This window comes from Cryobacterium glaciale, from assembly GCF_004402535.1.
GTDB classification, from domain to species: Bacteria; Actinomycetota; Actinomycetes; order Actinomycetales; family Microbacteriaceae; genus Cryobacterium; species Cryobacterium glaciale.
On record NZ_SOEY01000030.1, the window covers coordinates 229,487 to 287,157 of the forward strand.

Genomic DNA, 57,671 nt, shown 5'->3' on the forward strand with positions numbered 1-57,671 from the left:
CCCTCCGGCAGCACTCCAGCAGACCCGTTTGATGCGGGAGCGAGCGCAGCGCCAGGCGTCGACGCTGGCGCCATCATCTTCGTGCACGTACTCGGGGCGGTCACGCGGCCCGGACTCTTCGAGCTGCACGACGGCGCCCGGGTCATGGATGCGGTTGCCGCCGCGGGCGGGCTGACCGCCGACGCCGATCCCGCCGGGGTGAACCTGGCCCGCATCCTCAGCGACGGCGAACAATTCTATGTTCCCCGCCAGGGCGAGGTGCCGCCGGGAATCCCTGCAGCGGCCTCCGGCTCTGCGGGAGCGAACGCCCCCGCAGCCAAGGTCAACCTCAACACCGCCACGGTGGCCGACCTGGATTCCCTGCCCCGCATCGGCCCGACGATGGCGCAGCGCATCATCGACTTTCGCACGACGAACGGCCGGTTCGCCAGTGTCGACGGGTTGCGTGACGTCACCGGGATCGGTGACAAAACGTTCGAGGCGCTCAAAGACCTCATCACGGTATGAGCCTCGACCTGCGGCTCGCGCTCCCGGCACTGGGCGTCTGGCTGACCGCCGGCCTGCTGATCGCAGCGCCGGAGGGGGCCGGGGCCGTCGCCGTGTCCTTGTGGCTGCTGGCCGGCGGGTGCCTGGCCCTGTTCGTCCTGAGCAGGATGCCGCGACGCAATCCGTGGCCGAGAGCGACGTCCGCTGCGCGCTGGCAGAAGCTGGGCGGCAGCGTCGTGCTCTGCTGCGCCGGCGCCGCCCTCGTGGCCACCGCCGTCGGCGTCTGGGCGCCGCTGCGTCTGCCGCTCGAGGTGCGTGGTGCCTCCGAATCGCACGCAACGGTCACGGCCACCGTCACCGTGTGGTCGGTTCCGGTCGCCGCGAAGGCATTCATCGGCAGTGGCACCTCGGGACGGGTGCGCTATCGGGCCACCCTGACCCAGTTCGACAGGCGTGGCGAGACGGCAAACGTCGCCAGCGCGGTGGTGGTCTTCGCCGAAGAGGCCAGGGACGGCAGCGAACCCGAGATCGGATCGAGTCTGCAGATGCGCGGCACGTTGCGCCTGACCGAACCGGGTGATGCGGCGGTCGCACTACTCTTCGCCACCGAAGCGGCTCGCAGCGTTGCTCCACCCCCGTGGTGGCTGCAATGGGCGAACGAACTGCGCGCTCGCTTCACCACCGCCGCAACGGATCTCGCCGGCGACGGGGGAGACCTGCTGCCCGGACTGGCCATCGGCGACACGAGCGCGGTGAATCCCGCCCTCGACTCCGCCATGAAGACCAGCTCCCTGAGCCACCTGACCGCCGTGTCTGGAGCCAACTGCGCGATCGTCATCGCGGCGATCATGCTGCTCGGCGGCTATCTCCGGCTGCGTCGCTCCTGGCGCATCGTGCTGTCGCTCCTGACGCTGCTCGGCTTCACCGTTCTGGTCACGCCGGAACCGAGCGTGCTGCGCTCGGCGGTCATGGCCACCCTCACCCTGGTGTCGATCGGCACCGGCCGCCCCGGACGCGGTGTGCCCACCCTGCTCTTCGTCGTGATCGGCCTGCTGGTGACCGATCCCTGGCTGGCCCGCAACTATGGTTTTGCCCTGTCGGTGCTCGCGACGGCCGGGCTCCTCGTGCTCGCCGGCCCGCTGACCCGCGTGCTCGCCCAGTGGATGCCGACGGCCCTCGCCGCGATCATCGCCATTCCTCTGGCCGCCCAGCTGGCCTGCCAGCCGGTGCTCATCCTGCTGAACCCCAGCCTGCCGCTCTACGGAGTACCGGCCAATATCCTGGCCGGGCCCGCCGCGCCGATTGCGACGGTGGTCGGGCTGGTCGCCTGCCTGACCCTGCCGCTCCTCCCCGGCGTGGCGGCGGTGCTGCTTGCCCTGGCCTGGCTGCCGTCCGCCTGGATCGCCGCCGTCGCGCAGGGGGTGTCCCTGCTGCCCGGTACCCGGTTGCCCTGGCCGGGCGGTGCACCGGGGGTGCTGCTGCTCGTGCTCGTGACCGTCCTCACGCTCGTCGTCGTGCTGCGCGGCCCATCGGCCCGGCCGGCTCGGTGGCCCGCCGCGGTGCTCGCCGTGCTCCTCGTCGGTCTGGGGGGATACGCCGGGTCCCTCATTGGCACGGGAATCGGCCGGGTCGCCTCGTTTCCGCCCGACTGGCAGATCGCGGCCTGCGACATCGGGCAGGGTGACGCCGTCGTGGTGCGGGACGGCGACCAGTACGCTCTCGTCGACGTGGGGCCGGACCCGCAGCTGCTCGCCGCCTGCCTCGCCGTGCTCGGCATCTCCCGGGTCGACCTGCTCGTGCTCACCCACTACGACCTCGACCACATCGGCGGGGTCGATGCCGTCATCGGCAAGGTCGACACGGCGCTGGTCGGGGCGCCGGAGAACGCCCAGGACAAGCTCCTGCACGAGCGGCTGCTGGCCGGCGGAGCGGCCGTGCGCCAGGCCGCGAGCGGCGATGCCGGCACGCTCGGCGGTCTGCGCTGGAACATCCTCTGGCCGGTTCGCGGTGCGACGACGATGCAGGTGGGCAACCCGGGAAGTATCACGATCCTGTTCGACGGGCGGGGCATCCGCTCGATCTTTCTAGGCGATCTCGGTGAGCAATCGCAGGATGCCCTGCTGCGGGCGTCGCCGCCCGGTCGGGTGGACGTGGTGAAGGTCGCGCACCACGGCTCGGCCGACCAGAGCCCGAAACTCTACGCTGAGCTGCGGGCGCGGGTCGGGCTGATTTCGGTCGGCGCCGCGAACACCTACGGGCATCCCACCGACACGCTGCTAAACACTCTCGCAGGGGTAGGAACACTGGCGGTGCGCACCGACCGGGAGGGTATGGCCGTCGTCGCGCCGGGCGCCGACGGCACGCTCGTGCTGTGGACCGAGAAGGTCGGCGACCGCGATCCCCCCGCCATTCCCACACCCCCGCAGACCGTGGCACCGGATGCTGCCGGCCGGGTCAGCGGTGCGGGTTAGGCTTGATCGACCCCGCACCAACCTCGAGGAGAGCGCCTTGGCCGCACGACCCGCCACCACCGGTTCCCGGGCCGGCAAGGCTGCACCCGCCCGAACGAATAAGGGCACCGTCATTCCCCAGCTCGGCTGGCACCAGGTGCGCCCGGCGCCGATCGTGCTCGTCTCGGGGACGGAAACCTTCCTCGCCGAACGCGCCATTCGCCAGTTGCGCGACTTTCTCAAGTTGGAAGACCCGAGCCTCGAGATCAGCGATGTGCAGGCCGACAGCTACGCCCCCGGCGAACTGCTGACCCTCGCGAGCCCGTCGCTGTTCGGGGAGCCGCGCCTGATCCGGGTCAGTAACGTCGAGAAATGCAGCGACACATTTCTGGTGGAGGCGCTCGACTACCTCGAGAACCCCGCCGAGGACACCTACGTCGTGTTGCGACACGGCGGGGGAGTGCGCGGCAAGAAGCTGCTCGACACGATCCGCAGCGGTCTCGGCGGCGCCATCGAAATCGTCTGCACCGAACTGAAGAAAGACACCGAGAAGTACGAATTCGCCGCCAATGAGTTCAAGGCGGCTGGCAAACGTGTCACGGCCAGCGCCCTGCGCCAGCTCGTCGCCGCGTTCTCCGACGATCTGGCCGAACTCTCCGCCGCCTGCCAGCAGCTCATCGCCGACGCGACGAGCGAGGTCACCGAGACCACGGTCGACCGCTACTACGGCGGTCGGGTCGAGACCAATGCGTTCAAGGTCGCCGACTGGGCCATCGCCGGCCGTAACGGCGAGGCATTGATCACCCTCCGCCATGCCCTCAGCTCCGGCGCCGACCCGGTGCCGATCGTCGCGGCGTTCGCCGTGAAGATTCGCACCATGGCCAAGGTGTTCGGGGCCCGGGGCGGTTCAGCCCAGCTCGGCGCCCAATTCGGGCTGGCCCCATGGCAGGTGGAACGCGCCCAGAAAGACCTCCGCGGTTGGAGCGACGAAGGCCTCGCCCGCTGCATCCTGATGCTCGCCGAGACGGATGCCGCCGTCAAAGGCGCGGGCCGCGACCCGGTCTTCGCGCTCGAGCGTCTGATCGGCGTCATCGCCCGGCGCGGCGAGCAGTAGCCCGAACCAGAGGGTCAGCGGTCGCCGGCGTCCGCGACCGTAATGGTGGAGCGGTTCAGGTAGAGCCAGACTCCATTCTGAAAGCTCGGGTTGCCGCAGACCCGACTGGCCACCCACACCGGCAGCAAGGTCGTCGAAGCGGCCAGGTCGCCCGACTTGGCCAGGGCCTCGAACGCGGAGGGCAGGCTCGGGCAGAATTCGAGCTGTACCCGGCCGGTGATGTCGGAGAATTGCACCGACACCGGTCGCTCAGCCGGCGGCACCAGAACACGCAGGGCCCCGAGCCCGGCGATGGCGAGCAGGGCCGCGATGGCGAACACCGCTCCGACTGCCGACAGCGAGCGGATGCGCCGAATCGTTCGCGCAGACCGGTCGGCCTCGAGATCGCCGGCACTCGGGTGAGCAGCAGTGCGGGTTTCGGGGTGGCGGCGCGCCGTAGCCACTGCTGCCGCGAGGTAGAAAGTGATTCCACTGAGAAACAGTACGAGCGCGACCAATGCCACCAGCCGCTGGTCTTGCGGGGTGACCGACACCCCGTCGCCGGCGTTGAGCGCCAGCCACCCGGCGACGGCCAGCGCACCGGCGCTCAGCAATGCGGCGAGAAAACGAGCGTGTACGCGACGATGCGGGCCGCTGGCGTCGGGGACAGAACTAACCGGTGGGGTGCTCTTCACGGCGTCAGTCTAATGGGGCGATCGGCTCCGCCACCCTCCCCGCAGATTTATCCGCTGCCGGCGGGCAGGAACCAGAAAACCCCCACCGGAAGGGCGGGGGTTTTCTGTGCTCGCGGTGCGGCATCCGCTCTCACGAGACGATGCGGTCACTCAGCGTGCGGGTGGAGCCAGAATGGATCAGACGAGGGCGACGATCAGACCAGTGCGCCGACAGCCTTCGCGATGGCTGACTTCTTGTTCGCAGCCTGGTTCTGGTGGATGACACCCTTGCTGACGGCCTTGTCGAGCTTCTTGGAAGCAAAGGCGAGACCGACGACGGCCTTGTCCTTGTCGCCAGCGGCAATCGCGGTACGAGTCGCGCGAATCGCGGACTTGAACTCGCTCTTGACGGCCTTGTTGCGCTCCTGGGCCTTCTTGTTGGTGCCAATTCGCTTGATCTGCGACTTGATATTTGCCACGTTTTTTACGCTTTCGTTAGGTTCTAGTACGGACAGCCGCTCAGCGGGTAGAGGGCGCTTCTGCGGCGAAAATCGTGCGGGGTGGGACCCAACACGCAAGCCAACCACTAACGCTACCAGCAATTGCCCTCACCCCAAAACTGGCCCGCGCCCGTTGAGTGGATGCTCGCCCCCTCGTTCACACAGTTGCGCCGGTGGATGGATGACCGCGCCCACGCCGATGCCGCGACCTCACCCGGCGCGCGACACCCGGTCAGCGATCCGCAGCAGGATCGTCGTGAAGCGCTCGGGCTGGGCCAGACTCGACAGGTGGGTCGCCCCCGGCACGACGATGACCTGGCCGTTGCGGCAGGCGGCCAGAAAGCGCCGCTCGTTCAGCCGAAAGTGATCGAGGGCGCCGTTGACCAGCCAGGCCCGGCCCGGATAGGCGGCGAGGCTCGCCAGGGGAGTCAGCGTCGACGTCGCGCGGAGTCCGGAATCCATCACGTCGAGCGCGGCGCCGCCGGCGAGCACATCGCGCGCGCCCGCAGCAGGCAGGAGCAGGCGCGCCAGGGTCTCGTGCAGCCAGAGTCCTCGGTCGGGCAGACGGTGAATGGTCCGGGCCAGCAGCCGATACCCCTCGAGGAGCACGCCCCGCGGTTCGGCGCTGCACCCCGCGGCGACGAGCCCGGCCACCCGGTCCGGGTGCTCGGCGGCGTAGGCCACGGCGTAATAGCCGCCGAGCGAGAGTCCGACCAGCAGCACCCGACCGCCGAGGACCGCCACCCCGTCGTCGATGGCGGCGAGCGCGGCCGGCACCGTGAACGGCTCCTTCAGGCGCTTGCCGTGGCCGGGCAGATCGATCGCGAGCACCGGGTACCCGGCGGCACGCAGCGTCTCCTCCTGAAAGCGCCACATCGTCGCCGAAGCGCGAATGCCGTGCACCAAAAGAACGGGCACGCGAGCCGCAGGAGTCTCCATGCCCGTGAGCCTAGCCAGCCGCACCCGGCGCAGGCTGACCGTCGGGCGAGGCTGACCGTTGTGCTTGCCGCCGCGCCGGCGTGCGCGACACGATCAGACTCCGGCGTGGTTTCGAGCCGCCATCGGCTCATACGTCGAGGTCGGCGCCGAGTTCGGCTGCCGCACAGGTCTCCGTTCCCGACGACTGCCATCTCCTTGCCGGATGTATCGGACGCGCCTGCTGCCCGTGGCGCCAGGCTGCGGACCGCCAACCCGCACCGAGCATGGAAGAATGGACGGACTATGTCACCGAGAGCCCTTCACGCGCTGGAACCGGCCGCCACGGCCCCCGAGTTCATCCGCAACTTCTGCATCATCGCCCACATCGACCACGGCAAGTCGACGCTCGCCGACCGGATGCTGCAGATCACCGGCGTCGTCGACGAGCGTTCCATGCGGGCCCAGTACCTGGACCGCATGGATATCGAGCGCGAACGCGGCATCACCATCAAGAGCCAGGCCGTGCGCATGCCGTGGGAGCTGGACGGCGTCACCTACGCCCTCAACATGATCGACACCCCCGGGCACGTCGACTTCACCTACGAGGTCTCGCGCAGCCTCGCCGCCTGCGAGGGCGCCATCCTGCTCGTCGACGCGGCCCAGGGCATCGAAGCCCAGACTCTCGCCAACCTGTACCTCGCCCTCGAGAACGACCTCACGATCATTCCGGTGCTCAACAAGATCGACCTGCCGGCCGCCGACCCCGAGAAGTACGCGCGCGAACTGGCGAGCCTCATCGGCGGACGCCCCGAAGACGTGCTGCGGGTGTCCGGCAAGACCGGCGCCGGGGTCGAGGAACTGCTGAACCTGGCCACGACCATGATTCCGGCGCCGAAGGGCAACCCGGATGCCGCCGCGCGCGCCATGATCTTCGACTCGGTCTACGACAGCTACCGCGGCGTGGTCACCTACGTGCGCATGATCGACGGCCACCTCAAGGCCCACGAAAAAATCCAGATGATGTCGACCAAGGCGACCCACGAGATCCTCGAGATCGGCGTGATCTCGCCGGAACCGGTGGAGAGCAAGGGCCTGAAGGTCGGCGAGGTCGGCTACCTGATCACGGGCGTGAAAGACGTGCGCCAGTCCAAGGTCGGCGACACCATCACGACCGCGGTGCGCCCCGCGACCGACGCGCTGCCCGGCTATGACGAACCGCAGCCCATGGTGTTTTCCGGGCTGTACCCGATCGACGGCAGCGACTACCCGGCGCTGCGCGAAGCCCTCGACAAACTCAAACTCTCCGACGCGAGTCTCGGGTACGAGCCGGAGACATCCGTCGCCCTTGGTTTTGGTTTTCGCTGCGGCTTTCTCGGCCTGCTGCACCTCGAGATCATCACCGAACGCCTCGAGCGCGAATTCAACATCGATCTGATCACGACCGCGCCGAGCGTGCCCTACGAGGTCACCACCGACGACAAGCGCACCATCACGGTCACTAACCCGAGTGAGTATCCCACCGGCAAGATCGCCAAGGTGCTCGAACCCATGGTCAAGGCGGCCATCCTCGCGCCCAAAGACTACGTCGGCGTCATCATGGAGCTCTGCCAGGGCCGCCGTGGCACCCTGCTCGGTATGGAATACCTCGGCGAAGACCGGGTCGAGATTCGCTACTCGATGCCGCTCGGTGAGATCGTGTTCGACTTCTTCGACATGCTCAAGGGCCGCACCGCCGGCTACGCCTCGCTCGACTACGAGCCCTCCGGCGAGCAGGAAGCCGACCTGGTCAAGGTCGACATCCTGCTGCAGGGCGAGCAGGTCGACGCGTTCAGTGCTATCGTGCACCGCGACAAGGCCTACGCCTACGGCGCGCTCATGACCGGGCGCCTGCGCAAGCTGATTCCGCGGCAGCAGTTCGAGGTGCCGATCCAGGCCGCGATCGGCGCCCACATCATCGCCCGCGAGAGCATCTCGGCGATGCGCAAGGACGTGCTCGCCAAGTGCTACGGCGGTGACATCTCGCGCAAGCGCAAGCTGCTGGAGAAGCAGAAAGAGGGCAAGAAGCGCATGAAGATGGTCGGCCGGGTGGAAGTTCCCCAGGAGGCTTTCATCGCCGCGCTGTCGGGGGACATCGAGACGAAAGACAAGAAGTAAAGCGGATGCGCAGGGCCACCTTCACCGACGCCGCCGTCAGCTACGCTGCCATCGGCGGCACGCTCGCGCCCGACCTGATGAGCTACCCGCCCAAGGGCTACCGCCCGCTGGAGCAGAGCGTCCGGCTCGGTAGTTCCCAGGAACGCTTCGAAGCGGCCACCAAGTTGCTGATGACCTGGGGAATCCAGCGCGGCAGCGGCATGGAGGTGACCGACCTCGAAAACGGTACCGGCGTGCAGTACACGCCGGTGACCTTTCAACCGGACGGCACCCCGGCGGCCGGCCAGCAGCATCCGGTCAACGAGGCGACCTTCGCCGACGACGGCACCCCGTACATCGCGAACGGCATGACGGCGACCCTGAGAATGAAGGTCTGGCTGTTCCACGTGACCGCGCCGGTGCGCGTCGTCTACGTGATCGACGAGGCCGCCCGCATCGGTTTCGCCTACGGCACCATGGCCGGGCACCCGGAAAGTGGCGAGGAATCCTTTATCGTCGAACATCGGGAGGACGACTCGGTCTGGCTGACCATCCGCTCGTTCTCGCGGGCCAGCACCTGGTATTACCGCCTGGCCTGGCCGGTGCTGCGCTTTCAGCAGGCCAAGTTCACCAAGCTGTACCTGCGGGCCCTGCACCCCGTGGGTGCCATCAAATAAAACGTACTGGAGCACCACCCATGGCCGGACCCCACCCCGTCGGCGACCCCGCGCCCGACGACGGCCTCCTTCCCGCTTCGGCGGCCGTTGACGCTGCCGGCCGGGATTTCGGCGTTTACCTGCACGTGCCGTTCTGCCGGGTGCGGTGCGGCTACTGCGACTTCAATACCTACACCGCGACCGAACTGCGCGGCGTCAAACAGAGCGATTATGCCAGCCAGGCCGTGCTCGAGGTCGAGGCGGCTGCCCGCATCCTCAGCGCATCGGGAGTGTCAGACCGACCCGTGTCCACCGTGTTCTTCGGGGGTGGTACGCCGACGCTGCTGCCGGTGACCGACCTGACCCGCATGCTCGCCGCGGTGCGTGAGCAGTGGGGCCTGGCAGACTGCGCCGAGGTCACCACCGAGGCGAATCCCGATTCCGTCGACGCCGCCTACCTCGGCGCCCTGGCCGATGCCGGATTCACCCGGGTGTCGTTCGGCATGCAGTCCGCCGTGCCGCACGTTCTCGCGACCCTCGAACGTACCCACGATCCGGACCGGGTGCCGCTCGTCGTGGAGTGGGCCCGCGCTGCCGGTCTAGACGTGAGCCTCGACCTCATCTACGGCACGCCGGGGGAGGCCCTCGCCGACTGGCGCACGAGCCTCGAGCAGGCCCTCAGCCTGCAGCCGGACCACCTGAGCGCGTACTCGCTCATCGTCGAGGACGGCACCAAACTCGCCAGGCAGATTCGCCGTGGCGAGATCGCCCCGACCGATGACGACCAGCAGGCCGACTTCTACGAACTCGCCGACGAACTGCTCGCCGCCGCCGGCTACGACTGGTACGAGGTCAGCAATTGGGCCACGAGTGACGCGCACCGGTCCCGGCACAACCTCGCCTACTGGACCGGCCAGGATTGGTGGGGCGTCGGCCCCGGTGCGCACAGCCACGTCGGTGGGGTGCGCTGGTGGAACGTCAAACATCCGGCCGCCTACGCCGAACGGATGCTGTCCGGCCTCTCCCCGGCCGCCGGCCGCGAAACGCTCGACGCGCCGACTCGTGAGCTCGAGAGAATCCTGTTGCAGAGCCGCATCCGCACCGGCATTCCGGTCGCGTCGCTGTCGGCGGCGGGCCGCCGAGAGGTCGCCGGGCTCATCGCCGACGAGCTCGTCAGTGCCAAAGCCGCCCTCGCCGGGACAATCGAATTGACCCTGCGCGGACGGCTTCTCGCCGATGCCGTGGTGCGGCGGCTCAGCGACTAGAGCGTGGAGTTGCTGACCGGCAGCGGCCTCAGCTGACGAACTTGATCGTGAGCGGGTAGCTGTAGCCTTCGCCGCGGTTGGCGGCCAGCGCAGCCAGGATCATGAACACGAGGGCGACGATGGCAAGCGGTGCATACAGGATGCCGCCGATGCCGATGGTGACGATGGTGATCGGAACGAGCACGGCCGCGTAGATGTAGTACGAAATCTGAAAGTTCAGGGCGGTCGCGGTGTGCGCGCGAATGAACGGGCCGCGATCGCGAAGCATGAGGTAGCCGATCAGGGCCGGCAGGAAGCTGAAGAGGATGCCGCCGACATGGATCAACGTCGCCCATAGTTTCTCGTCAGCCGGGCTCATCGGGTTGGTGGGGGTCGACTGGTACGGGTTCTGTTCAGACATGGGGACCTCCTGGTTTACGCCCGGTCACTGGCACGGCGGTGCCAGTGACCTCCAGACTAATCGCCCCGCTGCCCACACGTCGCTGCGGGCTACTTGATCAGGCCTATTTAAGTAAACGCAGGGCGAACGGATACCGGTAGTTCTGGCCGTCCTTGGCCTTCAGAAAGCCCATAATCGATAAGATCACCCCGGCCACCCAGAGCAGCCAGGCCAGACCGATGAGCAGCCCGCCGATCCCGAAGGTGACGATCGCCAGGATGAACGAGGCCACATTGATCGCGACATATCCGATCAGCAGGGTGATCTGAAAGTTCAGCGCTTCCTTCGCCTCCGTGTTGGTGAAACGACCGCGATCCTTGAAGACCAGCCAGATGATCAGGGCCGGCAGAAAACTCAGGATGCCGCCGAGGTGCGCCAGCGAAGCCCACTGGCGATCGTCGGCCTCCGAGAGGGGAGCCGCAACGACGGGGGTGGCGTACGGGCCGCCGGCAGGTGGTTGTCCGTACTGCGGTTGGCCGTTCGGCGGTTGGCCATACTGTGGCTGACCGACATTCGGCTCATGGTAGTTGGGATCGCCGGGGGGTTGTGCCTGTGGATCGCTCATAATCGTGCCTTTCGCTCAAAGCGGTGGGAGCCTACAGCGGTAATTAAACGCTCGCTTCGGGATACTGGCAATGGGCGCGCTCAGCCGGAACTCTGCCGGTCGCGATAGACTTAGCAGTCAGCGGATGCGAGTGCCAACGACGTGCCGACAAACCTGCGTTCCAGCGTGCCCACCGGCGCGCGCGGGGGTGCACATCCGCTCGAGTGGAGCAGTACCCCAAGAATCAGGAAGGCGGGCGCAATGGTTTCCGACCGTGGCCTCGATGTTCTGCGCGTCATCGTGCAGGACTACGTCGCCTCCCGTGAACCCGTCGGGTCCAAATCCATCGTCGACCGGCACGCGTTCGGAGTCTCCGCCGCTACCATCCGCAACGACATGGCCCTGCTCGAGGAAGAAGAGTTGATCGCGGCGCCGCACACCTCCTCCGGACGCATTCCCACCGATAAGGGTTACCGGGTCTTCGTCGATCACCTCGCCGACCTGCGCCCGCTCACGCCAGCCCAACGTCAGGCGATCGAGACCTTTCTCGGCCATTCCGCCGACCTCGACGAGGTGCTCGTGCGCAGCGTGCGACTGCTCTCGCAGCTCACGCACCAGGTCGCCCTCGTGCAGTACCCCTCCCTGTCCCGGGCCAAGGTGCGCCACATCGAGTTCGTCCCGCTGACCGAGACGCGCATCCTGTCGGTGTTGATCACCGATTCCGGCGGGGTGGAACAGCGGGTGATCGACCTGCCACGTGCGCTCGACGAGCAGACGCTCGGCGAGGTGCGTGCGCGTCTGAATGTCGCCGTCGTCGGGCTCGGAATGGCCGAAGCGAGTGTGGCCCTCGCCGCGAGCGTCTGGCCGGGATCCCCGGCGCTGCAACCGATCGTCGATCTGATCGCGAAGACCCTCGCCGACCAGATCGGCGCCAACCGCCAGGACAAGCTCGTCATGGCCGGAGCCGCGAACCTGGTGCGCACCGAGGACGACTTCTCCGGCAGCATCTATCCGGTGCTCGAAGCGATCGAAGAGCAGGTGGTGCTGCTGCGCCTGTTCTCCGAAATGGAGACCGACCAGCACGGCGTCTCGGTGAGCATCGGCCGCGAGAATGCGGCCTTCGGTCTGCCAGAGGCGAGCGTGCTCACGAGCGGCTACACCGCAGGCGGCAACCTCGCGAGACTCGGTGTGCTCGGGCCCACCCGCATGGACTACTCCAACAATATGGCGGCGGTGCGCGCCGTCGCCCGCTATCTCTCCCGCTTACTCGGCGAGACCTAGATTTTTCCTGGCCGCGCTGCGGCACCGACCCAATTCGAACAACATCCTCAAGGAGAGCCACCTTTGGCTGACCACTACGAAGCGCTTGGCGTTGACCGCGACGCGACCACCGATCAAATCAAGAAGGCGTACCGCCGCCTCGCCCGTGAACTGCACCCCGACGTGAACCCCGGCGCCGAGGCGTCGGAACGGTTCAAGAGCATCACGCACGCCTATGACGTGCTGAGCGATGCGAAACAGCGCCAGAAGTATGACCAGGGCGGCCAGAACGGCGGCTTCGACGGGCAAAACTTCGGCAACTTCGGTGACATTTTCGAGACCTTCTTCGGCGGGGGCGGCGGAAGCAGCCGCGGCCCGCGCTCCCGCCGCGAACGCGGCCAGGACGCCCTCATCCGGGTGGAACTCGACCTCGACGAGGTCATTTTCGGCACGCACCGTGACCTCGAGGTCGACACCGCGATCGTCTGCGCCACCTGCCAGGGCTCGTGTTGTGCTCCCGGCACCCAACCGATCACCTGCGACATCTGCCACGGTACCGGCAGCATCCAGCGAGCCGTACGCTCCCTGCTCGGCAACGTCATGACGTCGAGCCCGTGCGGTTCCTGCCGCGGTTACGGCACCATCATCGCCACACCGTGTATGACCTGCTCCGGCCAGGGCCGCGTGCGCGCCCGCCGCACGGTCCCGGTCGACATTCCGGCCGGAGTCGACACCGGCCTGCGCCTGCAGATGCCCGGCAGCGGCGAGGCCGGCCCCGCCGCCGGCCCCAACGGTGACCTGTACCTCGAGATGAAGGTGCGCCACCACGACGTGTTCAGCCGCGACGGCGACGACCTCATGTGTTCGCTCGACGTGCCGATGACCAGCGCCATACTCGGCACGAGCGTCACCGTGAAGGCCCTCGACGGCGACATCGAAGTGGATATCCGACCCGGCGCGCAGAGTTCCGAGGTGCTCACGATCAAGGACCGCGGCATCACCAAGCTGCGCGGCAGCGGCCGTGGCGACCTCAAGATCGGCATCCACGTGGTCACCCCGAGCAAACTCGACCACAAGGAACGCGAGCTGATCGAGCAGTTCGCCGCCCGCTATGCTGCCCCGGCGCCCACGCTGAGTCAGTACCAGCAGGGCCTGTTCGCCAAGCTGCGCGACCGGTTCCTCGGCTAAGGTGGCACATTTCTACCTGCAGGAAACGCTCCGCACGATCGATAGTCGCCCGGGGCAGGTCGTGACCGTCGACGGCGCCGAGGCTCGCCACGCGGTCACGGTCAGTCGGGTGCGTCCCGGGGACCGGCTCCGGCTGGGCAATGGGGCCGGGTTGCTGCTGGCGGGGACGGTGCTGACGGCGGAGGCTGCGGCATTGACCCTGCGCGTCGACGACGCGAGCGAGACGCCGGCTGCGACGCCGCGCATCCGCCTGGTGCAGGCCCTCGCCAAGGGCGACCGTGACGAACTCGCCATCCAGGCCGCCACCGAACTCGGCGTCGACGGCGTCATTCCGTGGTCTGCCGCCCGCTCCATCACCAAGTGGGAGGGCGCGAAGATCGCCAAGGGCCACGAGCGTTGGAGCAGCATCGTGCGCGAGGCCAGCAAACAGTCGATCCGGGCCTGGCTGCCGGGTGTAGCCCCGCTGGCCAGCACCAAACAGCTCGCCGTACTCGCGGCCACCACCCGGATGCTGCTGCTCGAACCGACCGCGACCCGTCGCCTCACCGAGGTGGCCGCGCCCACCGATGACCGCGATATCCTGCTCGTCGTCGGCCCGGAGGGCGGAATCTCCCCGGCCGAACTGCTGCTGCTCGAGCAGGCCGGCGCTACCCAGGTACGCCTCGGCGACACCGTGCTGCGCACCTCGACCGCCGGTCCGGCCGCTCTCGCGATTCTCAATGCGACGCTCGGCCGTTGGTAGCCCGTGCTGGTGGGTGTGTGTGCCGCTGGTAGCGCGGGCCGCTGGCAGCGCCGCTTAAGATAGAGGCATGTCTTCTTCTGGCGCCCAGCCGACCATTTTCAGCCGCATCATCGCGCGTGAGATTCCGGCGACGATCGTGGCCGAGACCGAACACATCATCGCGTTCCTCGACATCGCACCGAAAGCCCCGGTGCACGTCGTCGTGACCACCAAAGACCCGCAGTACCAGAACGTGGTTGAACTTGCCGCCGGCAACCCGGTCCTGCTCGCCGAACTCGTCGCCGTGGCCGAGCAGATCGCAGCCGTTCGCACCAACGGGCAGTTCCGCCTCGTCTTCAACACCGGGGCCGCCGCCGGTCAGACCGTGTTCCACGTGCACGCGCACGTCCTGGGCAGCTCTCAACCAACCGAATCGCTGGGGGAGGACTCGCTTGGCGCACTCTGATTCGAACAAGGCAGAATTGCGCTTCTCCGTCGACGGCGTCGCCATGGTGCGCCTGCTCGGCCCCGACGACCGTTACCTGAGCACCATCGAGGCCGCCTACCCCAACGTCGACGTGCACGTGCGCGGCAATGACGTCACCCTCGGCGGCAGCGCCGACGACGTCGCGGCCGTGCGCCGCCTGATCGACGAACTGCAACTCGCCCTGCGCACCGGCCACGACCTCGGCGAGACCGAGGTCGCCACATCCGCACGGATGCTCGCCGCCGACAGTTCCGTGAGTCCCTCCGCCCAGCTCGGCGCCCCCATCCTGACGGCCCGCAACAAGAGCATCCGGGCCAAGTCGATCGGCCAGAAGGACTACGTCGACGCGATCGACGACAACACCATAGTGTTCGGCATCGGCCCGGCCGGTACCGGCAAGACCTACCTGGCCATGGCGAAGGCGGTGCGCGCTCTGCAAAACAAGGAGGTTGAGCGCATCATCCTGACCCGCCCGGCGGTCGAGGCCGGCGAGCGGCTCGGTTTTCTGCCCGGCACCCTCACCGACAAAATCGACCCCTACCTGCGGCCGCTCTACGACGCCCTGGGCGAGATGCTCGACCCCGAACTGATTCCCAAGATGCTCGCCGCCGGCACGATCGAAGTGGCGCCGCTGGCCTACATGCGTGGTCGCACCCTCAACGCGAGCTTCGTCGTACTCGACGAAGCCCAGAACACCACGCCGGAACAAATGAAGATGTTCCTGACCCGGCTCGGCTTCGGGTCGAAGATGGTCATCACGGGCGACGTCACCCAGATCGATTTGCCGGCCGGTACGAGCGGCCTGAAACTGGTCACCCGCGTGCTCGACGGGATCGACGACATCCACTTCGCCTACCTGAGCAGCGCCGACGTGGTGCGGCACTCGCTTGTCGGCCGCATCGTCGACGCCTACACCGATTACGACGCGCAGAAGCAGGCCCTCCGCCAAGAGAGTGCCGAAGCCCGAGAATTCGCCACCCGCGGCCCGCAGCGCACTCCTGCGTCCGGCCGCAACCCGAAACGGAGTTCCAGTTGAGCATCGAAATCAACAACGAGTCGACCATCCCCGTCGATGAAGCCGCCATTTTGCGCCTCGCTGCCTTCGCGCTCGACACCATGCACGTGCACGCCGACGCCGAACTCGCGATCGTGCTCGTCGACGAGGGTGCCATGGAGCAGCTGCACGTGCAGTGGATGGACGAACCCGGCCCCACCGACGTTCTGAGCTTTCCGATGGACGAACTCCGCCCGGGTACCGAGGAGCAGGAGACCCCGCCGGGACTCCTCGGCGATATCGTGCTCTGCCCGCAGGTCGCCAAGGAGCAGGCCGAGACTGCCGGCCACAGCACCCTCGACGAACTGCTGCTGCTGACGACCCACGGCGTGCTGCACCTGCTCGGCTTCGACCACGCCGAACCGGCGGAAGAGAAGGAGATGTTCGGCATCCAGCGCGACATCCTCATCGGCTTCGCCATGCAGGAACGACAACGCCACTGATGCACATCGTGTGGTTCATGTACTCGGCCGTCGTCCTGGTCATTTTTGCCGGTCTGATGGCCGCCGTCGATGCGGCGATCACCGGCCAATCCCGCGCCGACATCGCCGGCCTGGTGGCGAATCATCGCGCCAAACGATCGCTCCAGGCGATTGCCGACGATGCCGGTGCGCACCTCAACGCCATCAACTTCATCCGCATCACCGCAGAGACGACCGCGGCCGTGCTGGTGACCCTTGTCTTCGCGACGACCATCGACGCCCTCTGGCTGGCATTATTGCTGTCGGCGCTCATCATGACCTCGGTCTCGTTCGTGCTGGTCGGCGCGAGCCCGCGCAGCGTCGGCCGCGCCCACCCGGTCGGCCTGCTGACCGCGACCGCCCTGCTCGTGCACATCGCCCGCGTGCTGCTCGGACCGATCGCCAACGCGCTGGTCGCCCTCGGTAACCGGGTCACTCCGGGACGCACCAAACTCACCACCTTCACCTCTGAAGACCAGCTGCTCAGCATGGTCGATGAGGCCACCGAACTCGACGTAATAGAAGAAGACGACCGCGAACTCATCCACTCCATCTTCGAGTTCAGCGACACGGTCGTGCGCGAGGTGATGATTCCGCGCACCGACATGATCACCATCGACGCCGACGCGAGCATCGACGCCGCCATGGGTCTGTTCCTGAGCAGCGGAACCTCCCGCCTGCCCGTGCTGGACGGGCAAGTCGACGACGTGGCCGGCATCTTGTACCTGCGCGACGTGGCCCGGCTGGTGTTCGAACGGCCCATCAACGCCCTCCAGCTCACCGTGGCCGATCTGGCCAGGCCGGCCGTCTTCGTGCCCGAGTCGAAGAAGGCCGACGACATGCTGCGGCAGATGCAGCTCGAGTCCAACCACCTCGCCATGGTCGTCGATGAGTACGGCGGAATCGCCGGCCTGGTCACCCTCGAAGACCTGATCGAGGAGCTCGTCGGCGATATCTCCGATGAGTACGACCGCGACGTGGTCGAGGTCGAAGACCTCGGGGGCGGGCAATTTCGGGTGAGCGCCCGGCTTCCGGTCGATGAATTGGGCGAGCTGTTCAACCTCGAACTCGACGACGACGACGTCGATTCCGTCGGTGGTCTGCTGGCCAAGGCCCTCGGACGTTTGCCCGTGGCCGGGTCGGTCGCCTCGGTGAGCGGCTTGAACCTCACCGCCGAACGCACCGAAGGCCGCCGCAAGCGCATCAGCACCGTGCTGGTGGAACGCGATGCGGCGTTGATCGATGCGCAGACCGCATTCCTCACGGTACCGACGAGTACCCCAAAAACAGTGTCAGATGATGAAGGAGAACGGTCATGACCGGAGCAACCGAGCCCCACCCGAGCGGGTACCGAGCGGGATTCGTCTCGTTCGTGGGACGCCCCAACGTGGGCAAGTCCACCCTGACGAACGCGCTGGTGGGCGAGAAGGTTGCGATCACCTCGTCGAAGCCGCAAACCACTCGCCGCGCCATTCGCGGCATCGTGCACCAGAAGAACGGCCAGCTCATCCTGGTCGACACTCCCGGCATCCACCGCCCGCGTACCCTCCTCGGTGAGCGCCTCAACAGCCTCGTCACGGCGACGCTCGCCGGCGTCGACGTGATCGGACTGTGCATTCCGGCCAACGAGCCGATCGGCCCGGGGGACAAGTTCATCAACGAGCAACTGGATGCCTTCCCGCGGGCCAAGAAGGTCGCCATCGTCACCAAGATTGATGCGTCCTCCAAAACCAATGTCGCCAACCAGCTTCTGGCCGTTTCCCAGTTGCGGGACTGGGAGGCGATCGTGCCGATCTCCTCGACCAGCCGCATCCAGCTGGACACCCTCGCCACCGAACTACTGCGCCTCCTGCCGTATGCGGACGCGCCGCTCTACCCGGCCGACGCGGTCACCGACGAGACACTCGAATCGCGCATCTCGGAGTTCATCCGGGAGGCCGCCCTCGAGGGCGTCACGGATGAACTGCCGCACTCCATCGCCGTGACCATCGACGACATCATCGAGCGTGACGACCAGGAACTGGTTGAGATCTACGCCAACCTGTTCGTGGAGCGGGACAGCCAGAAGGGCATCATCATCGGCAAGTCGGGCAGCCGGCTGAAGGACGTCGGTACCCGGGCGCGCAAACAGATCGAACCGCTCGTCGGCAAGCGGGTGTTCCTGTCACTGCGGGTCAAGATCGCCAAGGAGTGGCAGCGCGACCCGAAGCAGCTCGGTCGTCTCGGCTTCTAGTCGTTCCGGCCGCTGGTGAGCGGGCAGCAAACCGTGGTCTCAGCGCTGCCAAACGGTGCTAGCCTGAAATCGTGTTGAACGGTGCGCTCCTCCTTAGCTGCCGCGACGAGTCCTAATCTGAGGCCTCCCTCGTCGCGGAGTTCGTCGTTGGCTGTACGACACCCACGAGGAAACAGGACCATGAAGAACAATCAGACCGCATCCACACTGCCGATCCACCGCTACCGCCCGTATCACGAGCAGTTCGCCGTTGACCTCGACGATCGCACCTGGCCGAGCAAACACATCACGGTCGCCCCGCGCTGGTGCGCGGTCGACCTGCGTGACGGCAACCAGTCGCTCATCGATCCGATGAGTCCAGAGCGCAAGCGCATCATGTTCGATCTGCTCGTGCGCATGGGCTACAAGGAGATCGAGGTGGGCTTTCCCTCGGCGAGCCAGACCGACTTCGACTTCGTGCGCAGCCTCATCGACGAGAACGCCATTCCCGACGACGTCACCATCCAGGTGCTGACCCAGGCCCGCGAGCACCTGATCAAGCGAACGTACGAGGCGATCACCGGGGCCAAGCAGGCCATCGTGCACTTCTACAACTCCACGAGCATCCTGCAGCGCGAGGTCGTCTTTCGCGAGCAGAAGCAGGGCATCGTCGACCTGGCCCTTTTCGGGGCGCGCCTCTGCAAGCAGATGGAAGCGACCATTCCCGGCACGATCATCTACTACGAGTACTCCCCGGAGAGCTTCACCGGCACCGAGCTCGACTTCGCCGTCGACATCACCAACCAGGTCGTCGAGATCCTCGCGCCGACCCCGGAACGCAAGGTCATCGTCAACCTGCCGGCCACCGTCGAGATGGCCACCCCGAACGTGTACGCCGACTCCATTGAGTGGATGAGCCGTCACCTGACCCAGCGCGAGAACATCCTCATCTCGCTGCACCCGCACAACGACCGCGGTACCGCGATCGCCGCCGCCGAGCTCGGCTACCTGGCCGGCGCCGACCGCATCGAAGGCTGCCTGTTCGGCAACGGTGAGCGCACCGGCAACGTCGACCTCGTCGCCCTCGGCGTCAACCTGTTCACGCAGGGCATCGACCCGCAGATCGACTTCAGCAACATCGACGAGATCAAGCGCACCGCCGAGTACTGCAACCAGCTGCCGGTGCCCGAACGCAACCCGTGGGCCGGCGACCTCGTCTTCACCGCGTTCAGCGGATCCCACCAGGACGCCATCAAAAAGGGCTTCGAGGCCATGGACGCCGACGCTGCCAAGCAGGGCTGCACCGTCAACGACCTGGTCTGGGCCGTTCCCTACCTGCCGATCGACCCGAAGGACCTCGGCCGCAGCTACGAAGCCGTGATCCGGGTCAACTCGCAGTCCGGCAAGGGCGGTGTCGCCTATCTGCTCAAGACCGACCACGCCCTCGACCTGCCGCGCAAGTTGCAGATCGAGTTCTCCGGGGTCGTGCAAGCCAAAACCGATGCCGAGGGCGGCGAGGTGACGAGCGAGCAGATCTGGGACGTCTTCAATGACGAGTACCTGCCCGCCACGATCAAGAACCCCGAAGCCAAGTGGGGTCGATTCGAACTGCACTCCACCCGCACGTCGAGCGACCTGTCCGGAACGGTCGACCTCGCCGTCGAACTGCGCGACGGCGACACCGTGGCGCAGGCCACCGGTACCGGCAACGGCCCGATCAACGCGTTCCTCGGCGTCATGGCCGAACGTGGCATCGCGATCACCCTGTACGACTACGTGGAGCACGCTCTCTCAGCCGGCGGCGACGCGCAGGCGGCCGCCTATGTCGAGCTCGACGTGAACGGCAAGCGCTACTGGGGCGTCGGCATCGACGCGGACATCTCCACCGCATCGCTCAAGTCGGTCGTTTCCGCGGTCAACCGCGGCATCCGCGCCGAGGTCGGCGACCTGGAACTGGCCGCCGTCTAAGCAGCGCGCATCCGCTCGCACCAACTGAGCACACACGAAAGCCCAGCCTCATCACTGAGTCTGGGCTTTCGTTGCACCATCCGGGTGCGGTCATGGCGGTGTCGGGCTAGCGATGATTAGGCCAGCGCGGGCAGGTGCACCGTTCGATCTGTCGTGCTGGCAGTGAGAACAGCGCTGCCGAGCAGCGAGCGGCAGTCGTCGATCGCGCGCTCGAGCAGGGTATACAGCCGGGCGTCGGGGTCGGCAATGCAGGCCTCGCCGATGCCCTGCACGCCGACGCGAATGATCGTGTCGGCGGTGCGCGGTGTGAACTTGGTGTGTGACCAGGAGTGCACGCTGCCGATGAAGTCGCGGGCCCAGCGTTCGGCATCGGGCGCTTGATCGAGGGCTGCCCGGATGAGCGGTCGCACCCGCTCGGCCAGTGCCGGATCAAGAACGGATGCGTTCCGCTCGCAGGTCAGCACCCCCACGGCGAGCGCGCGCTGACGATCCAGACTCGCCACCGGAAGCGCTTCACAACCGGTACGCAGGGCGACCATGACCTCGATCCGCCTGTCGGAACCGGTCAGGCCGATCACCGACGGAATCAGCAGGGCCAGCCGCGACCTCGAGTCGTCGGAACTGCAGTCGTTGACCATGCGCGCCAGCGATGCCAATACCGGATGGGTGCAGGCGGGGTGGTCGCTCCAGGACTCGCCAGCGAGATAGGAGGCGAATTCCATGAAGCAGCCGCCGCTCTTGGGCGTGCGGTGTTTGCCACGCGACAGCACGGGCATAATGTCGGGCAGACTGCCCTGGACTGGTTTCATGAAAAACCTCCATACCACGGGGACTACGTGTCCTAAGTCTCCCCCCGTCCGGCGGGAAAAACCAGTGCCAGTCACGACTAGTGACAGAAATTCAGCGACCAAAATGCCGTCGCGTTGAATGGTCGGCCCGCCGTGACCGCGTCGTCCCGGCAGAGTGGGATAATTACCTGTGCCTGTCTACCGAGATGAAGCCGTCGTGCTGCGCACCCACAAGCTGGGTGAAGCCGACCGCATTGTCACCATGCTCACCCGAGCTCACGGCAAGGTGCGCGCCGTCGCCAAGGGAGTGCGCCGCACCGGCTCCAAATTCGGTGCCCGGCTCGAGCCGTTCATGGTCGCCGACGTGCAGCTGTACGAGGGCCGCAACCTCGACATCATCACCCAGGCCGAGTCGCTCGGCTCCTACGGCGCCCTGATCACCGCCGACTACGGAAGCTACACCGCGGCGAGCGTCATGGTGGAAACCGCCGACAAACTCACCGAATCCGAGGGGTCGCTGCAGCAGTACCTGCTGCTGGTCGGTGCGCTGCGATCGCTGTCGCGCCAGGAACACGGCTCCCACCTCACCCTCAACTCCTACCTGCTGCGCGCCGTGTCGATGGCCGGCTGGGCCCCGAGCTTTCAGGACTGCGCCCGCTGCGGCGCCGTAGGCGAGCACAGCGCGATGGTCGTGCAGCTCGGCGGGATCGTCTGCGATTCCTGCGCCGCGCCCGGTTCGCCCCGCCTCGATGCGGCCACGATCGGCTTGCTGAGCGCCCTGCTCACCGGCGATTGGGAGCACGCGAGCGCGAGCCCCGAACGCACCCAGAGCCAGGCGGCTGGCGTCGTTGCCGCCTACACGCAGTGGCATTTGGGTCGCGGGCTTCGCTCGCTGGAACACGTCGTCCGATGATGGCCGGTCTATTCGGCCACAGAGGCTCCACGCACGCGCCGGTCAAGCACCGCGACGCGGTCCCATTCCAACCGCTCGACTGGACCGGCCTCTACCCGCCCGAGCTGCCCCGCAAGGCCGTGCCGGAGCACGTCGCCGTGGTCATGGACGGCAACGGCCGCTGGGCCAACGGCCGGGGTCTGACCCGGGTCGAGGGGCACAAGGCCGGCGAAGCCGCCCTGCTCGACGTCGTCGCCGGCGCCATCCAGATCGGGGTCAAGCACCTCAGCGTCTACGCCTTCTCCACCGAGAACTGGAAACGTTCGCCCGACGAGGTGCGTTTTCTCATGGGCTTCAACCGCGATGTGCTGCATCGCCGCCGCGACCAGCTCAACGACTGGGGGGTGCGCATCAAGTGGGCCGGGCGCAAGCCGAAGCTGTGGGCATCCGTTATCAACGAACTGCAGTTCGCTGAGAAACTGACCGCCGGAAATGACGTGCTCACCCTCACGATGTGCGTGAACTACGGCGGTCGCACCGAGATAGCGGATGCCGTGCGCGCGTTGGCCGAGGACGTCGCCGCTGGCAGGCTGAAGCCGTCGGGCATCACGGAGAAAGCCATCGCCCGGCAGCTGTATGTGCCGGAGTTGCCCGACGTTGACCTGTTCGTGCGCAGTTCGGGAGAGCAGCGCACGAGCAACTTTCTGCTCTGGCAGAGTGCTTATGCCGAGATGGTCTTTCTCGACACCCTGTGGCCCGATTTCACTCGGGTCGACCTCTGGCACGCCGTCGAAATCTACGCTTCGCGCAACCGGCGCTACGGTGGCGCGGTCGACGCCCCTACCGCCTGAACGGGCCCTGCCAATATTCCGAACGGGGAATACAAGGGCGTGAGGCCCCGTTTGACCGAGTGTGACTGACACGAGTACGACCACAACGACCGCATCCACGATGAGCCCTCTGAACAGCGTCGCCCCAATCAAGGTCGACATCTGGTCTGACGTACAGTGCCCCTGGTGTTACATCGGCAAACGCAAGTTCAGGGCCGGCGTGGAACTGTTCGATGGAAAAGTCGAGGTCGAATATCACAGCTTCGAACTCTCGCCGGACACTCCGGTGGACTATGTCGGCAACGCCGTCGACTACCTGAGCGAACGCAAAGGCATGCCCATCGACCAGGTGCAGAAAATGCTCGAGAACGTAACCGCGATTGCCGCGAGTGTCGGCCTCGATTACGACTACGACTCGGTGCACCAGACCAACACGGTCATCTCGCACGAACTGCTGCACTATGCCAAGGCCCACGGTCGCCAGCTCGACATGATGGAACGCCTGCTCAGGGCCTACTTCATCGACGGTCGCCACGTCGGACGCATCGAGGACCTCGCCGACCTCGCGTCCGAGATCGGACTCGACCGGGCCGACGTGGTGCGGTCACTCACCGCCCACGAGCACCTCGCCGCGGTCAAGGCCGACGTGGCGCAGGCCGGTGCATACGGCATCCAGGGCGTTCCGTTCTTCGTGATCGACGGCCGCTACGGCATCTCCGGCGCGCAAGATCCGGCCGCGTTCGCGCAGGCCCTCGGCCAGGCCAGCGCAGACCGCACGGCCGACGGTTCGGCGAACAACACCGCCGCGTAGCAGCAGTACCCAGCGAACTCGCGTAGCCTAGCTGCGGACCGAGTCGGCCGCATCAGCTTCACCCAATTGATCAGGAGAACACCCATGAGCGACACCGTTACCACCCCGCCCGTCTTCACCGATGCTGCCGGCCGTCCCACCATTGAACTCCTCGGCGCGGCCGCGGCGACCGACGAGGCCGCTGGCTCCTGCTGCGGTGGCGGTTGCTGCAGCTGATCTCGACCTCTGTTCTCGAAAGCGCAGCTGTCGCGCGGCCTGTTCAACCGGCCGGGCAGCTGCGCTTTTGTGCGCCGTCTGCGGTCTTGCCCTGGCCGATTAGCGGATCCCTCGCTTTCTGGGAGAATTGACGCACCATGACTTCATCCAGCCCCACCGTTGACACGCTCGCGCCGCCAGCAGTCGAACCGCTGCGAATAGGCCCGCTCACCCTCGACGTACCCGTAGTGCTCGCGCCGATGGCCGGCATCACGAATACCGCGTTCCGTCGGCTGTGCCGAGAATATGGTGCCGGTCTGTTCGTGAGCGAAATGATCACCTCGCGGGCGCTCGTGGAACGCAACACGGAGACGATGCGGCTGATCACCCACCATGAGAGCGAAACCACCCGGTCCATCCAGCTGTACGGTGTCGACCCGAAAACGGTCTCCGAAGCCGTGACGATGCTCGTCGCCGAGGACCGCGCCGACCACATCGATCTTAATTTCGGCTGCCCGGTGCCCAAAGTCACCCGCAAGGGCGGGGGAGCGGCCCTGCCCTGGAAGATCGGCCTGTTCCGTCAGATAGTCGAAGCCGCTGTCACCGCGGCCGGCGCGGTTCCGCTCACCGTGAAAATGCGCAAGGGCATCGACGCCGACCACCTCACCTATCTGGAAGCCGGCAAGGCGGCTGCCGGAGCCGGCGTCGCATCCATCGCCCTGCACGGTCGCACGGCCGCGGAGTTCTACTCCGGCCACGCCGATTGGTCCGCCATCGAAAAACTCAAGAACGCGATCAGCGATGTGCCGGTGCTCGGCAACGGCGACATCTGGTCAGCCGACGACGCCGTGCGCATGGTGCGCGAGACCGGCTGCGACGGTGTCGTGGTCGGACGCGGCTGCCTCGGCCGTCCCTGGCTGTTCGGCGACCTCGCCGCGGCGTTCCGCGGCCAACAACTCAAGGCCGAGCCGGGCCTCGGCCAGGTCATCAACGCGTTCCGCCGCCATGCCGAACTGCTCACCGAGTACTTCGACAGCGAAGACCGTGCCTGCCGCGACATCCGCAAGCATGTCGCCTGGTACTTCAAGGGTTACCCGGTGGGTGGTGACCTGCGTTCGAGCCTGGCCATGGTGCAGTCCCTGGCGCAGCTCGATGACCTGCTCGGAACTCTGGACGCGTCGCTGCCCTACCCGGGCGCCGACGTCGAGGGGCCGCGCGGTCGCGCGGGAACACCGAAGAAGCCGTCCTTGCCGGAGCGCTGGCTCGAGTCGCAGGACCTTCTCGGCGCGCAACGACTGAATTTGACCGAGGGCGAAGGGGACACCAGCGGTGGCTAACAAGACCGGATACAGCGAGACCGACGAGGCCCGCTGGTTTCCCGAAGAGCACTACTCGCGGCGCAGCGATTTCGCCCGCGACCGGGCGCGCCTGCTGCATTCGAGCGCCCTGCGCCGCCTCGCGGCCAAAACGCAGGTGCTCAGCCCCACGGCCGGTCTCGACTTTGCCCGCAATCGGCTGACCCACTCGCTCGAGGTCGCCCAGGTCGGGCGGGAAATCGCCTCACGCCTCAACGTCGACCCCGACATCGTCGATACCGCCTGCCTGGCGCACGACATCGGGCATCCGCCGTTCGGCCATAACGGTGAGAAGGCGCTCAGCCTGTGGTCCGAAGACATCGGCGGCTTCGAGGGCAACGCGCAGACCCTGCGGCTGCTCACCCGGCTCGAACCGAAGGTGTTCGGCCCCGACGGCCACAGCTATGGCCTCAACCTCACCCGGGCGAGTCTCGACGCGAGCTGCAAATATCCGTGGCCAGAGGGATCCTCGGTCTACGACCCGAGTGGGCGTGCCAAGTTCGGTTTCTACCAGGACGACATCGCCGCGTTCGAGTGGCTGCGCGAGGGCGCACCCGATCGTCAGCTCTGCATCGAAGCCCAGGTGATGGACCTTTCCGACGACATCGCCTACAGCGTGCACGACTTCGAAGACGCCATCGTCAACGGATACGTCGACGTGGCAGCACTGAGTAGTCGTGTTAATCACGACGAACTCCTCGCGACGATGTCGGAATGGATCGGCGACGAAACCAGCGCCGACGATCTCGCGACCGCCTTCAACCGGCTCGACTCCCTCGATGTCTGGATGGACTCCTGGACCGCAGGGCGCCGCGACCAGGGGCACCTCAAGAACCTCACGAGCCAGCTCATCGGCCGGTTCAGCGGTGCCGCCGTGCACGCCACCAAGGAGGCGCATCCCGGCGCGAACATGCTGCGCTTCGGGGCCAACGTGATCGTGCCGCGCGAGATTCAGGCCGAAATCTCGGTGCTCAAGGGAATCGTCGCCGCGTTCGTCATGACCCGCAACACCCGCAAGCCCATCTATGTGCAGCAGCGGCAGGTGCTCACCCTGCTCGCCGAGACCCTGCATCAGTCCGGCGACGAACACCTCGACCCCGGTTTTCGCGAGGACTGGCAGGCTGCCACCGACGATGCCGCCCGCAAGCGCGTCATCGTCGACCAGGTCGCAAGCCTGACCGACCAGTCCGCGCTGGCCTGGTACGAGCGCCTGGTGCAGGGCTAGCCCGCGTCCCTAACCTCCCTAACCCTTCCCACCAACCCTTTCCGGGCCCGGGCCCGGAAACCGGGCCCACGATAGAGCATGGGCCCAATTTCTGAACATGGGCCCAGCGCCAAACACGTTCTGAACCGCGGCGGGGGTGGGGTGTCCGCGGGGGTTGCGAGTTTTGAGTGTTTCCGGGGCGGTGTTCCCGGAAATGCTCGATGTCTGAGCGAGGAGCGGATATCCCATTCCCACCGGTCTCGAAAACGGCCACGTAGAGGAATGCCGTCGCCCACGCGGAACCGAACCTGTCAGACCGAGAAGATAGAATTCAGACATGGCTGGACTGATTCGACAAAGTGACATCGAAGAGGTCAAGGCCCGCACCAACATCGCCGACATCATCGGTGACTACGTCACCCTGAAGTCCGCCGGCGTCGGTTCGATGAAGGGCCTCTGCCCCTTCCACGACGAGCGCAGCCCGAGCTTTCATGTGCGCCCGCAGGTTGGTTTTTACCACTGCTTCGGTTGTGGTGAAAGCGGCGACGTCTACTCCTTTCTGCAAAAGATGGACCACGTCAGCTTCAGCGAAGCCGTCGAACGCCTCGCCGGCCGGGTCGGCCTCGATCTGCACTACGAAGACGGCTCCGGCGCAGCCCCCGACCATGGCAATCGCGCCCGCCTGCTCGCTGCCAACCAGGCAGCCTCCGAGTTCTTCATCGACCAGCTCGGCAGCGCTGGCGCCGACGTGGGCCGGGCCTTCCTCGGCCAGCGTGGTTTCGATGCGGCCGCCGCGACCCGCTTCGGCGTCGGCTTCGCGCCGAAGAGTTGGGACGAGCTCACCAACCACCTGCGCGGTCGCGGATTCACCACCGAAGAATTGACCCTCTCCGGCCTGGTCTCCAGCGGCGACCGGGGAATCTACGACCGATTCCGCGGCCGTCTGGTCTGGCCGATTCGCGACATCACCGGCCAGACCATCGGCTTCGGCGCCCGCAAACTGCTCGACGATGACAAAGGGCCCAAATACCTGAACACCCCGGAGTCGCCGGTCTACCACAAGGCCCAGGTGCTCTACGGGCTCGACCTTGCCAAACGCGACATCTCCCGCAGCCACCAGGTCGTCGTGGTCGAGGGCTACACCGACGTGATGGCCTGCCACCTGGCCGGCATCACGACGGCCGTCGCCACCTGTGGAACCTCCTTCGGCGTCGACCACATCAAGGTGCTTCGGCGGGTGCTCGGCGACGACTCGGGCGTCGGCGAAGTCGTGTTCACCTTCGACCCGGATGCCGCCGGCCAGAAGGCCGCCATGCGTGCGTTCAGCGAAGAGCAGCGGTTCTCCGCCCAAACCTACGTGGCGGTTGGACCGGAGGGACTCGATCCCTGTGACCTGCGCCTGCAGCGCGGTGATGACGCCGTGCGTCGGCTGGTCGACTCCAAGAAGCCCATGTTCGAGTTTATGATTCGGCAGATTCTCTCCCAGTACAACCTCGACACCGTCGAGGGTCGCGCCGCCGCACTGCGCGCCGCCGCCCCCGTCGTCGGCGAAATTCGTGATCCCGTGCTGCGGCCCGGTTACACGCGCGAACTAGCCCGCATGCTCGGCGTCGACATGGGAGACGTCGCGAAGGCCGTCACCAACGCCCAGTCCGGCGCGCGGGCCTCGGCGAGCGGCGGCCCGAACGCGCCCCGGCATGCCGGGGTGGTCGAAGTGTTGCCGGAGCGTCCGTTCTCGCTCGTCGAATTGCCGACCGACCCGGTCACCCGGCTCGAACGGGACGGCCTCATGGCCATGCTGCAACGGCCCACTCTGATCGGCCGGGACATCCTCGACAGCGCGGTGCAGACATCCTTTGCGAACAGTTCACTCGCGGTCGTGCGCGACGCGATCGCCGCCAGTCTGGCGCACTTCGAAGCGACCGACTGGCTCGATCGGGTGGTCTCCGAAGTGCCAGACACCTTCAAGAACCTCGTGCAGGAACTCGCCATGGCGAACCTGCCCGAACGCACCGAAAAAGACGTCGCCCGCTACGTACGCGATATCACGATCGTGCTCATCGACAAGGACCTGCTCCGGCTCAAGGCCGAGTTGCTCGGCCGCCTCCAACGAGCGGATGCCGCCGACACCGAGATGTACCGCACCCTCCAGCGCGAACTGGTGCGGGTCGAAGCCGAGCGACGAGCCCTCCGCGACGAATGACCCGGCCACCGGTCTCTTTGCCTGCGGCACCAACATCTGAGCGCAAAATCTCAAACTGCAACACATGAGCCCGTGATTGTTGCAGATATGTAAAGAAGCTGCGGTTGATCGTGGCGATCTGCGAATTCTGTGCTAATTCTTGGCTAACAGCAATGAGCAGCTGCGCCCATTTTCGGGTTCTCCTGGTCATGAGACTTCTACAGGAAGAGGACGACGGATATGACATCCGCATTCACTAACGGCAAGCGCGCTCTCGCTGCCACAGCCGGACTCGCCGCTGCGGCGCTGTTTCTGGCCGGCTGCTCCGCGGGCGGTTCCACCACCAGCACCTCCGGCAGTACGATCACGGTCGGTACTACCGACAAGATCACAGTGCTCGACCCGGCCGGGTCCTATGACGCGGGGTCGTTCGCCGTGCAGACCCAGGTGTTTCCGTTCCTCATGAACAGCCCGTACGGTACGTCTGATGTCGAGCCTGACATCGCAACCAAGGCTGAATTCACCTCGCCGACCGAGTACACGGTCACGCTCAAGCCCGACCTGAAATGGGCCAACGGAAACGCGCTGACGTCCTCGGATGTCAAGTTCAGCTTCGACCGCCAGCTCGCCATCAACGACGCCAGCGGCCCTGCAGTTCTGCTGTATAACTTCGACAGCGTCGCTACCCCCGACGACACCACTGTGGTATTCACGTTGAAGGCCGCCAACGATCAGGTCTTCCCGCAGATTCTCTCCAGCCCTGCCGGAGCGATCGTCGATGAGGAGACATTCTCGGCTGATGCCCTCACCCCGGACGATGACATCGTCAAGGCGAAAGCGTTCGCCGGCCAGTACGAGCTCACCACCTACAACTTCAACAGCCTTCTCGCCTACAAGGCCTACGAGGGCTACCAGGGCCTGCTCGGCCCGGCAAAGACAGAGAACATCAACGTGAAGTACTTCACGGATGCCTCCAACATGAAGCTCGACATTCAGGAAGGAAACATCGACGTTGCATGGCGCAGCCTGTCGGCCACCGATGTCGACGACCTGCGCGGTAACGACAAAGTGAAGGTGGTTGACGGTCCCGGTGGCGAGATTCGCTACATCACCTTCAACTTCAACACCCAGCCGTTCGGTGCAACGACCGCTGAGGCCGATCCGGCCAAGGCCCTCGCCGTGCGCACCGCCGTTGCTGATGTCGTCGATCGTGAAGAATTGGCCGATCAGGTCTACAAGGGCAGCTATTCCACGCTGTACTCCTACGTTCCTGACGGTCTGACCGGCGCCAACGAGTCCCTTAAGGGCCTCTACGGCGACGGCGAAGGCGGCCCGGACGTCGACAAAGCCAAGGCCGCGCTTGATGCTGCCGGTGTAACGACCCCCGTCGTGCTGAACCTGCAGTACAACACCGATCACTACGGCCCCGGCTCGAGCGACGAGTACGCGTTGATCAAGAACCAGCTCGAGTCCTCCGACCTGTTCACGGTCAACCTGCAGTCCACCGAGTACGTGCAGTACTCAAAGGATCGCGTTCTCGACCTGTACCCGATCTTTCAGCTGGGCTGGTTCCCGGACTACTCCGACGCCGACAACTATCTCAACCCGTTCTTCGGCCAGGACAGCTTCTTGAAGATCCACTACGAGAACCAGGAAGTCATCGACCTCATCACGGAGCAGGCCGTCACCGGCGATGCCGCAGCCCGCACCGCACTGATCGAAGAAATCCAGGACAAGGTTGCAGCCGACCTGCCGACCATTCCGCTTCTACAGGGATCGCAGATCGCCATCACCGGAACAAGCGTCACGGGTACCGAAGACACCCTCGACGCGTCCTTCAAGTTCCGCTACGGCGCCCTATCCAAGGGATAAGTAGTTGAGCGACTAGAGTTTTCTCTAGTTTGAACTCCGGGGGCGTCCAGCTAATCACCACGCTGGACGCCCCCGATTCTTTTTGCAAATCGTGAGGTAGTTATGACCACTGTGGCCGTGAAGCCATCCGTTCCCGTTGGTGGACGTGTTTCAAAGAAGAAGACCAGCCCTGGTGGAGGAATCGGTCGGTATCTCCTGATTCGGTTCTTGCTCATCTTTCCCACGATCTTCATCCTGGTGTCGATGGTGTTCTGGCTGATGCGCACCACCGGCGACCCCATTACGGCCGCCCTGGGCGGTAAATTGCCCCCCGAGCAGCTGGCCGAGCGAATTCAGGCGGCCGGGTACGACCGACCGATTATTGTGCAGTACTTCGAATACCTCGGCCAGGTTTTCACCGGTAACTTCGGAACCACCATCAGCACGAACCGGCCGGTGTCCGAAGTGCTCCTGACCTATGGGTCGGCGACCGCCGAGCTTGTCTTCTACGCGCTCATCGTCGCCTTCGTGATCGGGATCCCACTCGGAATGGTCGCCGCCTATTGGCGGGACAAGGCACCGGATGCCTTCCTCCGCGTGTTCGCCATCCTCTGCTATGCCACCCCGGTCTTCTTTGCCGGTCTGCTGCTGAAGCTCGTTTTTGCCGTATGGCTCAACGTGCTTCCCGTTGCCGGCCGATCCACGACCGGGTCGGAGCTCCAATTGCAGCTACTACCCAATCCAACCGGCATCTACACGATCGATGCCTTGCGCACCGGTGACCCCGCAGTACTCGGCGACGTACTCGCGCATGCAGTCCTGCCAGGTGTGGCTCTTGGGCTGTTGACCGCCGGCGTCTTTCTCCGGCTCGTGCGCACCAACGTCATCGGTACGCTGGGCACCGACTATGTGGATGCCGCCCGCTCGCGTGGTGTCAACGAGTTCCGGCTGGTGAGCAAGCACGCCTACCGACCAGCACTTATCCCGATCATCACCGTCATCGGCCTGCAAATTGCCCTTCTGCTGGGCGGTGCGGTGTTGACCGAAACCACCTTCGAATGGCAAGGCCTCGGCTTTATGCTCATCGAATTCATTAAGGCCCGCGACTTCGTGGCCGTGCAGGGAATCGTGGCGCTCCTCGCCGTGATCGTTGCCCTATCCAACTTCATCGTGGACATCATTGCCGCGCTCATCGACCCGCGAGTGAGGTACTAGTCATGACAACACTCACTACCGAAGCCACGAACGTGCCCAAGGCCCCGCTGTGGACCCGGCTGCCCGTCGTGCACCAACTCCGCCAGAGCATCGGCCTGCAACGGGGCATGCTCGTGGTCGGCCTCATCATCACCGGTGTGTTCATCCTGACGGCAATTTTCGCTCCCCTCCTCGCACCGTACGGCTACAGCCAACTCCGCGGTGATAACGGTCTTTTCGGGGCGCAGCAGGCACCGAGCGGGGAACACCTGCTCGGCACCACCGTCGGCGGCTACGACGTGCTCTCCCGCGTGATCTGGGGTTCGCAAACCGCGATCACCGTCATGGTCGTCGCTGTGCTGCTGTCGATCTTCGCCGGCGTGGCCCTCGGCCTCGTCTCCGGCTACTTCGGAGGCTGGCTCGACCGCGTGCTCGTCGTCATCTGCGACGCCGTCTACGCCTTCCCGGCGCTGTTGCTCGCCATCGTCATGGGCATCGTCATCTCCGGCGGTCGCTCCGACCTCTTCGGCGGCATCCTCGCAGCGGCGATCTCGATCACCGTCGTGTTCATTCCACAGTATTTCCGAGTGATCCGCGCCGAAACCGTGCGCATCAAGGCCGAGGCCTACGTCGAGTCGGCGCGAGTGCTCGGTGCCAGCAATGGTCGCATCATGTTCCGTCACGTACTGCGCAATGCGACTCGCACGCTGCCGTTGATCTTCACGCTCAACGCGTCGGAGGCGCTGCTGACCCTGGCCGGCCTCGGCTTCATCGGCTTCGGTATTGAACCGTCTTCCGCCGCCGAGTGGGGCTACGACTTGAACAAATCGCTCTCCGACGTCTCGAGCGGCATCTGGTGGACCAGCCTGTTCCCCGGGCTAGCCATCGTGCTCGTCGTTCTCGGCATCACCCTGGTCGGTGAAAGCCTCAACGACCTCGCCGACCCGCGCCTGCGCAGTCGGCGCGCCCCAGGCAAGACCGCAGTGGCCCCCATTACTCCGGCCGAGATACGTGACCCGGCCGGACGCATCGATCCGAGTGGAATTTACGGTTCCCTGAGCACTCCGCGAGTACGATCAGACGGATTGGAATCCACCTCATGACCGACGTCGTACGCATCGACAACCTCAATGTGACCTTCGCGACCGACGGCGGTGCCGTCAAGGCGGTCGACGGTGTGAGCCTGCGGGTCGCCCCCGGGGAGGTGCTCGCCATCGTGGGGGAGAGCGGCAGCGGCAAGACCGTCACCGCGAAGACCATCCTCGGTCTGCTCCCGGAAACAGCCATCGCCCGCGGCGCCGTCATCCTGAGCAGCAAGGACGGCTCCAACTCGAACGATGTTCTCGCCGTGAGCAAGCAGAAGCTGCGCCAGCTGCGCGGAACGGACGTTTCCATGGTGTTCCAGGAGCCGTCCACGGCCCTGAACCCGGTGTTCACCGTCGGCTGGCAGATCGCCGAGGGCATCCGCTCACACGGTGAATTCACCAGGAAGCAGGCCCGCGCCAAAGCGATTGAAATTCTTGGCCGGGTCGGCATTCCAGACCCGGAGAGCCGCGTCGACTACTACCCACACCAGTTCTCCGGGGGGCAGAAGCAGCGAGTGGTCATCGCCATGGCCCTCGTGCTCGACCCCGGGCTGATCGTGGCCGACGAACCGACCACCGCCCTGGACGTGACGGTGCAGGCCGAGATTCTCGACCTGCTGCGCCGCTGCCGCGACGAATTCGGTACCGCCATTGTGCTCATCACCCACAATATGGGTGTCGTCGCCGACCTCGCCGACCGCGTGGTCGTGATGTACGAGGGCAAAATCGTCGAAGAGGCCCTCGCCCAGGAGCTGTTCTCCAACCCGCAGCACGACTACACGAAGCGCCTCCTCGGCTCGGTCCCTCACGTCGGTCACGGGACGACGCGGGCATCCGCTCGGTTGGCCGCTCGGGAGCCCGATTGGGTCGACCAGGCGCCGGTCGTCGTCGCCGATCACCTGGAAATTCAGTATCCGGGCCGACTCGGCAAGCCCGGGTTCACCGCCGTCGACGGGGTGAGTTTCGTCATCCGGTCGGGCGAGGTCCTCGGTCTGGTCGGCGAGAGTGGATCGGGAAAAACCACGATCGGCCGGGCCATGGGCGGGCTGACCCGGGTCACCGGCGGTTCGCTGACCGTTCATGGCCACGAGATGAACGGATTCAAGGAGCGCGCCTTCAAAAAGGTGCGCAGCGACATCGGCTTCGTCTTTCAGGACCCGGCGTCGAGCTTCAACCCGCTGCTCACGATCGCTGAGTGCGTGGCCGAACCGCTCGTGGTGCACGGGCGGGCGGCCAATCCTCGCGCCGCCCGCAAACGCGTCAACGAGTTGCTCGAGGCGGTGCAGCTGCCGCGCACGTTCGGTGATCGTTACCCGCACGAGCTCAGCGGTGGACAGCGTCAGCGAGCCAGCCTGGCTCGTGCCCTGGCCCTGGAACCGAGCCTGCTCATCGCGGACGAGCCGACGAGTGCCCTCGACGTGTCGGTGCAGGCGAAAGTGCTCGAATTGTTCGCTGAGATCCAGGCGGAATTCGGGTTCGCGGCCCTGTTCATCAGCCACGACCTCGCCGTCGTCGACATTCTCGCCGATCGCATCGCCGTGCTGTACAAGGGAAAACTGGTCGAGGAAGGCACCGGTGCCGAGGTTCTCGGTGCCCCGAAAGACCCGTACACCCAGCGGCTGCTCGCCTCACTGCCGGTTCCTGATCCGGCTGCGCAGGCACTGCGGAGGGGTGAACTCCTCTTGTTGCGTGCGGCAGGATAGACCCTATGAGGCATGGCGCGGCATCCGTTCCCCCGATTACCACGAGCGATCTGACGGTCGAATACCCGCCGCACGGGGCGAGCCCGGCGTTTGTCGCGGTGCACGGGTTCACCCTGCGCATCGCGCCGGGCGAGGTGGTGGGGCTGCTCGGTGAGAGCGGCTCCGGCAAGAGCACTCTCGCCCGGGTGCTCTCGGGCGACGCCTTCGTGAGCGACGCCGCCGGCATGCGCCCCCAGATCACCGGGGGAGAAGCAACCGTGCTCGGGTTCGGTTTGCGCCGCATCAGCAAGCGCAAGCTGACCCGGCTCACCTTCGGAGTCGGGCTGCTGGCCCAGGACGCCGCAGACACCCTGCCGTCGACCATGACGGTGGCCGAGATTGTGGCCGAGCCGGTGCTCGAACGGGATCGGCGCTACAACCGTCGCGCGCTCGGCGTCCGGGTGGCCACCATGATCGACGCGGTGCGCCTCCCATTGGCCGTTCTCGGTCAGTACCCCTACGAGCTCTCCAGCGGCCAACGGCAGCGTGTTGCGCTGGCCCGGGCGCTCGTCTTCGGCCCGGCACTGTTGATCGCTGACGAGCCCACCGCGGGCGTTGACGTTCTGGTGCGTGACGCTGTGATCGACCTGATCAGCGAGCTGCAGCAGGAGCGTGCCTTCTCAGCGCTGGTGATCAGCAGCGACCTGGCCGTGCTGCGCCGCGTCGCCGACCGCATCGGCGTCATGCATCAAGGTGTGTTGGTCGGTCTCGGTACCATCGACGAGGTGTTTCGTGACCCCTGGCACCCCTACGTGCGCGGTCTCGCCGCCGCCCTGCAGCCCGAGATCGATCTCGCTGGTACCGATGCCGTCCCTGGCGTTGCCGTTGGCGACATGGGTGATGAATCGGATACTGCGGTCGGGAGTTAAGGCGGGTCGCGACCGATCGCATCCGCTGTGAAGCTTGACCGGTCGCGCCCGGGCCGACACGCCCGACCGGCTTGTGGAGCAGGAGACTGCTCAATTGTTGACCCTGGCCTACTTTTCGGGGCCTGTACGGGATTTGAGCCGTCAGATCGGTCACGTGAAGGCAGTCGGAACCCGACGTGGTTTTGGCACAGCGAGAAACCTTGGTAAAGTAGCAACGCTGTTCACAGCATTCCTCGATAGCTCAATTGGCAGAGCAGCGCACTGTTAATGCGCAGGTTCTTGGTTCGAGTCCAAGTCGGGGAGCGAAAGGCCACTCAGGGCTCCACCCCGGGTGGCCTTTTTTGTCGGCTTGTTTTGTCCGGACAAAAAAGTTTCTTCCCAATTTGTATGGCTTCGGCACAAGAGACGGCGGACAGCGTGGATTTCTCGCAACTCCTGGTACCGGCACTCGGCGTACTCTCCGGGGCGCTCCTCGTGCTCTGGACCATCGCCCTGCTGCGTTCACGCCGGGTCATCTTCGACCGGAATGCCGCCGAACGTGTGCGCATCGAACTGGAGCTCTCCCTCGCTGAGCAACAAGGCCGTCTGGCCATCATCCGTGAACTGCAGGACGGCGCCGTGCTCACCATCGCCCGTCTCATCACCCGGGCCGAGGGCGCTCGCTACACCGCTGAGAGTGACCCCTCCACGGCGGTACGCGCCGCCACCGCCCTCGTCGACGACGGCCGAGTGGCCCTCGCCGATATGCGCCGCGTGCTCACCATCGTGCGCGAGGGGGAAACCGTTGGGGCGCTGCAGCCCGGTCCGCAGTCGACTCGCGACCTGTTCCGCGTGATGCGTGACGCCGGACTCGTGGTGAGTTTCATCGAGTCCGGCGATCGTTTCGCCCTGAAGGCGGGTGCCGAGCTCGCCATCTTCCGCATCCTGCAGAGCGCCCTCTCGAACGCGCTCAAGCACGGTGGCGTCGGCACCGAAGCGAGGGTGTCGTTCACCTGGACTCGGGACGGGCTGCAGCTGCTCGTCGACGATGACGGCATCCGTGCCGCCGCGCGTCGCGATGGCAAGGACGCCGGCGAACAGGTTGCCCGCACCCCGTACACGATCGAGGACGACCTCAAGGCCCTCAGCGAAAGCATTGCCGGCCCAGGCATCACACAGATGCGCGAACGGGCACAGTTGTTCGGCGGCGTGTTCAACGCAGGAACAGTTCCCGGGCTGGGCTTCTCGGTCTCGGCAGTCTTCCCGTCGCTGCGCTTTCACAACGGCGTGCACGGCGTCGACCTCTCCCGGTGACCCAGGAACCCCTCACCGTGCCCGCTGCCCACTGGGTCGACGAGCATCGCCAGCAGCGGCTGGCCGTTCGTGAGGGGCTGGCGGTGGGGCTCGCGACCGCTGCCTACGGGGTGTCCTTCGGCGCGCTGTCAGTCGCTGCCGGACTGGATATCTGGCAGACCAGCTTCATCAGCATCGTCATGTTCTCCGGCGGTTCCCAATTCGCCCTCATCGGCGTGCTCGCCGCCGGCGGCGTCGCCGCTGGTCCGGCAGCCATCGCGAGCGCTGCCCTGCTCGGGGTGCGGAACGGCATCTACGGCATGCGCACCGCCCCGATCGTCGGCAGCGGGCTCTGGAAACGGCTCGCCGCCGGGTGGATCACCATCGACGAATCCACCGCGGTCGCCCTCGCCCAGCCGACATCACGCAGCCGCCGGGTCGGATTCTGGGTCACCGGCCTGGCCGTCTTCATCGGCTGGAACGCGACCACCCTGCTCGGTGCACTGATCGGCGACGCCCTCGGCGACACCCGGGCCTACGGGCTCGACGCTGCCGCCGCAGCAGCCTTCGTCGGCCTGCTCTGGCCTCGCCTCAAGCGGATGCAGGCGATCGCCGTCGCCGTCGCCGCTGCCGTCGTCGCTGCCACGCTCACCCCGGTGCTCATGCCGGGGCTGCCCGTGCTGGTCGCCGCCCTCGTGGCCGTGGTGGTCGGCCTGTTCAACTGGCTGGGGGCGCCTGCAAGGCCGGGGACGGCAGCCACTCGCCAGGGACTGCGCTCGTGACTCTGTGGCAGATCATCATTGCGGCGTCGATCGCCGTGCTCGCGCTCAAACTCGCCGGCTACCTCGTGCCGCCGGCCCTGTTGGCGAAGCCAACGCCGTCGCGCATCGCTGACCTTCTTACCGTGGCCCTGCTGGCGGCGCTGATCGCAGTGCAGACGCTCGGCAGCGGGCAGGCGCTCACCCTGGACGCCCGCATTCCGGCCGTCATCGTGGCGGCCGGCCTCTTCGCGATCAAGACGCCGTTCATCGTCGTGGTGATCGTCGCGGCGCTGGTCGCTGCCGGCCTGCGCGCCCTGACCTGACGGCCTCAGCCCTCGAGATTGTCGATCCCCGGCGTCCAGCTCAGGCCAGGCACGCCCCAGCTCTTCTTGCGCTCGACCTTGGCGGCCATTTTCGCGTAGACGTGCTCGAGACGATCAATATACAGCGTGCCGTCGAGGTGGTCATACTCGTGCTGGAAGATGCGGGCGAGCCAGCCATCCGCTCGAATCTCAAACGGATGCTGCTCGGCGTCGACGGCCCGCAAAATGGCCGACTGGGCGCGTTTCAGGGGAAAACGCTCACCAGGAAAGGACAGGCACCCTTCGTCTTCGTCGACATCTTCATCGTCGACGGGCTCGGCGGAGACCGGCGTGATCCACAGCTCTGGGTTGATCGCGACTCCGCGCCAGGACACGTCGTCGTCATCCTGGTAGCTGTACGTGAAGAGGCGGAGCCCCACTCCCACCTGCGTGGCGGCGAGACCGACCCCGGGTGCAGCATCCATCGTCTCGAACATGTCTCGCACCAATTCACGCAAATCGTCGTCGAAATCGACGACGGGAGCGGCGGGGGAGTGGAGAACGGGGTCACCTGAAATAACTATCGCGCGTACGGCCATTTCTCCAGAATATCGGCAAGCTTGTCGATAGGGTCATGAAGTGACCTCTGACCTAACCGATCTGGCGACAGAAATCGCCATTGATCCGCGGCAGGCCATCGGAATTCCGCTGGCCCTGGTCGGTGCCGTCTTCCTGTCCCTCGGCGCCCAATTTCAGCACCGTGGCGTTTCCAAGGTCGAGGCGCGCACCGAAGAGGTCACCGGCGGACTCAACGTGCGCCAGCTCACTTTGCTGCTCGCGCGGCCCAGCTGGGTGTTCGGGTCGCTCATGCTCGGCCTCGCAATCGTGTTCCAACTCACGAGCCTCGCGTTCGCCCCCATCATTGTCGTTCAGCCGCTCGGAGCGGTCGCTCTCGTTATCACGGCCGTTCTGAATGCCCGCGTCAGCAAGGTCAAACTCAACCGGGCCAGCGTCATCGCCATCTCGATGTGCGTGGGCGGAGTCGGCCTGTTCGTGACCGTGGCAGCGTTCACCGCCGTGGACAAGCCGGTCACAGACCAAAACCTGGTGACGATCCTCATCGTTCTTGCGGTCGTCCTTCTAGCGTTCGCACTCGCCTTCGGTTTTCTGCGGCGTCGATCGCAGGCAATCTTCTATATTCTCGGTGCGGGAGTGCTCTACGGGTTCGTGGCAACCCTCGCCAAGGTCGTCATTAATCGAACTCAGAACGGCAACTTCGAGTGGCTGACCCTGACCTGCGTGCTCGGGCTGTTGCTCGCGGCCGCACTGGGGGCGTACTTTGTTCAGAACGCCTATGCGTCGGGCCCACCGGATCTCGTCATTGCGGGGCTCACCGTCGTCGACCCGCTGGTCGCGGTCGGAATCGGAATCGTCGTACTCGGCGAAGCCAGCCAGGCCCCCCCGGCAGCAGCGGGGGCGTTCGTCGTCGCCGGGGCGATCGCTATTTGGGGAGTATTCCTGTTGGCCCGCTACCACCCCCAACTCGATCGCTGACGTGCGAAAAATTTTGGGCCGCCACGGTGCGGGACACCGCGAGGAGGGCACGGTTTAGAATAGTGTTCGAGTGCGCAGCGTCACTTTCGCCAACCGCACCCGAGATTACCTGCCGGACGATGATCCCCGGCCCAACAACGTAGGGACCACTCCACTTGTCAGATTCGACCGACTTGCTGAGCAGCCCGACCCCGGGCGAAGCGCCCAGGAGCGCTGCGAGCGCGCCGCCCGAGCAAGCGCGCATTCGCGTGCTCATCGCCGCCGACACGTTTGCCCCCGATGTGAACGGTGCTGCCCGATTTGCCGAGCGGCTCGCCGCCGGCCTGGTGGCCCGTGGCCACGAGGTTCAGATCATGGCCCCGGCCGCTTCGCGCAAGCACGGCAGTTGGACCGAGATGCACGAGGGCCAGCCGATGGTGGTGCACCGCCTGCACAGCTGGCGCTGGTATCCGCACGACTGGCTGCGTTTTGCCCTGCCCTGGCTGGTTCGCGGTGAGAGTCGGCGCATTCTCGACTCTTTCTACCCCGACGTCGTGCATTTTCAGTCGCACATCAACGTCGGGCGTGGCGTGTCCATCGAGGCGGCCAAGCGCGACATTCGCCTGGTCGGCACTAATCACTTCATGCCAGAGAACATGGTGAAGTTCTCCCTCGTACCGGTGGGTTTTCAAGATCGGGTGATTAAGGCCGCTTGGCGGGCCGCCCGCCGCACCTTCGGCCGCGCCGCCGCCGTCACCACCCCAACCCGGCGCGCCGCCCAGTTTCTGGAAAAGTACACCGGCCTCACCGGCGTGCACGCCATCTCCTGCGGCATCGACGCCGACAACTACGCACCGAACTTTGAGCCGCGCACCGAGAATCGTATTTTGTTCGTCGGCCGAGTCACCGGTGAAAAGCAGATCGACGTCTTGCTGCAGGCAGCGGCGCTGCTGTCGCCTGACCTCGACGTGCAGGTCGAGATTGTGGGCGGGGGCGATCAGAAACGCAACCTTGAGCACCTGGCCGACACCCTTGGCATCCGCTCGCGTGTCACGTTCACTGGTTACGTGACGGATGACGAGCTGCGCGCTGCCTATTCACGGGCCACCGTGTTCGCTATGCCGTCTATTGCCGAGTTGCAGAGCATCGCCACAATGGAGGCCATGGCCTCGGGACTTCCCATCGTGGCAGCCGATGCCATGGCGCTGCCGCACCTCGTGCACGATCGGGCCAACGGCTACCTGTTCAAGCCGAGCGACGCACAGGACCTCGCGGAAAAACTGACCGTGGTGCTCACTGCCCCGCCGGAACAGCTGGAGGCGCTCAAGCGGGAGTCGCTCAAGCTCATCGCCGCGCACGACATCAAGCGCACGCTGAACACGTTCGAATGCCTGTATCGTGGGGAGCCGGTGAGCGATCTGGTCACCAACGGCGCCTCGTCACAGACGCCGGGGTAGTCACGTATCTGTGGGTTCGACCGTTTGGTCGGGCCCTTTGGGGCGGTAGCTCAGCTGGTTAGAGCAGCGGACTCATAATCCGTCGGTCCCGGGTTCAAGTCCCGGCCGCCCTACTGTAAATTTGATCTGATCAAGGATTTTATCCAGCGAGAATCGTCGAGGTTTGATGATAAGAACATCGGTCCCGGGTTCAAATTTCAGGAGCTTCTCGAAAATATCTCTTGATCAGGTCTTCTGTACGACTGTGAGCGCATCAAGGTCGGCGAGTTTCGCCGTGGTTCTGGGTTCGAGTGTCAAGCCCGATCTTGAACTTATCCCTGATCAGGACTTTCCCCGCTACGCGGATGGCACGAGACTTGATGCAGCCATTGTTTATCCATTGTTTATTGAAAGATCGTCCTTGCTTTCACGTGCCCAGTGGCACTGCGCACGAACGGGTTCGACTTGCCTCGAGTCGCCTCGAGTGACCTCGATCAACTGGAGGCGCCTTCGGTTGTCCTCGCCGAGCGCCCTCTACAGTGGTGGCTCTTGCCGATCCCGACGCTGTTCTGTCGTTGCGCGACCGAGTCCCGTGTCTGGCAGTTCATATGCCCGCCTCAATGGCCCTTTCATTCAGTGAAAAGGATGTCTAGACTGGCTCTCACTCGGGTCGAATACGGTTCGTGATCATTCGGCACACACACGGACGTGGGGGTCAATTATGTTGGCTGGAAAAACTCGGTCGGTTTCGAGCAAGCTACTCGGCGTGATTGAGATCTTCACTGCAAGCGATGTCGCCCTGTCGTTGTCGGATATCGCCCGCAAGTCAGACTTGCCCTTGGCTACCACCCTTCGTTTCGTTCGTGAGTGGGTCGCGTGGGGTGGATTGATCCGGCTCGACGACGGACGTTACGCGGTCGGCACGAGATTGTGGGAGGTAGGAGTACAGGCTCCCAGTCTGCAATCGCTGAGGAACGCTGCCCTACCCTTCCTCGACGACCTCTTAGTGGGGACCCGACAGAATGCTCAATTGGCGATCCTTCAAGGTTTCGAGACGCTCTATGTCGAGAAGATTTCGGCCCGCAATTCGACGGTGCTCATGTCGCGTGTCGGAATGCGACTTCCATTACATGCCACCGGGGTTGGGCTCGTGCTGTTGGCAAATTCAGGCCAGAATTATATTGACGAGTACCTCGAACTGCCGCTCAAGAAATACACGGCGTGCACGGTCGTAGACCCTCGGCAGGTGCGACAACGACTCGCTTCAATTCGCGTGACGGGCTTTGTCCGGGCAGAAGAGGAGCTTCACTCGGGCGTTATTTCCCTGGCCGCTCCTGTTCATGATCGAAGCGGAAGGACAGTTGCTGCAATCTCAGCGGTTGTCTCGGTGGAGCAGCGCAATGACCGGTCGCTGGACATGATGGTTCGTGTTGCAGGCCTCGGCGTAAGTCGGGCGTTGGGTTTTCGCGGATCCCGTGTAGCGCCCTAGGCGCCTGTCAATCGATGACACGCTAAAGTCTCACCCCCGAGGGGACGAGCCGTCTTGCCTTAAGGCCTGGGGCACGCTGGAATGCGAATGAATAGTCTGAGACTTGCTTGCGATTCGGCAGCATCCATTGGCAAAGTGCAAAGTCTTTCATTCAGTGAAAATGCACTCGTAAACAGGTCGGTCCCGTATCTAGTCTGGAGTCGTTCACGACGGTGTGAACCAGACTGATTGGCGGATTATGAAATTCCCAGCTACCGGCCCTCTCACTTCAAGGTCCGGCCACAGAGGCCTTGCCGTAGTCGCTGCACTGTCCGCCACCGCCTTCGCACTGACCGGGTGCGCCCCTGCGGGGTCGGCGCCCAGTGATGATCTCGTTATCAAGATTGGGTATATTGCTCCGGTCACTGGTGCGTACGCGGGCTTCACGGATGGCGACCCGTACATGCTGAGCGTCGTTCGCAAGCAGTTTGCTGACGGAATCGACATCGACGGAAAGAACTACAGCGTCGAGATTCTTGACCGAGACTCCGGCTCCGATCCTGCCAAAACCGGCGAACTCGCCCAGCAGCTCATCACGACGGACAAAGTCGATTTGATTCTCGCCACATCCACTCCTGAAACGGTCAATCCGGTTATTGCACAGTGCGAGGCCAATGCGACTCCGTGCCTGACGACCATTGCGCCGTGGCAAGCTGTCGTCTTCGGTGGAGGTTTCAGTGCTGAGAAGCCGATGGCCTGGTCACACCACTACTTCTTCGGAATCGAGGGATTCGGTGAAGTCGAACCTGCTGCATGGGATCAGATCGACACGAACAAGAAGGTCGGCGTGCTGTGGCCCAATGACGCTGATGGCGGAGCATTTAGGGATCCTGTGAATGGCTATGGTCCGTTCGCGGAGAAGGCCGGTTACACGATCGTCGATCCGGGTCCGTATGAAAACGGAAACCAGGACTTCACTGCCATCATTTCCAAGTTCAAGGCTGAGGGCGTCGAGATTATCGCCGGCGTCCCCATCCCGCCCGATTTCGTGACCTTCTGGACCCAAGCAGCCCAGCAAGGATTCAAGCCGAAAGTCGCTACGATCGGAAAAGCTTTGTTCTTCCCTGCTACCGTGCCATCGATCCCCAACGACCTGGGCGAGGGCCTGGCGTTCACCACGTGGTGGGGACCGACCTTCCCCTACAAGTCCAGCTTTGATGGCACGACGCCAGCGCAATGGATCTCGAACTTCGAAGCCAGTCCCGAGGGCAAAGGACTGAGCTGGAACCAGGCAACTCCCGAGAATGTGTCTCTTTTCGAGGTCGCATCCGCTGCATTGCAAGCCGCGGGCAACCCGAACGACAAGGCTGCCGTGAATAAGGCCTTCGACACCATCAACATGATGACTCTTGCCGGAACGGTCGACTTCACAACGGGCCCCATGCAGGGCGTGGCAACGATCCCTACCGCGGTCGGCCAGTGGCAGAAGACTGACACCGGTGACTGGGAATGGGTCATCATCGAGAACAGCATGCTTCCCGACCTGCCGGTGGCGCGTTCCGCCGAGCCGCTCAACTAGCACCATGAGTGCGCCAGCGGAGACAGCAAATTCCCTCCTAGAGGTAAATTCGGTCGCGAAATCGTACGGGGCCCTTCATATACTGACGGAGATAAACTTCGCTGTCCCCGCTGGGGAGGCCGTCGGAATAGTCGGCCCGAACGGAGCGGGAAAGTCCACATTACTGAGTGTTATCAACGGCACCGAGCGAGCTACTGCTGGCTCCGTGATTTTCGATAGACGCGACGTGACAAAGCTAGGACCCGAAGTTCGGGCCCACGCGGGCATGGGACGTACTTTCCAGATTCCACGACCGTTCACCCACCTGACCGTTTTCGAGAATGCTCTCTCCGGAGCGTCCTACGGCGCTGGCCTCCATGGCAAAGCTGCTGACGAACAAGCGCTCTACGCTCTGGAGCTTTCCGGGATGATGGACCTCGCCAACACGCCGGCCGGTAGATTGCCTTTGCTGGCGCGCAAACGACTCGAGCTGGCTCGAGCCCTGGCGACGCGACCCCGACTGCTCCTCCTCGACGAAATCGCTGGCGGACTGACCGAAGCAGAATGCGACAGCCTCGTCGAAACTATTTCCGGTCTTCATGCCTCGGGGATAACGATCATCTGGATCGAGCACGTCGTGAAGGCGCTACTTGCGGTGGTCGATCGTCTCGTGTGCCTCGCCTCGGGCACCCTCATCGCGGATGGCAAACCGGACCTCGTCATGAGTAGCACGGAAGTTCGCCGCGTCTACCTCGGAAGCGGGATCTGATGCCACTTATTCACGCCCAGTCCATTAGCGCCGGATACGGTGATTCCCGCGCCATCAGCGACGTCATCCTGACGCTTCAGAACGGTGAACTCCTGGCTTTGGTCGGTGCCAACGGCGCCGGCAAATCAACGCTCCTGCGCGTAATCGCGGGAGCGCACAGACCGACCGCCGGCACCGTGTCATTCAAGGACTCCGATATTTCACGGTTGACTGACTTCCAACGCAACAAGTTGGGAATCTCGCTCGTCCCCGAAGGCCGCCGGCTGTTTGCCAGCATGACGGTCATCGAGAATCTCATTGTCGGTGCGGGATCGGGGCGAGCCGGCGCTTGGAACGTCGAGAGTGTCGTCGAGACTCTCCCCATGCTCAAGCCTCTGTTGAAGAGAAACGCGTCCCGATTATCGGGCGGACAACAGCAGGCGGTGTCGATCGGGCGCGCGCTGATGTCGAATCCCGAAGTTCTCCTGCTCGATGAGGTGTCACTTGGCTTGGCCCCGATAATCATCGACGAGCTCTACGAATCACTCTCTGTCGTGCGCCAGAGTGGGCTCGGCATCATTCTGGTCGAGCAAGACCTGGCGCGCACTATTGCCGTAGCGGACCGAATAATGTGCCTGCTTGAAGGCCACGTCGTCCTCGAGGGAAAATCTGGGGATCTGACGCACGATCAAATCACCGATGCCTATTTCGGCCACTCGATTGGTTCCTTTTCCGAGCCCGACCTGACTACTGAGGAAGGCGTTCAAGCATGATAGTTCTCAATGCTTTAGTACAAGGCGTTCTGCTGGGTGGCCTGTTTGCCATGGCCGCACTTGGACTGTCCATCGCATTCGGTGTCCTCCGCGTCGTCAACCTCGCGCACGGCGAGATCATGACGGTCGGCGCATACCTGGCATATCTTTCGCTGTCTTCCTTCGGGCTGAACGTCTGGGTCAGCCTCCTCATCGTTGTACCCGCCATGGGGTTCGTCGGGTACTGGGTTCAGAGGCTCCTGCTTCAGCGTGCACTTCGCCTGAGCGAGCTAGCTCCTTTGCTCGTTACGTTCGGCCTGGCGATCATGATTCCCAACGCACTCGTTGAAGTCTTCACGAACGACAAAAAGCCCCTTCCGACGGGCGATCTGGCCGTTCAGAGCATCACGATCGTCGACGGAATCACAATCGGCGTTCTTCCTCTTCTGACATTGGTCGTGGCTGTCGCGCTGATCGCGGGCATGCAACTTTTTCTCGCCCGAACCCAAATGGGCCGATACATGCGAGCTGCAGCTGACGACTCGGACACCCTGCGCCTCATGGGGATCGACTATCGCAAGGTCTACGCCTTCGCGATGGCGCTCGCCTTCGGTATTGCCGCGCTGGCGGGGGTCTTCTTCGGTATACGGCAAGGCGGCGTCACGCCGTTCGACGGACAGCTCACCGTGCTCTTCGCTTTTGAAGCGGTGATTATCGGTGGGCTCGGATCGCTCTGGGGCACTCTTGCTGGTGGAATCGTTCTGGGCATCGCCCATTCTCTCGCTGGTCAAATAAGCCCTGACCTCCCGCTCCTGGTCGGAAATCTTGTTTTTCTGGCGATTCTCGTATTTCGTCCGACCGGAATTGTTCGAAGCAAGGTGGCCGCATAATGCCAAAGCTCATAGCTGGCTCAGTTCGTGTGGACCGGTATCAGAGAAGAGCCCTCGTTACCGGGGTCGTGGCCGCCGCAGCCTTCGTCGCCCTCGCTGCCGCGCCCTACGTGCTCGATCCGGCCGTTACGAGCTCCTGGATCAAACTTTTTTACCTGATCACACTCGCAACTATGTGGAACCTTCTCGCCGGGTACGCGGGCATGGTATCCGTTGGTCAGCAGGCCTACATTGGCTTGGGAGCCTATGGACTGTTCGTCTTTAATGACATGGGATTCGACCCGTACAGCAGTGCTCTCATCGCATCGGTTGCGGTCGGCGTCATTGCCCTGCCGCTGTCCTTTATCGCCTTCCGGCTCCGAGGTGGCTATTTCGCTATTGGAACGTGGGTGATCGCGGAAGCCGTTCGGCAAATTGTCATCCGCTTCGATAACCTCGGCGCGGGTCGCGGACGAAGCATCTCCAACTACACCGCCGACCCGGTATTTCGGAACATGTTCACCTACTGGTTAGCCCTCGGCATTCTGGCCCTCGCTCTCGTTGTGACCTTCTATCTGCTTCGCAGCCGCATGGGAATTGCACTCCAAAGCATCCGTGACAATGAGGTGGCGGCTCGCGCTCTCGGCATCAACGTGAGCCGTACCAAGCGTATTGTCTTCGTAATCGCGGCTATGGGTGCCGCCCTGGCCGGTTCGGTGATCTGCATCCAGGCCATCGGAGTTGCCTCGCCTAATCAGATATTCAGCGTCAGCTATTCCGCCTTCATGATCTTCATGGTCCTGATCGGCGGCATCGGAACTATCGAAGGTCCCATCCTGGGCGCAGTTATCTACTTCGTCATGGATTTGTATTTCAGCCAACTAGGCCTCTGGTATCTCGTCGTTCTCGGCCTCCTCGCGATCCTGGTCACGCTCTTCCTGCCCAAAGGAATCTGGGGGGCAATCCACGAACGATTCAACATCTCCCTGTTCCCGGTCGGTCACCGAATTGTGCCCGTCGCTGACAAGTTTTTACCGCAGTCCTCAGCACAACCGACAGTTAAAGAAAAGAGACCTAATGGGAGATTTCGACGGTAAAGCCGGGCTGGTATCGGGAGCGGCGGGGGGAATCGGACGCGCCACGGCAATTGCCTTCGCCCGCGAGGGCGGAAGCGTCGTCGTTGCCGACCTCGAAACATTGCGGCACCAGGCCGAAGAGACGGTGCGCCTCATCACCGAAAATGGTGGAGCAGCAATTTTCGTGGCCACGGACGTTACGCAGGCCGACGACGTCGAAGCACTGGTCGCCGCGGTCGTGGACACCTACGGATCCCTGGATTTCGCCCACAACAACGCGGGAATCCTCAAAGTTGGTTTCACCGCCGAGATCGAGGAGGCCGATTTCGACCAGATCATTGCGGTCGACCTCAAGGGGGTCTGGCTGGCCATGAAATATGAGATCCTGCAGATGCAGAAACAGGGTGGCGGCGCAATCGTCAACACCGCCTCCGAAGCCGGGCTCGTGGGCACGCCGATGGCGGGCCCGTACGTGGCGGCGAAACACGCCGTCGTGGGCCTGACCAAGACGGCCGCCGGTGAATACGCAAACCAGAATATTCGCATCAACGCCGTAGCGCCCGGGGCGATTGAAACCCCAATGATCACCGACCTCCCTCAGGAGGCTCGAGATTCCCTGTTAGCACCTCAGCCGCTGCACCGCTTCGGAACCGCCGACGAGGTCGCGGATGCCGTGCTCTGGCTCGCTTCGCCGAGGTCATCCTTCGTCGTCGGTGCAATCCTCTCCATCGACGGCGGCGCAACTTCCAACGCGCAGTCGTACAGCATCGAAAACAGCCCACCAAGCCAGAAACGTTAATCCAATGCTGCTAAAAAGCAAATCGGCACTTGTCACCGGGGCCGGCGCCGGAATCGGACGTGCCATCGCCGTGAGTTATGCCGCCGAAGGTGCTCGAGTCCTGGTCTCGGACATTGACGATGAGGCCGGACAACGAACCGTGGACATAATCAGCGCAGCGGGAGGAATCGCGGCCTTCCATCACGCCGATGTCAGCTCGCTCGCCGACAATGAAAACCTGGTCGCGGCCGTACTGCAACGATGGGGCACCCTTGATATCGCCTGCAACAACGCGGGCATCGCTCCACCGTCCACACCCCTGGCCGACGTGTCAGAAGAGCTATGGCTGAAGATCCTTGCGGTGGATCTCTCGAGCGTGTTCTATGGTCTTCGTTCTCAGATTCCCGCCATGATCAAAAGCGGCGGCGGTGCCATCGTCAATATTTCGAGTATCCTCGGCCAGGTAGCTTTCTCCGGCGTGGGTCCGTACGTTGCGGCCAAGCACGGGGTCGTTGGACTGACGAAGAGTGCCGCGCTGGAATACGCGGCCCAGGGCATCCGGGCCGTTGCTGTCGGTCCAGCGTTCATCAAGACCGGTCTGGAGACCCACCTCGACGAGCAATCTCGGCTGAGCCTTGATTCACTGCATCCTGTTGGACGCATGGGCGAACCAGAGGAAGTGGCCGAGCTGGTCTCCTGGTTGAGCAGTGACCGAGCGTCGTTCGTCAACGGGGGATACTTCCCCGTGGATGGCGGATACCTCACACGGTAAACGCACCGCAGAATTTACACGAAGGGGATGCCGTCCGTCTGACCGCATCCCCTTCGTGCTGCCTGTCAGCGTTTCTGCTGGGCCAAGTATCCTTGCGCTCGCTCAACGAACCAATCAACAGCTTCCGGATTCGCCAGAGAGCCACGATTCACGGCCGATTCGGGGTTGTGACCGCAGAAGAGCTTCTTGATGGGAACTTCGATTTTCTTCAGCGCGTGTGTGACCGGCACGGCCGGCGCCAGAATGATCTCATCCGGCACATGCCGCGCCGAAGTCATGCGCCGGATGGTGCCATTGATCTCGTCGGTCAACTCCGGGGTGAGCTCGCACCCCTGATCGAGTGTGACGAACAGTGGCATGTAATACCCGCCATCCGCTTGTTCGAGGCCGATCACCAAGGACTCTTTCACCTCGGACACGTGCTGCAACGCCGCATAGATGTCGGCGGTCCCCAGCCGCACACCGCCGCGATTCAGGGTGGCATCTGACCTCCCGTGTACGACGAAACCACCGCTCGGAGTCTCGGTGATCCAATCGCCCTGAGCCCAGACCTGGGGAAACTTTTCGAAGTAGGAATCCTGATACCGGACGCCGTCCTCGTCGCCCCAGAAGAACACCGGCATCGATGGCATCGGTCGAAGGACCACCATCTCACCCAGGTCACCGATAACTCGGTGTCCCGAGTTGGACCAGGCCTGAACGGCAACGCCCAGCAAGGGTCCCTGCAGTTCCCCGAGGCGCACAGGTTCCAGCGGATTAGAACCGATGAAGCCACTGCAGATGTCTGTGCCGCCCGTGTCGGAGCCCAGGTGCACGTTGTGCTTCACATGGTCGTGTACCCAGAGCCAGGTTGAGTCAGGAAGGGGTGACCCCGTCGACAGAATGGAACGCAACTTCGAGAGATCTCGCGAAGAGCCCGGAGTCAGGCCGGCTTTTTCCACGAGGGACAGGTACGCGGCCCCGCTGGCGAACATCGTCGCCCCGGTCAACGCGATGACGTCGAACTGGCGGTCCTTGATGCCGTACATGGGCGAGCCCGAGTACGTCACCACCGAGGCGCCGGACATGAGGTTGTTCACCAGGGTGTTCCAGACCATCCAGGAGGTGTTCGCCGCCACGTAGTAGCGGTCGCCCGGGCCCATGTCCTGGTTCAGCCCGGTACCTTTCAACGCCTCGAGTATCATTCCGCCGTGGCCGTGCACGATGCCTTTCGGCGCACCCGTCGTGCCGGACGAGAACAATACCCAGAGCGGATGCTGAAACGCCACGCGCTCATACCGCGGTTGGACGCGATCAGTGAGTAGCGTCGCGAAATCGAGGCGGTCGGCCCCGGGTTCGTCGGCGCTGGCCGGATTACGCAGCAGAATCGTGTGCTCGAGTGTGGGCAGGCCGGCCTCAACCTCGGCCAGATAGTCGAGGCGGTCGAAATACCTGCCGTTGAACTGGTAGCCGTCGACGCCGATCAGAAGTTTTGGTTCCAGCTGGCGCAGGCGCTCCAGCGTCGCTGCGGATGAGAGATCCGGTGAATTGATACTCCAGATGGCTCCGAGTGACGCCGTTGCCAGCAACCCGATGATCGCTTCGGGAACGTTGGGCAAAACTGCGGCGACGCGATCACCCGCAACGACTCCCAGCCGTCTGAGGTTGTCGGCTAGAGACGATACACGTGACTCGAGCTCGCGCCAGGTCAATTCCGTCACTGCATCGTCTTCCTGGATCGTCAGGATGGCCGTGCCATCGACGAGCTCAGGATTTAACGCATGACGTAGCACGTTCTCGGCGAAGTTCAGGCTCGCGCGGGGATACCAGACGGCCCCGGGCATCCGCTCTTCAGCCAGTGCCGGTCCCTCAAAGCCCTCACCAATGACGTCGAAGTACTCTCGCACGGCGTCCCAGAAGCCCGAGAGATCGTCGACGGACCACTCCCAGACGCTCCGGTAGGTCGTCAGACCGATATTCCGGTGCTCGCCAACCCAAGTCATGAAATTCCACAGCCGTGAGCTGTGCTGCTGTTCGACCGTTGGCGTCCAGGTTATGGGAGGCATTGTCGTACTCGGTGCTGACATCGTTGTCCTCTTGTCTTGGAAAGTTACGTGGCTCGGGGCGGATCGCGGAAGGTCAACCCCGCGCGGCCGTGGTGCCGGCGGATGACAGCGCGAACAACTCCACCAGTTCCATCAGGTTGTCCACGACAAAATCGGGTTTTTGCTCTACGGGCGCCGCCGCCGCATCCACTGCTGAGTGGGTGCCGGTCGTCACCAAACACCCCAGGGCACCCGCACGACGAGCCATTTCACACTCGAGCGTGAGGTCGTCGCCGACGATGAGCATCTCCGACGGTTGGACGTGCAACCGACGGGAAAGAACATTGATCGATTCCTCGGATGGTTTTCCCAGGACCCGATACGGTCGATCTGTGACGTGACTCAGTCCAGCGGCGATGAATCCCGAGACGCCGACGTTCAGTCGATCCTTCGAAGCGAATGACGGCGCATCGGAAGTGCAGTACAGCTTCGCGCCCGCCAGAATCGCCTCGGCGGCCACCTGTATTTTGTCTTTGCCGAATGCGGTATCCCAGCCAATCACGACCGCGGCAGCGCGGGTTGGCGCGCCCGTCAGAGCTCGGTCGATATCGACGAGGTTGAGCCCGCGGTGCTCGAAATCGTCCAGAACGCCGTTGCCGCCGAAGACGAGGAGCGGCTGGTCCTGATACAGGTCCTGCATCGTTTCCGCGGCCACCACGGCCGGGGTCAGCACCTCGCTGTCCTGAACGTCCAGCCCCATCGAGCGCAGTGACGCTGCAATCTGACCTGATGTTTGCATGGAGCCATTCGTGAACGCGACAAGGCTGCGCCCTGACGCTCGCACGTGCGCGATGGCCTCCGAGGCCCCGGCCAGGACGCTACCGCCATGGCCGCTCGGCCCGTCGGAGAGAACCAAGCATCCATCGATATCGAACATGACACCGCGCACGCCTGCGAGCCGTGATGTTAGTTCGCCTATATTCACGACGCTCCTCCGGCCGGCTCGCGGCGCAATTCGACTTTCTCGGCTCCCCGCTGTACGGAGAGGTATTTCCATTTAGGCAGCGTGTGGGCGGCGGCGATGAAATCCGTGACGTTGGTCACAGGAGTCGCTTCGCGTTTACCGCCGGTGGAGGCCCACTGTGGTGCCGGGCCGGAGCTGAGCATTGCATCGATCTGATCGCCGGGGAGAACCATGCGCAGCAAGAGTTCCTCTTCGGTCAAACGACGGCCCATTTTCTGCCCGTACTCCTCATGAAGCTCGGCCAAAGACCGCTCGACCGAAGGTTTGGCCAGTTCCTTGGCGCGGGGGAGTGAAGCCACCCGCTCGAGTACTTCAGGAGCTATTTCCCCTTCCGGCGAGCCAAAGTTTCCCAGAACAAACCTGACCACCTCATCCGGGATGCGGCTGTAGCGCTCTTCCCCAGTTTTGGCGGCCAGCACGTTCATCAACGCTTGGCTGCCCACGAACTGGCTGAACGGAGTCACCATGATGGGGTAGCCGAGGTCGGCTCGCACCCGTCCGGCCTCTTCGATTACCGCTGGCAGATCGTCGAGCATGCGCAACTCGCTGAGCTGGCGCTTAAGGGTGGACATCATGCCGCCGGGCACCTGGTGCACGTGTGGACTGAGATCGAACTCTGTGGGTACCCCGGCCGCCAGCCCTTGGGACGCGGCGATGGCGTAGAGGATGTCCGCGGCGGCCGCTGCCGCATCACGGTTGACCTGAACGGGTATTCCGAGCGCGTCGAGGTTGCCGATCAGGTTTTCGAGACTGGGCTGAGCCGTTCCGTTCGAGAGCGGGCCTAGACCCGTGTGCAGCACATCGACGCCGAGTTCAGCGGCCGCGAGGTAGAGCTGGGATGCGGCGCCGGTCGTGCAATGGCTGTGCAGCTCCAGGGGTTTGGATCCTACGGCGGCGCGAATTCCGGGAACCAGCTGGCGGGTGCGCTCGACGGTGAGCAATCCGCCCGGATCCTTGATGTAGACGGAATCGACGAACGGGCTCGCGCTGAACAAGCGCGCGTTGCGGCTGTAGCTTTCGTCGGTGTGGACCGGGCTTTCGGTGAACGTCACGGCCGCCACGACCTGCGCGATCCCCTCCTGCTTGGCCCATTCGGCCACTCGAAGTGCGGACTCAACGTCGTTCATGGGCTCGGCGATTTGCAACCGGCCCAGGCCGTGTGAGGCCATCAGCCTCAGCGCCAGGCGCATCACGGTTTCCGATGCCTTGTCCCAGGACATGAAGCGCATTCCTGTCGAGATAGCCGAGAGCGGGGTGTTGGGCATTACCGCATGCATGCGCGAAATGCGTTCCCACGGGCTTTCCCGATGCCATTTCACGCCCATCGACAGGTTTGTCGAACTGGTGAAGTCGATGGCTTCGTAGCCCACCTGGTCGAGTAACGGTCCCACCGCTTCGACCATCCCGGTGGTCAGACCGGTGGCTCCCCACAGGCTCTGGTTGCCGTCTCGCAAGCTGGTATCCAGGAGGCGGATGGGTGTTCGTGTCGCTGGACGGTCCGTTGCGACACCCGCGGGGTTCTCCGGATGAGATGTCACTGCGCGACCTCCTTGATAAGAGAGTTCCGGTGCTCCCAGGCGGGTGCAAACCAGGTGGTACTCACGCCGCCGCGGATGAAATCCGGGTGCGACAGCACGAAATCGTGCAGGGGAAGAGTGGTCTTGACCCCCTCGATTCGAACAGCGTCTGCGGCCGAACGAAGAGCTTCGACGGCAGCAGTTCTGCTACAGGCCCGCACGATGAGCTTGGCCATCAGGCTGTCGTAGAAGGGCGGGAATCGGTACCCGCTTTCAACGTGCGTGTCGACACGGATGCCGGGTCCGCGGGGCCAGTCGACATGAGTGATCAGACCCGGGTTAGGCCGAAAATCATTGTCTGGGTCTTCGGCATTGATCCGCACCTCAATGGCCACCACGGAAGGCACTGCGGGAACGTCGGGCAGTTGCGGGTCCAGTCCGAGGGCCAGCCGCAGCTGGGCAGCAACGAGGTCGATGCCGAATGCTTCTTCGGTGACGGGGTGCTCCACCTGAATGCGGGCGTTCATCTCGAGAAAGACAACGTCGTCAGATTCGGTGTCCACCAGAAATTCCACGGTTCCCGCGCCACGGTAGCGGAGCGCCTTGACGAGTGCGCGTGAGGCATCGTGCAGCACCAAACGGCGGGCCTTAGAAAGCCCGGGCGCTGGGCACTCCTCGATGAGTTTCTGGTGCCGGCGTTGAACGGAACAGTCGCGGTCTCCGAAAACCTGCACGCCGCCTTCGCCGTCGCCGAACACCTGCACCTCCACGTGCCGGGCCGCGGGATAGAAACGTTCGAGGTAGAGGGCACCGTTTCCGAAGGCCGCCTGAGCCTCGGCTGCGGCCTGCGGTGCCAGCTCAGCAAGCTCGGCCGAATTGTGCACGAGACGGATGCCCCGCCCGCCACCCCCGTGAACCGCCTTAATGAGTAGCGGATAGCCGAGCGCATCGCCGAGGGCAGCGGCGAAACTCGGATCGTCAATTTCTGTGGCAACGGCAACCGGAACGCCGGCTGCAACGGCGACCCTGCGTGCACTGGTCTTATCCCCGACGGCGCGCAGCGTTTCCGGCCGCGGGCCGGCGAAGGCGATGTTCTGCGCTTCGAGAAGTTCGGCCAGCTCGGGCTGCTCACTGAGAAACCCGTAACCGGCATGCACGACGTCAGCGCCGGCGTGCACGGCCGCTTCCGCAACGTATTCGGGCCGCAGGTAGGACTTGCCAGCCTGGGCCGGGCCGATAATGATCACCCGGTCGGCCAATCGGGCGGCAAGCGAATCAGCATCGGCGGCGCTCGCCGCCAGCACGGGGCTCGCTCCGATTCGTCTGGCGGCCGCAACGATGCGCACGGCGATCTCACCTCGGTTAGCTACGAGCACGACGGGGATCTTGCCCTCCGGCGCATTCGTCATGATGAGGTGTCTTCGATGATGACGGCCAACGGCTGGCCGAATTCAATCTGGGCGTTGTCGGCGACCAGGAATTCTTTCAGGAATCCGGCGCTACCGGCGCTGACGGGGTTCATGAGCTTCATCACTTCGATGATTCCGATGGTGGTGTCGGCGGTAACGGTCGCGCCGGGTTCGACAAACGGAGCGGCACCGGGGGTGGGACTTCGGTAGAAGACTCCGATGATGGGGGCAGTGACCAGGGTGCCGGTCGAGACCGGTGCGACGGGCGAAGCTGCAGCGACAACCGGCACCGTGGTCACGGCAGTGGCAGCGGGCGGAGCGACAACGGTGGCAGTCGGCTGAGGCACCTGTGGTGCCAAAGCGGAGGGTGCTGCCGGCGCCGTGGCATCCGCTGAACGCGATACCCGAACGCTCACGTCCCTGAACTCGACGGTCGCCGATGCAAAGGAACCGTCGTCGAGCTGTGTGACGAGGTCGAGAATGTCCTGCCAACTCGGCGTGGAGGGGGTCGTCATCAGTTTTCACCCTTCGTTGCGGCGGCTACGAAGCCCAGGAGGTTCGACGTTCCCTTTGTCGTGTTCTTGGATTTTTCTTCCTTGCGTTTCTTCCAGTTGGTTTCCGGTCGCGACTGGAGCAACATGACCTTGGCCGTGCCATCGGCATGGTGCTCCAGCGCCCATTCGATGTCTTGCGGGCACCCGTAGTGCTTCTCGACGCGAAGGGCGATGTCTGCCAGCTGCAGCACTTCCGACTCCGTGAGGCAGGCGACATCGCGACGGGCGACGTCGACGTCGCGGAAAACGACGCCGGTTCCGCCCGGTGCCGGCACGTACTCGTGGGCTTTGGATGCGATGCGGGTGGTGGTCAGGGTGGGGCCCAGTTTGTTGAGCCAGTATTCGTCCGGGGTCACTTCGCCGGATACCACGGACTGTCCCAGGCCCCAGCTGGCATTGATTGCGATGACCGACCGGTCACCGGTTCGCGGGCTGACGGTAAACGTGACACCGGCAACATCGGCCGTGGCCATAAGCTGCACGGCGACCGAGATTTTTGAGGCCTCCGAAGCATCGGCCACGGACAGCTCCGATCGGTAGGCGATTGCCTGTGGGGTATACAGGCTGGCCCAGCATTCGCGGACCTTAGCAATGACATCATCTGCTCCGACGACCCACAGGTAGGTCTCCTGTTGGCCGGCGAAGCTGGCTGCGTCTCCGTCTTCATCCGTTGCCGAGGATCGCACGGCCACGGGGATGCGTTCGGAGTCGTCGGTTCCCCGCCGCTGCGCAGTCTCGTTCGACAGGGTGAGATACGCGCTGCGGATCTCCTGCTCGATGACCGGCGGTAGCTCGCGGCCCAGAATCATGGCGACGGACTCGTCGTGGGCCTGTTGCAGGGATGCGTGGCTGTGGGCGTCGGCGCCGAGCACAATTCTCAGCAGTTCCTTACGCAGGTCAGACGCGTCCCTGTAATCCTCATACGCGTCGACCGTCACGGCGAAGCCGTCGGGAACGGGCAGGCCGGCCTGCACCATCTCGCCGAGACTGGCGCATTTTCCGCCTACGAGGGGACGATCATTGCTGTTGAGTTCGTTGAATCTTCTGGTGTACTTTCCCACGATTGTCTTCCTTCTGGGTGGGGGCCTGGACCGCAGGCAGCGGGTCACTCAGCTGCCTGCGGCTGGGGGTTGCGGGGGAATGCCCCGGTGATTCTTCAGGCGCCGGTGGATTCATCCAAAATCGTGACGGTGCCGGCATTCCCGTCAACGCGGATGAGTTGGCCGGTCTTGATGGTGCTGGTACCAAATCCGGTGCCGACGACGGCTGGCAGTCCGTACTCGCGGGAGACGATGGCCGCGTGGCACATGATGCCTCCGATGTCGCTGACCGAGGCGCGGATTCGACCGAAGACCGGAGTCCAGCTGGGACTAGTGACCGGCGAGACCAAGATCTCACCCTCTTGTACGGTGTCGAGTTGGTCCGGTCGCAGCACCACGCGCGCGCGACCTTCGGCGATTCCGGGGGAGCCGGCGAATCCCGTCAATTGGGTCCTGCTGCCACCTCCGTCTTGAGCGGTCAGCCATCGTTCAACGGTTTCGGGTGTGATGCCCCACAGCATGATCGTCAGTGGCTCGTTGACCTCACCGGGAACCGGGCCGAGTGCGGGCGGCGGATTCCAATTGCTCAATGCCTCGTAGATTTCCTTGCGGCGTTTGATGATCGGGGGCCAATGGTGTCCGCCCTGGGGGTTGCCGCCGGCCGACCAGGCCATCTGCAGATCCACGATCGCTTCTTCGACCTCGGCGCGACGGAGGAAAAAGATGTCCTCAACGTCGTTCCAGAATCCCCAGGCCTGGAAAAGGCTGCTGAACTCGCGCACCTTGTTCCAAAAGTTGGTGAGGAACCAGTGCTCGATGTAGAAGTTGTGATTTTCGACGTAGGGGAAAACAGTTCGCGACAGCGCCAATGTTTCATCGAAACCGGTCAGGTCTTCCGCGTCGAGCAGCGACCGGTAGTGCGAGACGAGTTCGTCGCGCTCGGACTGAAGTTTGTCGATAGGTCGCGTGAGGTCGTCTCCGCTGCGCAGCCGGTGAATGTAGTCGCCGATGGCCTGGATCGGCAGACGCAGGTCGTCGATCCAGCTGCGGTGAGAGTGGTACATCCCAGATCCGTAGGAGAAGTAAAACCACGGGTCTTTGCTTTCGTCCAGAGCAGTCAGCCAGGTCTGGCCAGCGTCGGAATCTGCCAGGTTGGCCAGCAGTTCGGGCTCGGTCGTGGCAGCGAGCACCAGCTCTCCCACGCCCAGCTCTTCGGCTTTGCGGGCGAGTGCCCGCAGCTCGTCGTCGGGGCGGAAGAGCAACACGTCCAC

Annotated in this window: 54 protein-coding genes and 2 tRNA genes (2 of these 56 running past the window's edge); 42 read left to right on the plus strand and 14 right to left on the minus strand. The window is 64.4% G+C overall.

The window, feature by feature from the left end:
• The 3 genes in view from E3O06_RS15520 to holA are tightly spaced (at most 37 nt apart) and all read left to right on the plus strand, a layout consistent with a single transcriptional unit that may run on beyond the window.
• Window positions 1-507, plus strand: partial view of a helix-hairpin-helix domain-containing protein gene (locus E3O06_RS15520; protein WP_134504273.1) — the 3' portion only. 189 nt of this gene lie to the left of the window's left edge; the window shows 507 of its 696 coding nt (coding positions 190-696); its start codon lies off the left edge, out of view; it ends in the stop codon at window positions 505-507.
• A complete protein-coding gene (locus tag E3O06_RS15525; RefSeq protein ID WP_134504274.1) occupies window positions 504-2,957 on the plus strand; it encodes a ComEC/Rec2 family competence protein in 2,454 nt (817 codons plus the stop codon). Before E3O06_RS15520 ends, E3O06_RS15525 begins: the two co-directional genes overlap by 4 nt.
• Before the next feature lie 37 nt (window positions 2,958-2,994).
• Window positions 2,995-4,050 carry a DNA polymerase III subunit delta gene (holA, locus tag E3O06_RS15530; protein ID WP_420898890.1) on the plus strand — a complete coding sequence of 352 codons (1,056 nt, stop codon included), beginning with the start codon at window positions 2,995-2,997 and terminating at the stop codon, window positions 4,048-4,050.
• A 14-nt stretch (window positions 4,051-4,064) separates the two neighbouring features.
• Here the strand turns inward: holA and E3O06_RS15535 are convergent, their stop codons facing one another.
• The 3 genes from E3O06_RS15535 to E3O06_RS15545 form a co-directional block, all read right to left on the minus strand.
• Window positions 4,065-4,724 (minus strand): hypothetical protein, encoded by a 660-nt coding sequence (locus E3O06_RS15535; RefSeq protein ID WP_134504276.1) that lies wholly within the window; start codon window positions 4,722-4,724, stop codon window positions 4,065-4,067.
• A gap of 194 nt (window positions 4,725-4,918) precedes the next feature.
• Complete coding sequence (gene rpsT, locus E3O06_RS15540; protein ID WP_092448491.1) at window positions 4,919-5,182, minus strand: 30S ribosomal protein S20; 264 nt, start codon at window positions 5,180-5,182, stop codon at window positions 4,919-4,921.
• A gap of 231 nt (window positions 5,183-5,413) precedes the next feature.
• On the minus strand, window positions 5,414-6,142 hold the full coding sequence (locus E3O06_RS15545) for an alpha/beta fold hydrolase (RefSeq protein WP_134504277.1): 729 nt from the start codon (window positions 6,140-6,142) through the stop codon (window positions 5,414-5,416).
• Window positions 6,143-6,424: 282 nt separating this feature from the next.
• Between E3O06_RS15545 and lepA the strand changes: the two genes are divergently transcribed.
• The 3 genes from lepA to hemW are packed head-to-tail and all read left to right on the plus strand — an operon-like array spanning window position 6,425 to window position 10,175.
• A complete protein-coding gene (lepA, locus tag E3O06_RS15550; protein ID WP_092112366.1) occupies window positions 6,425-8,275 on the plus strand; it encodes a translation elongation factor 4 in 1,851 nt (616 codons plus the stop codon).
• Window positions 8,276-8,280: 5 nt separating this feature from the next.
• Window positions 8,281-8,931 carry a DUF1990 family protein gene (locus E3O06_RS15555; protein ID WP_134504278.1) on the plus strand — a complete coding sequence of 217 codons (651 nt, stop codon included), beginning with the start codon at window positions 8,281-8,283 and terminating at the stop codon, window positions 8,929-8,931.
• Between the two features lie 20 nt (window positions 8,932-8,951).
• Window positions 8,952-10,175, plus strand: coding sequence for a radical SAM family heme chaperone HemW (hemW, locus tag E3O06_RS15560; protein WP_134504279.1), 1,224 nt, complete (start codon window positions 8,952-8,954; stop codon window positions 10,173-10,175).
• A 28-nt stretch (window positions 10,176-10,203) separates the two neighbouring features.
• On the opposite strand, the gene E3O06_RS15565 is transcribed toward hemW, so the two are convergent.
• Together E3O06_RS15565 and E3O06_RS15570 are read right to left on the minus strand one after the other, a co-directional pair.
• Window positions 10,204-10,575: a DUF4870 domain-containing protein gene (locus tag E3O06_RS15565; protein ID WP_241980265.1), complete on the minus strand. Its 372-nt coding sequence runs from the start codon at window positions 10,573-10,575 to the stop codon at window positions 10,204-10,206.
• Between the two features lie 103 nt (window positions 10,576-10,678).
• On the minus strand, window positions 10,679-11,179 hold the full coding sequence (locus tag E3O06_RS15570; protein WP_134504280.1) for a DUF4870 domain-containing protein: 501 nt from the start codon (window positions 11,177-11,179) through the stop codon (window positions 10,679-10,681).
• Window positions 11,180-11,419: 240 nt separating this feature from the next.
• Between E3O06_RS15570 and hrcA the strand changes: the two genes are divergently transcribed.
• From hrcA to leuA, 9 genes are all read left to right on the plus strand, one after another.
• Window positions 11,420-12,439 (plus strand): heat-inducible transcriptional repressor HrcA, encoded by a 1,020-nt coding sequence (hrcA, locus tag E3O06_RS15575; RefSeq protein WP_134504281.1) that lies wholly within the window; start codon window positions 11,420-11,422, stop codon window positions 12,437-12,439.
• A gap of 63 nt (window positions 12,440-12,502) precedes the next feature.
• Window positions 12,503-13,606 (plus strand): molecular chaperone DnaJ, encoded by a 1,104-nt coding sequence (dnaJ, locus tag E3O06_RS15580; protein WP_134504282.1) that lies wholly within the window; start codon window positions 12,503-12,505, stop codon window positions 13,604-13,606.
• A gap of 1 nt (window position 13,607) precedes the next feature.
• Window positions 13,608-14,348, plus strand: coding sequence for a 16S rRNA (uracil(1498)-N(3))-methyltransferase (locus E3O06_RS15585; protein WP_134504283.1), 741 nt, complete (start codon window positions 13,608-13,610; stop codon window positions 14,346-14,348).
• A 67-nt stretch (window positions 14,349-14,415) separates the two neighbouring features.
• Window positions 14,416-14,793, plus strand: a complete 378-nt coding sequence (locus E3O06_RS15590) for an HIT domain-containing protein (protein WP_134504284.1) — start codon at window positions 14,416-14,418, stop codon at window positions 14,791-14,793.
• Between the two features lie 43 nt (window positions 14,794-14,836).
• On the plus strand, window positions 14,837-15,850 hold the full coding sequence (locus E3O06_RS15595; RefSeq protein WP_134504344.1) for a PhoH family protein: 1,014 nt from the start codon (window positions 14,837-14,839) through the stop codon (window positions 15,848-15,850).
• The gene (ybeY, locus tag E3O06_RS15600) at window positions 15,847-16,311 is read left to right on the plus strand and encodes an rRNA maturation RNase YbeY (RefSeq protein WP_092112383.1); all 465 of its coding nucleotides are present in this window, start codon (window positions 15,847-15,849) and stop codon (window positions 16,309-16,311) included. The genes E3O06_RS15595 and ybeY overlap by 4 nt, the downstream gene beginning before the upstream one ends.
• The gene (locus tag E3O06_RS15605; protein WP_134504285.1) at window positions 16,311-17,648 is read left to right on the plus strand and encodes a hemolysin family protein; all 1,338 of its coding nucleotides are present in this window, start codon (window positions 16,311-16,313) and stop codon (window positions 17,646-17,648) included. Before ybeY ends, E3O06_RS15605 begins: the two co-directional genes overlap by 1 nt.
• Complete coding sequence (gene era / locus E3O06_RS15610; RefSeq protein ID WP_092112387.1) at window positions 17,645-18,562, plus strand: GTPase Era; 918 nt, start codon at window positions 17,645-17,647, stop codon at window positions 18,560-18,562. The genes E3O06_RS15605 and era overlap by 4 nt, the downstream gene beginning before the upstream one ends.
• Window positions 18,563-18,742: 180 nt before the next feature.
• Entirely contained in the window at window positions 18,743-20,509 is a 1,767-nt protein-coding gene (gene leuA / locus E3O06_RS15615; RefSeq protein WP_134504286.1) for a 2-isopropylmalate synthase, read from the plus strand.
• A 116-nt stretch (window positions 20,510-20,625) separates the two neighbouring features.
• On the opposite strand, the gene E3O06_RS15620 is transcribed toward leuA, so the two are convergent.
• Window positions 20,626-21,318: a hypothetical protein gene (locus E3O06_RS15620; protein WP_174843243.1), complete on the minus strand. Its 693-nt coding sequence runs from the start codon at window positions 21,316-21,318 to the stop codon at window positions 20,626-20,628.
• Window positions 21,319-21,487: 169 nt separating this feature from the next.
• Between E3O06_RS15620 and recO the strand changes: the two genes are divergently transcribed.
• The 16 genes from recO to E3O06_RS15695 all read left to right on the plus strand — a co-directional run bounded on the left by recO (window position 21,488) and on the right by E3O06_RS15695 (window position 37,863).
• A complete protein-coding gene (gene recO, locus E3O06_RS15625) occupies window positions 21,488-22,210 on the plus strand; it encodes a DNA repair protein RecO (RefSeq protein WP_134504287.1) in 723 nt (240 codons plus the stop codon).
• A complete protein-coding gene (locus E3O06_RS15630; RefSeq protein ID WP_241980266.1) occupies window positions 22,207-23,040 on the plus strand; it encodes an isoprenyl transferase in 834 nt (277 codons plus the stop codon). Before recO ends, E3O06_RS15630 begins: the two co-directional genes overlap by 4 nt.
• Window positions 23,041-23,140: 100 nt before the next feature.
• Window positions 23,141-23,830 (plus strand): DsbA family oxidoreductase, encoded by a 690-nt coding sequence (locus E3O06_RS15635; RefSeq protein WP_134504288.1) that lies wholly within the window; start codon window positions 23,141-23,143, stop codon window positions 23,828-23,830.
• Between the two features lie 84 nt (window positions 23,831-23,914).
• On the plus strand, window positions 23,915-24,046 hold the full coding sequence (locus E3O06_RS18215) for a hypothetical protein (protein ID WP_255453633.1): 132 nt from the start codon (window positions 23,915-23,917) through the stop codon (window positions 24,044-24,046).
• A 137-nt stretch (window positions 24,047-24,183) separates the two neighbouring features.
• Window positions 24,184-25,362 carry a tRNA dihydrouridine synthase DusB gene (gene dusB, locus E3O06_RS15640; protein ID WP_134504289.1) on the plus strand — a complete coding sequence of 393 codons (1,179 nt, stop codon included), beginning with the start codon at window positions 24,184-24,186 and terminating at the stop codon, window positions 25,360-25,362.
• On the plus strand, window positions 25,355-26,605 hold the full coding sequence (locus E3O06_RS15645; protein ID WP_134504290.1) for a deoxyguanosinetriphosphate triphosphohydrolase: 1,251 nt from the start codon (window positions 25,355-25,357) through the stop codon (window positions 26,603-26,605). The genes dusB and E3O06_RS15645 overlap by 8 nt, the downstream gene beginning before the upstream one ends.
• 316 nt (window positions 26,606-26,921) lie before the next feature.
• Entirely contained in the window at window positions 26,922-28,787 is a 1,866-nt protein-coding gene (dnaG, locus tag E3O06_RS15650; protein ID WP_134504291.1) for a DNA primase, read from the plus strand.
• Between the two features lie 219 nt (window positions 28,788-29,006).
• Entirely contained in the window at window positions 29,007-30,638 is a 1,632-nt protein-coding gene (locus E3O06_RS15655; RefSeq protein WP_134504292.1) for an ABC transporter substrate-binding protein, read from the plus strand.
• 102 nt (window positions 30,639-30,740) lie between these two features.
• A complete protein-coding gene (locus tag E3O06_RS15660; protein ID WP_134504293.1) occupies window positions 30,741-31,832 on the plus strand; it encodes an ABC transporter permease in 1,092 nt (363 codons plus the stop codon).
• 2 nt (window positions 31,833-31,834) lie between these two features.
• Window positions 31,835-32,914, plus strand: coding sequence for an ABC transporter permease (locus E3O06_RS15665; protein WP_134504294.1), 1,080 nt, complete (start codon window positions 31,835-31,837; stop codon window positions 32,912-32,914).
• Complete coding sequence (locus E3O06_RS15670) at window positions 32,911-34,599, plus strand: dipeptide ABC transporter ATP-binding protein (protein WP_134504295.1); 1,689 nt, start codon at window positions 32,911-32,913, stop codon at window positions 34,597-34,599. The genes E3O06_RS15665 and E3O06_RS15670 overlap by 4 nt, the downstream gene beginning before the upstream one ends.
• Before the next feature lie 5 nt (window positions 34,600-34,604).
• A complete protein-coding gene (locus E3O06_RS15675) occupies window positions 34,605-35,507 on the plus strand; it encodes an ATP-binding cassette domain-containing protein (RefSeq protein ID WP_134504296.1) in 903 nt (300 codons plus the stop codon).
• 230 nt (window positions 35,508-35,737) lie between these two features.
• Window positions 35,738-35,810: transfer RNA gene (locus E3O06_RS15680), tRNA-Asn, on the plus strand.
• Window positions 35,811-35,894: 84 nt separating this feature from the next.
• Window positions 35,895-36,800, plus strand: coding sequence for a sensor histidine kinase (locus E3O06_RS15685; protein ID WP_134504297.1), 906 nt, complete (start codon window positions 35,895-35,897; stop codon window positions 36,798-36,800).
• Window positions 36,797-37,561: an AzlC family ABC transporter permease gene (locus E3O06_RS15690; protein WP_420898891.1), complete on the plus strand. Its 765-nt coding sequence runs from the start codon at window positions 36,797-36,799 to the stop codon at window positions 37,559-37,561. The genes E3O06_RS15685 and E3O06_RS15690 overlap by 4 nt, the downstream gene beginning before the upstream one ends.
• The gene (locus tag E3O06_RS15695) at window positions 37,558-37,863 is read left to right on the plus strand and encodes an AzlD domain-containing protein (protein ID WP_134504298.1); all 306 of its coding nucleotides are present in this window, start codon (window positions 37,558-37,560) and stop codon (window positions 37,861-37,863) included. The genes E3O06_RS15690 and E3O06_RS15695 overlap by 4 nt, the downstream gene beginning before the upstream one ends.
• Before the next feature lie 5 nt (window positions 37,864-37,868).
• Here E3O06_RS15695 and def read toward each other — a convergent pair whose 3' ends face one another.
• A complete protein-coding gene (gene def / locus E3O06_RS15700; RefSeq protein WP_134504299.1) occupies window positions 37,869-38,441 on the minus strand; it encodes a peptide deformylase in 573 nt (190 codons plus the stop codon).
• Between the two features lie 40 nt (window positions 38,442-38,481).
• On the opposite strand from def, the gene E3O06_RS15705 reads away from it, so the two are divergent.
• From E3O06_RS15705 to E3O06_RS15755, 11 genes are all read left to right on the plus strand, one after another.
• Entirely contained in the window at window positions 38,482-39,396 is a 915-nt protein-coding gene (locus E3O06_RS15705) for a DMT family transporter (RefSeq protein WP_134504300.1), read from the plus strand.
• 155 nt (window positions 39,397-39,551) lie between these two features.
• Window positions 39,552-40,832: a glycosyltransferase gene (locus E3O06_RS15710; RefSeq protein WP_420898892.1), complete on the plus strand. Its 1,281-nt coding sequence runs from the start codon at window positions 39,552-39,554 to the stop codon at window positions 40,830-40,832.
• A 39-nt stretch (window positions 40,833-40,871) separates the two neighbouring features.
• Window positions 40,872-40,945, plus strand: a tRNA-Ile gene (locus E3O06_RS15715).
• 632 nt (window positions 40,946-41,577) lie between these two features.
• Entirely contained in the window at window positions 41,578-42,300 is a 723-nt protein-coding gene (locus E3O06_RS15720; RefSeq protein WP_166788232.1) for an IclR family transcriptional regulator, read from the plus strand.
• 238 nt (window positions 42,301-42,538) lie between these two features.
• Entirely contained in the window at window positions 42,539-43,858 is a 1,320-nt protein-coding gene (locus E3O06_RS15725) for an ABC transporter substrate-binding protein (protein WP_134504302.1), read from the plus strand.
• Between the two features lie 4 nt (window positions 43,859-43,862).
• Entirely contained in the window at window positions 43,863-44,606 is a 744-nt protein-coding gene (locus tag E3O06_RS15730) for an ABC transporter ATP-binding protein (protein WP_134504303.1), read from the plus strand.
• Window positions 44,606-45,358: an ABC transporter ATP-binding protein gene (locus E3O06_RS15735; RefSeq protein ID WP_134504304.1), complete on the plus strand. Its 753-nt coding sequence runs from the start codon at window positions 44,606-44,608 to the stop codon at window positions 45,356-45,358. Before E3O06_RS15730 ends, E3O06_RS15735 begins: the two co-directional genes overlap by 1 nt.
• A complete protein-coding gene (locus E3O06_RS15740; protein ID WP_134504305.1) occupies window positions 45,355-46,227 on the plus strand; it encodes a branched-chain amino acid ABC transporter permease in 873 nt (290 codons plus the stop codon). Before E3O06_RS15735 ends, E3O06_RS15740 begins: the two co-directional genes overlap by 4 nt.
• Entirely contained in the window at window positions 46,227-47,303 is a 1,077-nt protein-coding gene (locus E3O06_RS15745; protein ID WP_134504306.1) for a branched-chain amino acid ABC transporter permease, read from the plus strand. Before E3O06_RS15740 ends, E3O06_RS15745 begins: the two co-directional genes overlap by 1 nt.
• Entirely contained in the window at window positions 47,284-48,081 is a 798-nt protein-coding gene (locus E3O06_RS15750; protein ID WP_134504307.1) for a glucose 1-dehydrogenase, read from the plus strand. Before E3O06_RS15745 ends, E3O06_RS15750 begins: the two co-directional genes overlap by 20 nt.
• Window positions 48,082-48,085: 4 nt before the next feature.
• The gene (locus tag E3O06_RS15755; protein WP_174843244.1) at window positions 48,086-48,832 is read left to right on the plus strand and encodes an SDR family NAD(P)-dependent oxidoreductase; all 747 of its coding nucleotides are present in this window, start codon (window positions 48,086-48,088) and stop codon (window positions 48,830-48,832) included.
• Between the two features lie 65 nt (window positions 48,833-48,897).
• Here E3O06_RS15755 and E3O06_RS15760 read toward each other — a convergent pair whose 3' ends face one another.
• The 7 genes in view from E3O06_RS15760 to E3O06_RS15790 are tightly spaced (at most 52 nt apart) and all read right to left on the minus strand, a layout consistent with a single transcriptional unit that may run on beyond the window.
• Window positions 48,898-50,898, minus strand: coding sequence for an acetoacetate--CoA ligase (locus E3O06_RS15760; protein ID WP_134504308.1), 2,001 nt, complete (start codon window positions 50,896-50,898; stop codon window positions 48,898-48,900).
• 52 nt (window positions 50,899-50,950) lie between these two features.
• Window positions 50,951-51,793 (minus strand): HAD-IIA family hydrolase, encoded by an 843-nt coding sequence (locus tag E3O06_RS15765; RefSeq protein ID WP_166788233.1) that lies wholly within the window; start codon window positions 51,791-51,793, stop codon window positions 50,951-50,953.
• A 44-nt stretch (window positions 51,794-51,837) separates the two neighbouring features.
• Complete coding sequence (locus E3O06_RS15770) at window positions 51,838-53,418, minus strand: hypothetical protein (RefSeq protein ID WP_255453635.1); 1,581 nt, start codon at window positions 53,416-53,418, stop codon at window positions 51,838-51,840.
• Complete coding sequence (locus E3O06_RS15775) at window positions 53,415-54,806, minus strand: ATP-binding protein (RefSeq protein ID WP_134504311.1); 1,392 nt, start codon at window positions 54,804-54,806, stop codon at window positions 53,415-53,417. The genes E3O06_RS15770 and E3O06_RS15775 overlap by 4 nt, the downstream gene beginning before the upstream one ends.
• Complete coding sequence (locus tag E3O06_RS15780) at window positions 54,803-55,321, minus strand: acetyl-CoA carboxylase biotin carboxyl carrier protein (RefSeq protein WP_134504312.1); 519 nt, start codon at window positions 55,319-55,321, stop codon at window positions 54,803-54,805. The genes E3O06_RS15775 and E3O06_RS15780 overlap by 4 nt, the downstream gene beginning before the upstream one ends.
• On the minus strand, window positions 55,321-56,469 hold the full coding sequence (locus E3O06_RS15785) for a PEP/pyruvate-binding domain-containing protein (RefSeq protein WP_338144869.1): 1,149 nt from the start codon (window positions 56,467-56,469) through the stop codon (window positions 55,321-55,323). The genes E3O06_RS15780 and E3O06_RS15785 overlap by 1 nt, the downstream gene beginning before the upstream one ends.
• Before the next feature lie 47 nt (window positions 56,470-56,516).
• Window positions 56,517-57,671 carry the 3' portion of a PEP-utilizing enzyme gene (locus E3O06_RS15790; RefSeq protein ID WP_134504314.1) on the minus strand. Its footprint extends 732 nt past the window's final position, so 1,155 of the gene's 1,887 nt are visible here — the last part of the coding sequence; the start codon falls outside the window, past its right edge — the gene reads right to left on this strand; its stop codon occupies window positions 56,517-56,519.

Coding starts and splice junctions, on each gene's coding strand:
- E3O06_RS15525 (WP_134504274.1), top strand. CDS start 504: ATGAGCCTCGACCTGCGGCTCGCGCTCCCGGCACTGGGCGTCTGGCTG.
- E3O06_RS15545 (WP_134504277.1), bottom strand. CDS start 6,142: ATGGAGACTCCTGCGGCTCGCGTGCCCGTTCTTTTGGTGCACGGCATT.
- lepA (WP_092112366.1), top strand. CDS start 6,425: ATGTCACCGAGAGCCCTTCACGCGCTGGAACCGGCCGCCACGGCCCCC.
- E3O06_RS15555 (WP_134504278.1), top strand. CDS start 8,281: ATGCGCAGGGCCACCTTCACCGACGCCGCCGTCAGCTACGCTGCCATC.
- hemW (WP_134504279.1), top strand. CDS start 8,952: ATGGCCGGACCCCACCCCGTCGGCGACCCCGCGCCCGACGACGGCCTC.
- E3O06_RS15565 (WP_241980265.1), bottom strand. CDS start 10,575: ATGTCTGAACAGAACCCGTACCAGTCGACCCCCACCAACCCGATGAGC.
- E3O06_RS15570 (WP_134504280.1), bottom strand. CDS start 11,179: ATGAGCGATCCACAGGCACAACCCCCCGGCGATCCCAACTACCATGAG.
- hrcA (WP_134504281.1), top strand. CDS start 11,420: ATGGTTTCCGACCGTGGCCTCGATGTTCTGCGCGTCATCGTGCAGGAC.
- E3O06_RS15590 (WP_134504284.1), top strand. CDS start 14,416: ATGTCTTCTTCTGGCGCCCAGCCGACCATTTTCAGCCGCATCATCGCG.
- E3O06_RS15595 (WP_134504344.1), top strand. CDS start 14,837: ATGGTGCGCCTGCTCGGCCCCGACGACCGTTACCTGAGCACCATCGAG.
- E3O06_RS15605 (WP_134504285.1), top strand. CDS start 16,311: ATGCACATCGTGTGGTTCATGTACTCGGCCGTCGTCCTGGTCATTTTT.
- era (WP_092112387.1), top strand. CDS start 17,645: ATGACCGGAGCAACCGAGCCCCACCCGAGCGGGTACCGAGCGGGATTC.
- leuA (WP_134504286.1), top strand. CDS start 18,743: ATGAAGAACAATCAGACCGCATCCACACTGCCGATCCACCGCTACCGC.
- E3O06_RS15620 (WP_174843243.1), bottom strand. CDS start 21,318: ATGAAACCAGTCCAGGGCAGTCTGCCCGACATTATGCCCGTGCTGTCG.
- E3O06_RS15630 (WP_241980266.1), top strand. CDS start 22,207: ATGATGGCCGGTCTATTCGGCCACAGAGGCTCCACGCACGCGCCGGTC.
- E3O06_RS15635 (WP_134504288.1), top strand. CDS start 23,141: ATGAGCCCTCTGAACAGCGTCGCCCCAATCAAGGTCGACATCTGGTCT.
- E3O06_RS18215 (WP_255453633.1), top strand. CDS start 23,915: ATGAGCGACACCGTTACCACCCCGCCCGTCTTCACCGATGCTGCCGGC.
- dusB (WP_134504289.1), top strand. CDS start 24,184: ATGACTTCATCCAGCCCCACCGTTGACACGCTCGCGCCGCCAGCAGTC.
- dnaG (WP_134504291.1), top strand. CDS start 26,922: ATGGCTGGACTGATTCGACAAAGTGACATCGAAGAGGTCAAGGCCCGC.
- E3O06_RS15655 (WP_134504292.1), top strand. CDS start 29,007: ATGACATCCGCATTCACTAACGGCAAGCGCGCTCTCGCTGCCACAGCC.
- E3O06_RS15660 (WP_134504293.1), top strand. CDS start 30,741: ATGACCACTGTGGCCGTGAAGCCATCCGTTCCCGTTGGTGGACGTGTT.
- E3O06_RS15665 (WP_134504294.1), top strand. CDS start 31,835: ATGACAACACTCACTACCGAAGCCACGAACGTGCCCAAGGCCCCGCTG.
- E3O06_RS15670 (WP_134504295.1), top strand. CDS start 32,911: ATGACCGACGTCGTACGCATCGACAACCTCAATGTGACCTTCGCGACC.
- E3O06_RS15675 (WP_134504296.1), top strand. CDS start 34,605: ATGAGGCATGGCGCGGCATCCGTTCCCCCGATTACCACGAGCGATCTG.
- E3O06_RS15685 (WP_134504297.1), top strand. CDS start 35,895: ATGGCTTCGGCACAAGAGACGGCGGACAGCGTGGATTTCTCGCAACTC.
- def (WP_134504299.1), bottom strand. CDS start 38,441: ATGGCCGTACGCGCGATAGTTATTTCAGGTGACCCCGTTCTCCACTCC.
- E3O06_RS15725 (WP_134504302.1), top strand. CDS start 42,539: ATGAAATTCCCAGCTACCGGCCCTCTCACTTCAAGGTCCGGCCACAGA.
- E3O06_RS15730 (WP_134504303.1), top strand. CDS start 43,863: ATGAGTGCGCCAGCGGAGACAGCAAATTCCCTCCTAGAGGTAAATTCG.
- E3O06_RS15735 (WP_134504304.1), top strand. CDS start 44,606: ATGCCACTTATTCACGCCCAGTCCATTAGCGCCGGATACGGTGATTCC.
- E3O06_RS15740 (WP_134504305.1), top strand. CDS start 45,355: ATGATAGTTCTCAATGCTTTAGTACAAGGCGTTCTGCTGGGTGGCCTG.
- E3O06_RS15745 (WP_134504306.1), top strand. CDS start 46,227: ATGCCAAAGCTCATAGCTGGCTCAGTTCGTGTGGACCGGTATCAGAGA.
- E3O06_RS15750 (WP_134504307.1), top strand. CDS start 47,284: ATGGGAGATTTCGACGGTAAAGCCGGGCTGGTATCGGGAGCGGCGGGG.
- E3O06_RS15755 (WP_174843244.1), top strand. CDS start 48,086: ATGCTGCTAAAAAGCAAATCGGCACTTGTCACCGGGGCCGGCGCCGGA.
- E3O06_RS15760 (WP_134504308.1), bottom strand. CDS start 50,898: ATGTCAGCACCGAGTACGACAATGCCTCCCATAACCTGGACGCCAACG.
- E3O06_RS15765 (WP_166788233.1), bottom strand. CDS start 51,793: ATGTTCGATATCGATGGATGCTTGGTTCTCTCCGACGGGCCGAGCGGC.
- E3O06_RS15775 (WP_134504311.1), bottom strand. CDS start 54,806: ATGACGAATGCGCCGGAGGGCAAGATCCCCGTCGTGCTCGTAGCTAAC.
- E3O06_RS15780 (WP_134504312.1), bottom strand. CDS start 55,321: ATGACGACCCCCTCCACGCCGAGTTGGCAGGACATTCTCGACCTCGTC.